The sequence below is a fragment of the Bradyrhizobium sp. 61 genome (assembly GCF_023073075.1).
Lineage (GTDB): Bacteria > Pseudomonadota > Alphaproteobacteria > Rhizobiales > Xanthobacteraceae > Bradyrhizobium > Bradyrhizobium barranii.
In genome coordinates, this window is sequence record NZ_JADPIU010000026.1 from 1 (window position 1) to 56219 (window position 56219).

A 56219-nucleotide genomic window follows, 5' to 3' on the forward strand; every position below is an offset into this window, starting at 1 on the left:
CTTCCTCCTCAACCTGATTGCCTGCAACCTCGGCCCGAAGCTGAAGACTACACCTGGAAGCGAAAGTCTCACTCAGTGGAGTGCTTCCGCTCGTGGCCCGAAGCAGCGGAGAGACGACGGGCAGAGCATGTCCGCTCTGCCCGGGCACTTCAGACGTCAATCTGTTCCGCTATTGCCAGGGCGTCATCGACTTCGATGCCCAGATACCGGACGGTGCTTTCAATCTTGGTATGACCGAGCAGGAGTTGGACGGCTCTCAAGTTGCCCGTCCGCCTGTAGATCAGGGTTGCCTTTGTTCGACGCAGTGAGTGTGTCCCGAAGATGTGGGGGTCTAAGCCGACGCTGGCGATCCACCCAGCGAGCTGGGGCGATATCACCGACCTTAAGCGCCACAACGTCGCAGCCGCGGAGCTTACTGCCGATGGCGAGATTGAACATAGCAAGGTCCCGAACGCGCCCCTCGACTTGAAGCTTCGTACGAATGGACCACACGTGCTTGGGCCGGAGTGGCGGCTTCGCTCCGACGATCTTCCCCTTATTCCAGGGGATGCGCTTCGAAACCACTTCGGTAACACTTGAGATGTCAGGCATGATGGCTTCCTCAGTTAGTGAGGTGCGCCATATTGGAGCCGGTAAACTCCTGAAAGAACGTCGGCTTTCAGATCGTTCGAGACGTGGTTCAGGCTCGATCCAACCGATCAGGTGGCGGTTTTGACCCCTTCCGGACATGCCACCAGGTCGGTTCTGGCAAATCGCGGCGTAGTGCCGGAGCATGCGGTTGGTGCGGAGAGCGAGCGGATGCTGAGTTTCAATGATCCGAGGTGGAGCGCCACACCACGATACGAAAGGATGGGGAGGTCCATTGCTACTGGCGCCTTGAGGCCGCGCATCTCAACGACCTCCCTTGGTCTTACTCCGCTGGCCGGACCAGCCATTTCCGGAAGAATGCGAGCACGTCGGCGTTGAACTCTGCATGGAACGCGCCCCGGTCGAAGCCGGGCGCATCCGCGCAGAGTTCGGGCCGCTCTTTGACCAGCGCCGGCGGACATAGGAAGAAGGCGAAATGTCCGGCGTTCGAAACCACGCGATATTCGTGTTGGGCCGGAAGGTTTGCGTCCACAGCCGCGACATCGTGGAGCAGCACGCCGTCCCCACCCCGTTCCGATGCCCAGAGTTGAACCGGCGCCTTGAGAGGCGCCAGGCTCTCCGCGGAAAAGAAGATGGCCAGGGGATCGGCAAGCACCGCGACCTTGATCCGCGGATCGTGCGTGAGCGGCTGCGACGGGTATGTCCTGCCGAGGATCTGTTGGCAGAACAGCAGCTGGCTTTGGCGACAATAGTTCGAGGCCGCTCCGGCCCAATCCGGATTGGCGCCGAGCAGCACAAGTCCGGTATAGCCACCGCGCGAGAAGCCGAAGAAGCCGATTCTGGCTTGATCGATTCTTGCGGCGAACGGCGACACCCCGATCATGAAGTCGATCAGGCGCTTGATGTCGGTGGGCCGCTCGACGAAGACCGAGAGGTCGCCGGAACGGCTTGGATCCTGCGCGGTATCGCCGGGGTGATTGACGGCTGCAACGACAAAGCCGTTGTCGGCGAGGGTTTCGGCGGTGTCGTGATTGCCGAGAAATGTGCCGCGCTGTCCATGGGAAGCGGCGATCAGCGGCAGATGGTCTCCTGCGAGCGGGCAGTCCTGCACCCCCGGCAGGATGACCCTTCCGATCTTCACCTCTCCCGGCGGTTCGGCGCAGGGATACCAGATCATGCCGTGGATCGCCGGACCATCGGCGTCGGCGGCAATATCGATCAATCGCAGGCCGGCGGCCTGCGCCAGCGTCGACGTGAGGCAGAAGGCGATGGCGGAAAGGAACCTGCAGACGTGGCTGGAAGCGTGCATCGACATCTCCTCCGTATTTCGCAGGGCTGCCTGATTGCAACGAGCCTACGGCACCTGCTTGATCTTTCCTGAACCTGACACGTGCGAACTGATCCGCGCCACGGCGCCATGCAGTTTCACGACGGCACTGCCGGAGACCGAGATATCGGCATCCTGGCGCGGCGCGAGATCGACGTCGGCGCTACCGTGGATTTGCGCGCTGGCTCGTTCGGTGATCAACTGGCCGAGGTCGGCGCGGCCGGAGCCTGCGGACTCGAGCGACACCTCGTGGGCCGCTCCGCTGGCGGTGACGACGCCGCTGCCGTGCATGGTGATGCGCAGCACGTCCTGTTTGATGTCGGCGAGCTTCAGATCCGCGCTGCCCTTCATGTTCACGCTGGTTTTTTGGGCGACGAGCCGGCCGAGGTCGGCGCGGCCGGAGCCTGCGGCATCGAGCGATACCTCCTTGGCCTCGCCGCTTGCTGTCACAGTGCCGCTGCCGTGCATGGTGATGCGCAGCACATCCTGCTTGATGTCGGACAGGTCGAGTTGGCTCGAGCCGTTCAATGTCCATGCCGTGACCGCCGGGCCGGCGAAGTGGACGACGAGATCGTTCGCCGGAAAACAGTCGACCAGGCGGTCCCACTCCACCGTGTCCCACTCCAGCGTGCCATCGCGCAGGCGCACATGGCTGATCAGGTCGGCGTCACCGCTGACGCTCGCCTGTGGCTTGGGTGAGGACTGGTAATGCACCTGCGCCGGAATTTTGATGTTGACGGCATCGCTGCCGAGCCATCCCATATCGATGGTGCGGCGCTCGCCTGAGCCGGTCTTTTTCGCCCATGGCAGCGTCGCGCAGCCCCGCAACGTGCCGGCCCAGGATCGGGAATCGCCGTCGATCCAGTCCGTTGCCGAGATCAGAACCGTGAATATCGCGCACGCTGCCGCAATGCTCAGTGACACCACCGCGATCCCCGCAAGACGTCTGTTCATGACGCGCCTCCTACCTTCTTAAGCCAGGTCCTGTTCCGGCTTGAGCAGCCGGTAGTGCAGCCGGGCGTAATTCCCGAGCATCTTCACCACGCTGTTGAGCGCGAGCAGCAGCAGCGCGCCGCCCCCGACGCTGCCGGCGATCAGCCCGATGCCGGCGACCGCGCGCAGCAGCATCGCGGCGATTGAGGCGAAATGCCCGAGCTTGACGAGGCTCAGCAGCAACCCGATGCCGACGATGCCGAGCACGACGACGATGAGGCCCATCACCAGCATGATCAGCATCGCCGCGAACAGCAGCGGCAGCAGGAACAAAATGTCGACCGTTGCCAATCCGCCCAGCGCCAGCAGGGCGGCCCCAGAATTGCGCAGGCTGCGATGATTTTCCCAGTGGCGCAGCCCGGTTTCGGCGCGCAGTTCGCGCGCTAACCGCCGGGGATCGCCGAGCGCTGCAGCCACCTCGGCCTCGCTTCGCCCGGAGGCCTCGGCTTCGTCGAAATAGGACATGTAGTCGGCGAGGATATCGTCGATCTCCCGCGCCGGAAGTCCGGCGAGCCCATCATTGAGAATGGTCAAGAAGGCAACGCGGTTCATTCAGCGTTCTCCCAGCAACTGGTTGACGGCATCGGTGAACGTCCGCCACTCGCGCTTCTGCGCTGCGAAGGCAGCGCGGCCGGCCGGGGTCAGCCGATAGTATTTGCGCGGCGGGCCGCTGTTCGATTCGGCGAGGCGGGTTTCGACCAGTCGGTCATCCTGCATGCGCCGCATCAGGGGATAGATCGTTCCCTCTCCCATGCCGACGCCGGCCGCGAGTGCGCTGGCGATCTCGTAGGCATAGCTCTCGCCGCGCGCCAGCAGCGCCAGCACGCACAATTCGAGCGCGCCTTTCTTGAGCTGGACCTGGTTCTGTTCGGTCATGGCAGCCGCGCGGTTGGCCTGGTTGGAAGACAATATATTACAAGGTACCTTTTATTGCAAGGTACGAGGTTATGAAAGGTAGTCCCTCGGAGATCGCGAGCGCAGCCAGAGCAATGACGTTTCCTTAGGCGGAGGGAAAAGAACAAAGCGGCCATCGTTTGAGGATGACAAGCGACAGCCTTCTTACGTCTGGAATTGGCCCATAGCCGACCAGCGAGAGGCAGTCCCTCGAGGTCCGCTTCACCAAACAGAGCAGGCACCGCGTCGCATTGTCCGCCGCGAGCAGCGAAGGGCGTCGCCGGCTCCGAGCGCAACGATTGGGCGATCTAATTCGCGCATTCAATCGCGCTTTGATGCTGCTTTGGTTTTGCTTCATATGATTGGCAGGCCGCCAGGGCAGCTCAATAAGGGGGTTTTGAAATGAGGAAGTTTGCACTTGCATTTCTGTCGACAGTCGCTCTCGGCCCGATCACGGCCCAGGCTGCGGATCTGGCGCCGGTCCGTATGTCGTCGAAGGCTCCCGCTCAGGTGGGCAACTGGACGGGATTCTATATCGGCGGCAACGTTGGTTATGGCTGGGGCAGCTACGGTGCGTCGAACGCCACCGGGACAATCGTGAACTCGAATGGCGGTTCGGGCATCTATGGCTTCAACCCCGTATCCGGCGACGGCAATGGGGTCACCGCCGGTATCCAGGCCGGCTACAACTGGCAGATCGAGCAGACTGTGCTCGGCATCGAGGCTGATTGGCAGTATCTCAATTCAAAGGCCAGCACCGGCAACTCGGCTATTGCTGTTCCGGTCTTCATCGGCGGCAATTTCAGCGGCAGCACGTCCGTCAGCACCGATTGGTATGCGACCTTCCGTGGCCGAGTGGGTTATGCGTTTGGGCCGGCGTTGCTCTACGCGACCGGTGGTATTGCGTTGGCCGATACCAAGGTCAGTGCGAACGCTACGGGCAGTATCGTCACTGCCCTCTTCCCGCCAACCCTGGGACCGCTGGGCTCCATGAGCGCTTCTGACAGCGCCGTCCTGATCGGCTACGCGGTTGGCGGCGGTTTCGAATATGCTCTGGGGGCAGGGTGGTCGGTCAAGGGCGAGTATCTGCACATGGGTTTCGGCACGAAAGGCTACAACTTGACCGGCTCGCTTCAATCGCCGGCCGGGTTGACGGGCGTCATCGCGACTCACGTCGATATCAAGCCGAGCTTCGACATCGCCCGCGTTGGTGTGAACTATCGCTTCTGATCAGCGGATCTGAAGACGTGAAGAAAGGGAGACTTCAGGTCTCCCTTTCTCGCAATCGCAGGCCGCTTAGGCGTGCCTACTCGTCATCCTCGTCTTCGTCCTCATCCTCGTCGTGATCTTCCACTTCCAGGCGGTCGAGCGCGGCCAGCGGCAGTGTCTCGCGGAACAGATCGCCTTCCGAGCCCATCCAGAGGCAGAGGATGTCGTCGCCTTTCACCTCTGCGACGGTCAGCGGCTGGCCGCCGGATTTCAGCATCACGACGTCGCCGGTTTTTAGTTCCATGGATGGTCCTTTCGGGGTTGATCGACGAGAGGGGAGGCTAGCAAGCCGTCATGACAGGCCGATCACGGGCTATGGGACCCGTGAATTGGCTGCGGCTTGCACAGACTGCCGAAACGTCGATGGCAGAGGTTCGAGTGGGGGATCGCTCGAGGTCACCAGGGGCTATTCCGTCCCAGGCGCGGCGATGATGGCATCATGCGCCTGTTTTGCCCGACGCGTCAAATGATTTCGTAAAATCAGCAATGCATTGCGTTTGCGGCAAGCTGTTGAAATTGCAGCAGTCGGCTACTGTGCATGGGGTTGTTTTCGATGTTTTGTTTTCGCCTGGGTTACGGCTGGTCCGGCACGAGATCGGTCAGCGAGCGGATGATGCGGTCGGGCTTGACGGGCGAGCCTTCGGGCAGGCCGTCGCCATGCACGTCGATCCAGATCGAGTAGATGCCGAGGCGCTGCGGTGTCACGACTTCCCATTCCAGATTGTCGCCGATCATCCAGGTGTCTTTCGCGGTGACGCCGAGCGCCTCCATCGCGTGCAGATAGGCGCGCTCCTCGGGCTTGCCGAAACCGTGCTCGCCCTCGATCTGGATGTGATCGAAGCGATGCGTCAGCTCGAAGCGCTCGACCTTGGCGCGCTGCATGTCGGCGGCGCCGTTGGTGACCAGCGCGAGTTTGACGCCGCGTGCCTTGAACGCGTCGATCGCATCATGCGCACCGGGAAACACGAAGATCGCTTCTTCGCGATAGGTCGTGAAGCGGTTGGCGAGGCGATCGGCGAGATCGTCGGAGAGGGCGCGGTGGCCGTCGGCGGCGAGCGCGGCGAAGCCGCCCCGCACCGTGAGCCGCCGTGCCTCGCCAAGCTTCATCCGCCACGCGGCTTCCGCATTCGCCCAGAAGTTTCGTGCGAAGGCCAAAACTGCTGTCGCGACCTGCTGCGGCGGCAGCGGCGCGAGCTCGTCGGCAAATTCTTCTGCGATCGTATTCCAGGCGATCTCGGGCCGGCCGTAGGCCGACAGGATGGTGTCGTCCATGTCGATCAGCATGGCGCGCGGCAGCGGAGGCATCGCGGTGCTCATGGCCATTTCACCTCCGGCGGCAGCGACGACAGGATGGAGTCCACGTTGCCGCCGGTCTTGAGCCCGAAGATGGTGCCGCGGTCGTAGAGCAGGTTGAATTCGACATAGCGACCGCGCCGGATCAATTGCTCCTCGCGATCCTCCGCCGTCCATGCGCTCGCGAAATTGCGCCTGACGATGTCAGGGTAGATTTTCTGGAAGGCGCGGCCGACATCCTGCGTGAAAGCGAGGTCGGCGTCCCAGTCGCCGCTGTCGTGCCAGTCGTAGAAGATGCCGCCGATGCCGCGCGCCTCTTTGCGGTGCGGCAGGTAGAAATAGTCGTCACACCATTTCTTGTACTTGTCGTAGTCGGCAACGCCGTTCGGGCCCGTGCAGGCCTCCTTCATCGCGGCGTGGAAGGCGAGCGTGTCGGGATCGTCTTGCGTGCGCCGGCGGTCGAGCACCGGCGTGAGATCGGCGCCGCCGCCGAACCAGGCTTTTGTGGTGACGACGAAGCGGGTGTTCATGTGCACGGCGGGCACGTGCGGATTGCGCAGATGCGCGATCAGCGAGATGCCGGAGGCCCAGAACTTGGGGTCGTCCGCCGCGCCCGGGATCTGGGCGCGAAACTCGGGCGCGAATTCGCCGTGCACCGTCGAGCAATGCACGCCGACCTTCTCGAACAGGCGGCCAGACATCATCGACATCACGCCGCCGCCACCGGGCGCGCCGGTATGATCGGTGCGCTGCCAGGGCGTGCGTTTGAAGCGCCCGGCCTCGCCCGGATAAAGGCTTCCCGGCGCGTCATCCTCCAGCCGCTCGAAGCTCGCGCAGATGTCGTCGCGCAAAGCTTCGAACCAGGCGCGGGCGCGCGTCTTGCGGTCTTCGATTGTCGAGATGTCCATGTCCAATTCCAAAACCGGTCTCGTAGGGTGGGCAAAGGCGCTCTTGCGCCGTGCCCACCATATTCACTGTCGTCCTGATTGGTGGGCACGCTTCGCTTTGCCCACCCTACGAAGTCTAACCCTGCGGACCGTAATAGGTGCAGCTCTCGTTGCAACTGTCGCGGTGGATGCTGACGCGGGTGAGCTTGCCGATATGCTGGAGCCGCTCCCAGACGTAGCGCGAGAGGTTTTCCAGCGTCGGTGTGCCCAGCGCCTCGATCTTGTTGAGGTATTTGTGGTCCAGCGTCAGCCGCACGTCCTCGATGGCGCGCTGGACGAGGCCGAGATCGACCACCATGCCGGTCGCAGGGTCCGGAGTGCCGCGCAACGTCACCTCGGCGCGGAAGGAGTGGCCGTGGATCTCTTCGCTCGCGGCGCCAAAGGTCGTCCCCGACAATGAGTGCGCCGCCTCGAAGCGGAACGATTTCGTCAATTCCCACATCTGTCCGAAAACCAATCCTATCTGATGCCGAGCGATTTATGCGTCTGCACGCTCAGCCGCCATTGCGGATGGCGAAGGCAATAGTCGATCGCACGCACGGTGTTTTGGGCAACCTCGGGTCCGTCCATCGGCTGCAGCGAGAAGCGCTCGAAGGCGAGGCCCTCGAAGGTCTCGGGCGCGGCGAGGACCTGCGGATAGACCAGCTTCAGCTCGTGGCCGCGGCGCTGGACGAGCTCGCTGCCGCCCTTGGGGCTGACGCAGATCCAGTCGAGCCCCTCAGGCGCCGCAATCGTGCCGTTGGTCTCGACGCCGATCTCGAAGCCGCGGGCGTGGAGGGCGTCGATCAGGGCGGCATCGACCTGGAGCAGCGGCTCGCCGCCGGTGAGCACCACGTAACGGTTGCTGTCGGTGGCAGCCGTCCATTGCGCGGCGATGGTGTCGGCGAGTTCCGCGGCCGAGGCATAGCGGCCGCCGAGCGTGCCGTCGGTACCGACGAAATCGGTGTCGCAGAATTTGCAGGTCGCGGCCTCGCGGTCGGCCTCGCGGCCGCTCCAGAGGTTGCAGCCGGCAAAACGGCAGAACACCGACGCGCGCCCGGCATGGGCGCCTTCGCCTTGCAGGGTCAGGAAGATTTCCTTGACCGCGTAACTCAATGATCTCTCCTCAACATCTCAAACTTGCGGGTTCCGGAGCTGCCGCAGCGCCTCGCCTGCGGCCATCGCCGCGGTCATGGCGACGTTGAGCGACCGCAGCCCCGCCGTGATCGGGATCACCAGCCGCGCGTCCGCAGCCTCGACCACCGCGTCGGTGACGCCGGCGCTCTCGCGCCCGAATAGCAGGATGTCCGACGTCTGGTAATGAAAATCGCGGTAATCGGTGGCGGCCTTGGTGGTGAACAGCAGCAGGCGGAAGCCCTGTGTCGCACGCCAGTCCTCGAATTTCGACCAGGAGTCGTGGCGGGTCACGCTGACATGATCGAGGTAGTCCATTCCCGCCCGGCGGAACAAGCGGTCGGAGAACGGGAAGCCCGCCGGCTCGATGATATGGGCAGCCATGCCCAGACAGGCGCAGAGCCTGAGAATCGTGCCGGTGTTCTGGGCGATGTCGGGTTGGAAAAGCGCGATCTGCATGGGCTGTATCGGGGTCGGTGCGGGCCGGAAATGTCTCAATAAAACATCGCTGGCTGCGGAATTCGTGCATTGCACGCCCCCACGCCGTTAGCGGGCTTGCGCTCGCCCGGCAAGGGTGCCAATAGAACGATTCTGGACTGCTGTTTTCGCCTTGTTTCGGTGGGGACAAGTGAAGTTCTGCCGCCGCGGGGGGCCGCGGGCGCCGGCACACTGTTTTGGGGACCTTGGGGGCTCCCGGAACGGTTCCGTCGGCAGCATAAGAAGAAAGGGTTGGAATCGTGACGACAGCGTCTTCGGCGGACCATCCGACACGCCGTGATTTCTTATTCGTTGCAACGGGGGCAGCTGCAGCAGTAGGGGGCGCAGCTGCGCTCTGGCCCTTCATCTCTCAAATGAATCCTGATGCGTCGACCATCGCCGCCGGTGCGCCGATCGAGGTCGATCTCAGCCCGGTCGCCGAGGGGCAGGACATCAAGGTGTTCTGGCGCGGCAAGCCGATCTACGTCAGCCACCGCACCAAGAAGCAGATCGACGAGGCGCGCGCCGTCAACGTGGCGAGCCTGCCCGATCCGCAGTCCGACGAGGCCCGGGTCAAGCCGGGCCACGAGCAGTGGCTGGTCGTGATCGGCATCTGCACCCATCTCGGCTGCATCCCGATCGCTCATGAGGGCAATTACGACGGGTTCTTCTGCCCCTGCCATGGTTCGCAGTACGATTCGTCCGGCCGCATCCGCCAGGGGCCCGCGCCCGCGAACCTGCCGGTGCCGCCGTACCAGTTCGTTTCCGACACCAAAATCCAGATCGGCTGAGCTTCGGGCCTTCGCCCGAAGCTTCGCGCCGTCTCGTCGTTATATTTCCTCAGGATCGCATCATGAGCGGACCATCCGACTACCAGCCGAGCAATCCGGCCCTGCAATGGATCGAGCGACGTCTGCCGATCATCGGTCTCGTCCATTCCTCCTTCGTCGTCTATCCCACCCCGCGCAACCTGAACTACTGGTGGACCTTCGGCGCCATCCTCTCCTTCATGCTGGGGATGCAGATCCTGACCGGCGTGGTCCTGGCGATGCACTACACGCCGCACGCCGATCTCGCCTTCAAGTCGGTCGAGCTGATCGTCCGTGACGTCAATTACGGCTGGCTGCTGCGCAACATGCATGCCTGCGGCGCGTCGATGTTCTTCTTCGCGGTCTACGTCCACATGCTGCGCGGTCTCTATTACGGCTCCTACAAGGAGCCGCGCGAGGTGTTGTGGATCCTCGGCGTCATCATCTACCTCCTGATGATGGCGACGGGCTTCATGGGCTACGTGCTGCCGTGGGGCCAGATGAGCTTCTGGGGCGCCACCGTCATCACCAATCTGTTCTCCGCCATTCCCTATGTCGGCGAGAGCATCGTGACGCTGTTGTGGGGCGGCTATTCGGTCGGCAACCCGACGCTGAACCGCTTCTTCTCGCTGCACTATCTGCTGCCGTTCCTGATCGCTGGCGTCGTCGTGCTCCACGTCTGGGCGCTGCACGTCGCCGGCCAGAACAATCCTGACGGCGTCGAGCCGAAGACGGAAAAGGACACGGTGCCGTTCACGCCGCACGCGACCATCAAGGACGGGTTCGGTGTCGCCTGCTTCCTGCTGCTCTACGCCTGGTTCATCTTCTACATGCCGAACTATCTCGGCGACGCCGACAACTACATTCCGGCGAACCCGGGCGTGACGCCGCCGCACATCGTGCCGGAATGGTATTACCTGCCGTTCTACGCGATCCTGCGTTCGATCCCGAACAAGCTCGCGGGCGTGATCGGGATGTTCTCGGCGATCATCATCCTGTGCTTCCTGCCCTGGCTCGATGCCGCCAAGACCAGGTCGTCGAAGTACCGGCCGCTGGCCAAGCAGTTCTTCTGGATCTTCGTCGCGGTCTGCATCCTGCTCGGCTATCTCGGCGCGCAACCGCCGGAAGGCATCTACGTGATCGCCGGCCGGGTCCTGACGGTCTGCTACTTCGCCTATTTCCTGATCGTGCTGCCGCTGCTCTCGCGCATCGAGACGCCGCGGCCGGTGCCGAACTCGATCTCGGAGGCGATCCTGGCCAAGGGCGGCAAGGCGGTGGCCTCGGTCGCCATCGCGCTCGTTGCCGCCGGCGCGCTGTTCCTCGCCAGCCTTCAGGACGCTCGCGCCTCCGAAGGCAGCGACAGGCCGCCGGGCAACAAATGGTCGTTCTCCGGCCCTTTCGGTAAGTACGACCGCGGCGCGCTCCAGCGCGGCCTGCAGGTCTACAAGGAGGTCTGCTCGAGCTGCCATGGCCTGTCCTACATCGCCTTCCGCAACCTCGCGGAAGCCGGCGGCCCCGGCTATTCGGTGGCGCAGGCAGCGGCGTTTGCGTCCGACTACAAGGTCAAGGACGGCCCGAACGATGCGGGTGACATGTTCGAGCGCCCGGGCCGGCCGGCGGACTATTTCCCCTCGCCATTCCCGAACGAGCAGGCGGCCCGCGCGGCGAACGGCGGTGCGGCACCGCCCGATTTGTCGCTGATCACCAAGGCGCGCTCCTACGGCCGCGGCTTCCCCTGGTTCATCTTCGACTTCTTCACCCAGTACCAGGAGCAGGGCCCGGACTATGTCGCGGCGGTGCTCCAGGGCTTTGAGGACAAGGTGCCTGAAGGCGTGACCATCCCGGAAGGCTCCTACTACAACAAGTACTTCCCGGGCCACGCGATCAAGATGCCGAAGCCGCTCAGCGACGGCCAGGTAACCTATGGCGACGGCTCGCCGACCACGGTCGCGCAATATTCCAAGGACGTCACCACGTTCCTGATGTGGACCGCCGAACCCCACATGGAAGCGCGCAAGCGTCTGGGCTTCCAGGTGTTCGTGTTCCTGATCATCTTCGCGGGCCTGATGTACTTCACGAAGAAAAAGGTCTGGGCCGACTCCCACTGAGCGGTGCAAGACGAGACATGAAGAAGCCCCCGCGAGGGGGCTTTTTTGTTGCCCGTGTCCCGGACGCGCTGCAGCGTGCAACGCTGCTGCGCAGAGCCGGGATCCAGCATGCTTGTGGCTGGGCCTCGGATCAGCAACGCACCACGCCGCGAAGGGCGGCGCGCTGCATTGCATCCGGGGCACGAGAGTGTGTTGTTTGGCGCGATTGCCTATCGCGCTCCCAGCGGCCAAAATACCTTCAACCGCTCCCCCAGAAACTCATCGGAGGACACCATGGGAACCGCCATCACCTTCAAGCGCCCGGACGGCAAGGACGCCTCGGGCTATCTCGCCAACGCCGCGCGCGGCAACGCGCCGGGCGTGGTCGTGATCCAGGAGTGGTGGGGCCTGTCGGATCAGATCAAGGGCCTGTGCGACCGCTTTGCGCTCGCCGGCTTCGATGCGCTGGCGCCCGATCTCTACAAGGGCAAGGTGGTGCCGTATCACGACACGGACGCCGCCGGCAAAGAGATGAACTCGCTCGATTTCATGGACGCCACCACGCAGACCGTGCGCGGCGCCACGCAATATCTGTCGCGCAACGGCGCCAAGGTCGGGCTAACAGGCTTCTGCCTCGGCGGCGCCGTCACCATCATCGGGGCGACCAAGATTCCGGAGCTCGCGGCCGGCGTCGTGTTCTACGGCATCCCGCCCGAGCAGGCGGCCAAGCCCGCCGACGTCAAGATCCCGCTCCAGGCCCATTTCGCCAACAAGGACGACTGGTGCACACCGCAACTGGTCGATGCCTTTGAAAACGGCATGAAGGCCGCCGGCAAGTCGCTCGAGCTGTTCCGCTATGATGCCGAACACGCCTTCGTCAACGAGCAGCGCCAGGCCGTGCACGACCGCGAAGCCGCCGAGCTCGCCTGGGGCAGGGCGACGGAGTTTTTCAGGAAGCACCTGGGCTGATCGCCTGGAGCTCGGACGGCGCCCGCCCACCCTTGACGCCGTCCCCGCGCCATGGTGAGTATCCGCCCCATGAGCACCGCCGTCCGCCCAGCCCGTCTTTGGTGGCGCACCTCCTAAAGAGGTGGCCGGTGCGATTTCATTTCTCAAAATCGTCGAAGGTCGCCACGCAGTGCGGCGGCCTGATCGTTTGTCCTGTGTGGCGTTTCCTCGGCAAGTTTCGTAAGAGGACGACATGAACAGGACAGTCTTTGCCCTCCCGGCCCGAAGCGACTACGTGACCCGCGGCGGTCTCGCGATCACGCGTGTGGCGGAGCAGTTCACCGGCGGCGCCAACAGGCTCGACGATCTCATCAACCTGCTCGACCGCCGCCGCGGCGTGGTGCTGTCCTCGGGCACGACCGTGCCCGGCCGCTACGAGAGCTTTGACCTCGGCTTCTCCGATCCGCCGCTCAAGCTCGAGACCACTGGCATCAATTTCAAGCTGGAAGCGCTCAATGAACGCGGCCAGGTGCTGATCGCTTTCCTGGCAGACGTGCTGCGCGAGCCCTGCGTCGTGATCTCCGAGAAGAGCGCGACGCGGCTTGCCGGCCACATCATCCGCGGCGATGCGCCGGTCGAGGAAGACCAGCGCACGCGGCGTGCCAGCGTGATGTCGCTGGTGCGCGATCTCGTCGCCGCCTTCTCCGCCAACGATGACGGGCTGCTCGGCCTGTTCGGCGCCTTCGCCTACGACCTCGTGTTCCAGATCGAGGACCTCGTGCAGAAGCGCGCACGTGAAAATGACCAGCGCGACATCGTCCTCTATGTGCCCGATCGCCTGCTCGCCTACGACCGCGCCACCGGCCGCGGCGTTGTGCTGAGTTACGATTTTGCGTGGAAGGGCAAGTCCACCGAAGGCTTGCCGCGCGAGACCGTCGAGAGTCCGTACCTCAAGACACCACGCCAGGGCTTTGCCGATCACGCGCCTGGTGAATATCAGGCCACCGTCGAGACCGCGCGCGCGGCTTTCGCGCGCGGCGATCTGTTCGAGGCGGTGCCGGGACAGCTGTTCGCCGAGCCCTGCGATCGCTCGCCGGCGGAAGTGTTCCAACGCCTCTGCGTCATCAACCCGTCGCCCTACGGCGCGCTGATGAATCTCGGCGAGGGCGAGTTTCTCGTCTCCGCCTCGCCGGAAATGTTCGTGCGCTCGGACGGCCGCCGCGTCGAGACCTGCCCGATATCAGGGACGATCGCGCGCGGCACCGATGCGATCGGCGATGCCGAGCAGATCCGCCAGCTGCTGAACTCGGAGAAGGACGAGTTCGAGCTCAACATGTGCACCGACGTCGATCGCAACGACAAGGCGCGCGTCTGCGTGCCCGGCACGATCAAGGTCTTGGCGCGCCGCCAGATCGAGACCTACTCAAAACTGTTCCACACCGTCGATCACGTCGAGGGCATGCTGCGTCCCGGCTTCGACGCGCTCGATGCCTTCCTCACCCATGCCTGGGCGGTGACGGTGACGGGCGCGCCAAAACTCTGGGCGATGCAGTTCGTCGAGGATCACGAGCGCTCGCCGCGGCGCTGGTATGCCGGTGCGATCGGCGCGGTGAATTTCGACGGCAGCATCAACACCGGCCTCACCATCCGCACCATCCGCATGAAGGATGGTCTGGCCGAGGTGCGCGTCGGTGCCACCTGCCTGTTCGATTCCGATCCTGCGGCCGAAGACCGCGAGTGCCAGGTCAAGGCCGCAGCCCTGTTCCAGGCGCTGCGCGGCGATCCGCCAAAGCCGCTGTCGGCCTTCGCGCCCGATGCTACCGGCTCGGGCAAGCAGGTGCTGCTGATCGACCACGACGACAGCTTCGTGCACATGCTGGCCGATTATTTCCGCCAGGTCGGCGCCGACGTCACCGTGGTCCGCCATGTGCATGCGCTCGACATGCTCAAGCGGAAGAGGTGGGATTTGCTGGTGCTGTCGCCCGGACCAGGCAGGCCCGAGGATTTCGGGATCAAGAAGACCATCGATGCGGCGCTGGAGAAGAAGCTGCCGGTGTTCGGCGTCTGTCTCGGCGTGCAGGCGATCGGCGAATATTTCGGCGGCGAGCTCGGTCAGCTGACGCACCCGGCGCACGGCCGGCCCTCGCGGGTGCAGGTGCGCGGCGGGCGCCTGATGCGCAATTTGCCGAACGAGATCGTCATCGGCCGCTATCACTCGCTCTATGTCGAGCGCGACAGCATGCCCGAGGTGCTTGATGTCACCGCCAGCACCGAGGACGGCGTCGCGATGGCGCTCGAGCACAAGACGCTGCCCATTGCCGGCGTGCAGTTCCACCCGGAATCGCTGATGTCGCTCAGCGGTGAGGTGGGCCTGAGGATTGTCGAGAATGCGTTCCGGCTGGATGCGCGCGTTGATTGAGAGGCACCAATGACCTTTGACCACGATCTGAAGGCGAGCGTCCGCACAATCGTCGACTATCCCAAGCCGGGGATCATGTTCCGCGACATCACCACGCTGCTCGCGGATGCGCGCGCGTTCCGCCGCGCGGTCGACGAGCTCGTCAATCCCTGGGCCGGCAACAAGATCGACAAGGTCGCCGGCATGGAGGCGCGCGGCTTCATCATCGGCGGCGCGGTGGCGCATCAGCTCTCGGCCGGCTTCGTGCCGATCCGGAAAAAAGGCAAGCTGCCGCACACCACCGTGCGCATTGCCTACTCGCTCGAATACGGCATCGACGAGATGGAGATGCATGTCGACGCGATCCAGCCCGGCGAGCGCGTCATCCTGGTCGACGATCTCATCGCCACCGGCGGCACTGCGGAGGGCGCGGTGAAGCTGCTGCGTCAGATCGGCGCCAATGTGGTCGCCGCCTGCTTCATCGTCGATCTGCCCGATCTCGGCGGCGCCGCCAAGCTGCGCGCGATGGACGTGCCGGTGCGCACGCTGATGACGTTCGAAGGGCATTGAGCCGCGTCGGCGCCCCGGCGATCGTCAGATCGCCTCGGCCTTCAATGCGGACCGCCAATGCAGCATGCGCTCCTTCAGGAGCGCGTTCCTGACGTAGTCCGTCTCCTCATCTTCCAGCCGCTCGCATTCGCCGAACGTCAGGCCCGCCTCGCCATGCACGTTCCAGGCGGCCTGGAGGGTACGGCAGGTGTGGCTGCCCTGGCGGAGCGAGAACCAGATGCGGTTCTGGATTGTCTGCAGGTTCGGCGCTTGGCCGACCCAGGCCTCGCCCGAAGCCGCGCAGCGGACGACGTAGATGCCCGCAATGATCTTGCGCTCCTTGTAGGCGGCGATGGCTGCCTTCCGGTCGATGCTCACGGGGGTGGGACCTTGCTGAGAGGGATACCGATCTCCGCCTCAATAGGCGCGGTCAGCCCCGCAGTCAATATTATCCGGGTAAAATTATCGCCTCAGGAGCTTTGCAGGATCAGGCTGAGCTCGAGCTCGCGGAAGGCGAGGTAGTTCCGCCGGGTCCACTGGTGCAGCTCGGTGGAGGCGTCCTTCTCCTGGCGCAGATAGCCGGTGAAGGAGAAGTTGAGCCGGTCGATATAGGTCTTGAGGAAGCCGGGTAGCGCGGGCAGGCGGAACAGCCGCCCGGTCGCCATCGCGGCCGGCAGCTCGCCGCGCACGATGTGCTCATTGTCCACCGTGATCAGGTTTATCCGCGGGATTTGTCCGCGCAGCATCTCGTGGGCGCGGGCCGAGACGCGATCGGTATCGGCCACGAACAGGATCATCGGCGCGACGTGGCGGCGCGCGGCCTCCTTCAACAGGCCGATCTCGTCGCTCATCTTGAAGAACTCGTCGAAGGCGTGGAAGCCGAGGTCGATCACCTTGGCCATGCCGTCATCGACGATGACGCGGTCCATCAGCTGCATCTTGCCGTAGGTGTCGATCACATCAGCCGTTTCGGTGACCTTCGGCAGATAGTCGAGTAGCGACGGTTCCTTCAGGTTGACGTCGAAGGCGGCTACGTCGCCGTTCTTGAGCAGCAAAAATTCGCTCAAAAGCCGCGCCAGCAGCGTCTTGCCGACCTGCGGGCGGGGCGAGCAGATGATGTAAAGGGGCGTCGCGGGCATCGACAGCTATATCAGGCGAACTCACCGCCCAATCCAGCCGTATCCGCTCGGGCTCTGCAACTATTTTTCGCTGTTGCGGGTGGCGGGCTTCGAACCGACGATGTCGGTCAGCCGGATCCGGTCGAACTCGCTCCAGACATTCGCCAGCCAGTGGCGGACATAGCCGCGCAGCACGAAGGAATAGTTCGCGGCTTCGTCGTTGATGCCCTTGTTGGCGACGAATTTCAGGAACGGAACGGAGGACACCTCGACCTGCTCATAGGCCATTTCGTTGAGCTTGGGGATGGTCAGCTCGGTCGCGTCCTTGATGCGGTGGAAGTAGGAATTGTAGGTCGCCTGGTCCCACTGGAAGAACTGGGTGTCGTTGATGAAGTTCTTCACCAGGAAATATTTTGCGCCCCCCATGAAGCCCGCGGTCTCGGCGATTTCGTCGAGCGACGCGATCGAGGGGCCCAGGATGTGGAACACCGCGAAGGTGATCTGGCCGGCCTTGGCGGCGTCGAGGAAGCCGATGTCGCGCAGCGAGGCCAGCGCCGGCGAGAGCAGGCCGGCGCGGACGTCGATCACGGTCACCGACGGGCTCGCCGCGTTGAGCGTGTCGAAGATCTTCATCTGGTCCGAGGTCGTCATCATGTCGACGATCTCGGTGATCTCGGGGTGGAAGCGCTTCAGGGTTCCGCGCGGCGACTCCGTGTCGAAGGCGCGCGTCGGTACGTTGTTGGCGGAAAAATAATCGAGCAAGGTGCGCGACACCGTGGTCTTGCCCACCCCGCCCTTGTCCGCGCCCACCACAACCACTGCCGGCTTTGCCATTGCTGTCCCCTAACGCGCCCTCCGATTGCGCCTTGCAATCGGTCGGGCCCCAAATCGATGTCCCAAGTCTGCTGTTGGGCGCGAACATGGCAGAAACAAGGGAGAATTCAAATCCTCGGCCTATGGTTGTGGCAATTTCCGAGGTTTTTCCCAATCGCAACGCAACCCTTCGCAAGTCGCTTAAAATCCCGCCCTTAACGACGGCCCCATGGGCCCATCGGATTGCCGGCTGCAGTTCCGGAGGGTGCGGGCACGGGCGGCGGACTGGCCGAGCCGCCTGCATCGTCCCAAGGCCCCTGGCGCAACGGCGGCGGGCCGCCCTGCCGCTCCACCTGTGCCTCAGGCTCGTCCGCCTCGTCGGGCGGTGGCAGCGGGCCGGGATCATGGCCGCCGGCGAACTTGACCAGCGCGTCGACCCGGGACTGCACCGAGGGATGGGTCGCGAACAAATCGGCAAAGCCCTCGCGCGGATTGTCGACGCAGAGCTCCATCACCGCCGAAGTCGCGCCCGGCAGCTCGCCGCGGTTCTCGATCTTGCGCAGCGCCGAGATCATGGCGTCCGGATCTTTCGTCAGCTCGACGGAGCCTGCGTCGGCGAGATATTCGCGCGAACGCGACAGCGCGAGCTTCACCACCTGTGACAACAGCCACGCCACCACGATCAACACGACAGCGATGATGATCACGATCACCGCGCCGCCGCCGGAGCTCTTGCTGTCGCTCGATGACGAGGACGATCGCGACGATGAGGACGAGCCCGACGACCACGAGCCGCCGGAACCGGAGCTCCAGTTGAAACTCGTGAACAGGCGGAAGAACAACTCGCCGAAGAAGCCGACCACGCCCGCGATGATGACGGCGACGACCATGAGCTGCACGTCGCCGTTCTTGATGTGGGTCAGCTCGTGGCCCAGCACCGCCTCGATCTCCTTGTCATCAAGCGCATTGAGGAGACCCGTGGTCACGGTGATCGAATATTGCCGCGGATTGAGGCCGGTCGCGAACGCGTTCAGCGCCGGGCTCTCCATGATCTTCAGCTTCGGCATGGTGATGCCGCGCGAGATGCAGAGGTTTTCGAGCAGATTGTAGAGCCGCGGCTCTTCCTGCCGGGTGACGTCGTGGCCGCCGGTCACGGCATCGATCATCGACTGGTGGAAGAAATAGGCGATGACGATCCAGGCCGCCGCCGCGATCGTCGCGAACGGCGCGGCGACGATGAGGTCGTGGAAAGCGCGGCTCAGATAGTAGGCGACAGTGCCATTGCTGTTGATGACGACTTCGGCAACCAGCGCGCCGGCATAGACCAGCACGTAGACCAGCATGAACAGGCCGGCGAGCAGCAGCATCGAACGAAACTTGTTCGAGGCGATGTGCGTGTAGAGACCATACGCGGCCATGACGCGATGCCCTGCCGGCCTATCGGCTCAACTCAGAACTTCACCTGCGGAGTGGCCTCGACTTCGGTGCGGCTGGCGCCGAGATCGAAGAAGTCCTTCTTGGTGAAGCCGAACATGCCGGCGAACAGGGCGGCGGGCATCTGCTGGATGCCGGTGTTGTATTCCTGGACCGCGTTGTTGAAGAAGCGGCGGCTGGCCGCGATCTTGTTCTCGAGGTCGGAGAGCTCGCTGGCGAGCTGCTGGAAGTTGGCGTTGGCCTTGAGGTCCGGATAGGCCTCCGACAGCGCGATCAGCCGGCCGAGCGCGCCGGAGAGCTGGTTCTCGGCGGCGGATACCTGCGCCGGCCCCTGCGCCGACATCGCCGAGTTGCGCGCCTTGATGACGTCGTCGAGCGTGCCACGCTCATGCGAAGCATAGCCCTTCACCGTCTCGACCAGGTTCGGGATCAGATCGTGGCGCTGCTTGAGCTGCACGTCGATGTCGGCAAAGGCCTGGCCGACGCGCTGGCCCAGCGCCACCAGCCGGTTGTAGGCGCTGAACGCCAGGAACACGAGGACGACGATGACGCCGAGAACGATCCAGCCGGTCGACATGGAGAACTCCTGAAGGGGAAAGAAGGCGGGCGCAGCCTAGACCAAATTGGCGCAGGACGAGAGCCCGGCGCAGAGGAAGGTAAGACTTGGTCGAATGGGGAACCATCCGAGTTCAAGGCAAAAGCGTCCGACGAAGTTAACTTTCGGCAATGACCGCGTCGCCCCAGCGCCAGCGCCGGGCGTTTGCATAGCCGGCCTTGTCGCGTCGCGGGACCTTGGTGATGGCGAGGCCGCCCTCCGTGCAAAGCTTCGCTGTGATCTCGGCCTTGCCGACATCCGGCGGCGCCAGCACGCGCGCGGCACGTGTTGCGGGCGCTGTCCGGGTCAGGGCGATGTAGATGAAGCGCTCGTCCTCGAACGGCACGTCGGCGCCCTTGATCTGGCGGTGCGCCTGCGAGCGCGGCAGGCGCTGGCTGAAATGGCACCAGTCAGGTGCCGTGAGCGGGCAGGGCTTTTCGTGCGGGCAGGGCGCGGCGACGTAGGCACCTAGCGCGATCAGCTGCTGGCGCAGCGCGAGGATGCGCGCGTAGCCGGCCGGTGTGCCGGGCTCGATCACGACCAGCGCGTGGCGGGCCTTGGCCCACATCGTTTCCGCCAGCTTGCGCTGATCGGTCTCGCTGAGCTCGCCGATGACGTAGCTCGCGACGACGAGATCGGCTTGCGAGACCTCGGCGAGGTTGGCACCGGCGTCGCCCGGCAGATAGCGGCAATCAGCAAGCCGCGTGCTGTCATGCGCGAGTTCGAGCGCGAGACGGCTGAGGGTGGCGTTGGCGTCGAGCAGGGTAAAATCCTGCAGCGACGGAAAGGCCTCAGCAGCGGCCCAGCTCGCGGTGCCCGGGCCTGCGCCGACGTCGAGCAGGGTTTCCGGGGCGAGGTCCGGCGCCATCTCGGTCAGCGCATTCAGACTGGCCGCCACGGCCGCATAGGTTGCCGGCATCCGCGCCAGCGCGTAGGCGAGCGCATCGGCCTCCGACTTGATGGTGCCGGAGGTGCCGCCTGCGCGATAGGCGGTCGAGATTTTTTGCGAGCGCTGTGCGGCGTCGGTGCGGGAGAAGCCCTGGAGCTTGCCGTCGAGGGCGGCTTTCAGTTCGGCGGGGAGGGTGGGTGAGATCATCATCCGCGGTCATGCCCCGCGGAGGCGGGGCATCCAGTACTCCGAGATAGTGCCGTCAACCGAGAAGCCGCGGCTTACTGGATCATCCGCCTGCGCGGATGATGACGTCAATGGGTGTGGGGCGACCGCAGCGTCAAGCCACGTTCTGGTCGAGAATGTCCACCGCCTCTGACAGGCTCACCGACACCAGCTGCGACACGCCGCGCTCGGCCATGGTGACGCCGAACAGCCGGTTCATCCGCGCCATCGTGATCGGGTTGTGCGTGATGATGATGAAGCGGGTGTCGGTCGAGCTGGTCATCTCGTGCAGCAGGTTGCAGTAGCGCTCGACGTTGTGGTCGTCGAGCGGTGCGTCGACTTCGTCCAGCACGCAGATCGGCGAGGGGTTGGTGAGGAACACCGCGAAGATCAGCGCCATCGCGGTCAGCGCCTGCTCGCCGCCCGAAAGCAGCGACAGCGTCTGCGGCTTCTTGCCCGGCGGCTTTGCGATGATCTCGAGACCGGCTTCGAGCGGGTCGTCGCTCTCGATCAGGTGCAGCGCGGCCTCGCCGCCGCCGAACAGCTCGACGAACAGGCGCTTGAAGTGGTTGTTGACGACCTCGAACGAGGTCAGGAGCCGCTCGCGCGCTTCCTTGTTGAGGCTCTGGATGCCCTGGCGCAGCCGCTTGATGGCTTCGACGAGGTCATCGCGCTCGGTGACAAGGCCCGTGTGCTGGGTCTCGACCTCGCGCAGCTCTTCCTCGGCGCGCAGGTTCACCGCACCCAGGCGCTCGCGGTCGCGGCGCATCTTTTCGAGGTCTTCCTCGATGTCGTGCAGCGGCGGCAGCTCGGCGCCGGGCTCGATCTCGGCGAGGCCGGCAACGGCCTGCGGCTCGACCTCCAGCATGTCGCGGATCTCGCGCTCGATGTCCTCGAGCCGGCGCCGTGCGCCTTCCATGCGCTCCTCGGCGCGGGCGGTTGCTTCGCGGGAGCTCGACAGCGCTTCGAGTGTCAGTTTGGCGACGCGATCGGTTTCGGCCATCGCGGTCTCGGCCGAGGCGAGCGCGTCGGCGGCCATGCGGCGGTCGTTTTCCGCGTATTCGATCTCGGTGATCAGCGCGCTGCGCTTCTCGGCGAACACGGCGGGCGCGTTTTCGAGATCGCTGCGCTCGATCGAGACCTCGGTGATGCGGGTCTGGATGGTGTCGATGTGAGAGGCCGCACTCTCCTTGCGGTTCTGCCACTCGGTGCGCTCGGCGAGGATCGCCTGCACGCGTCGGTCGGCGAGTTCCGCCTCGCGCGCCAGCGCCTGCGCCTCGGCGCGGACCTGGGCGGCCATGCGGCGATGGCCTTCGATATCGCTGCGGACGGCGGCGAGACGGGTCTCGGTGTCCTCGCTCGACGGCAGCTCGGTGATGCCGGCCTCGGCATATTCGTACGCGGCCTCGGCCTCGGCGCGGTCGGCGGCGAGACGGCTATGGGCTTCCGACAGCGTCGCCTTGCGCGCGGCGCGGCGGCTGATCTCGCGTTCGGCGGTGGCATGGCGCTCGCGCGCGACGTTCACCTCGCGCTGCGCGGCGCGCCAGGCCTCGCGGCTCGCACCTTCGGTGCTGGCGGCCATCTGCAGTTCGGATTCGGCGTTCTCCAGCGCCTGACGCTTGATCTGCGCGTCGATGCGGGCCTGCTCCAGCTCGTTCTCGATGTCGACGAGGCGGGCGCGCTCGGCGAGGCGCCGTGCCGCACCGGTCGGAGCGTGGGCCGCGGCGACAAAGCCGTCCCAGCGCCAGACGTCGCCTTCGGGCGAGACCAGCCGCTGGCCGGTCTTGAGCTGCGAGACCAGTTCGGCGCCGCGCTCGCGCGGCACCACGCCGATCTGCGCCAGGCGGCGCGCCAGCTCGGCGGGCGCCTGAACGTGGCTCGCAAGCGGCACGACGCCCTCGGGCAGCTCCGGATCGCCGTCGGTGACGCCGGCATTGGTCCAGCGCATCGGCGCGGACGGATCGACCGGCGCATCGAGATCGTCGCCGAGAGCTGCGCCGATCGCCTTCTCAAAGCCCTTGTCGACGGTGATGCCGTCGATGATCGGCGGCCACAGATTCTTGGTCTCGCCATTGACGATCTTGGAGATCGTGCGCGCCTCGGTATCGAGGCGCTGCACGCGCTTGTCGGCTTCGACGAGCGGCGAGCGTGAGGATTCCAGCGTCTGGCGCGCGGCAACATGCGCAGCTTCGCTGGCCTGGGCCGCGGCTTCCGAAGCGGCAAGGGTCTGCTCCGCGTTCTCGACCGTTGCGGTCAGCTCGTCGAGATCGCCGAAGCCGCCGGTCTCGTCGGCAAGCTTCTGCTCCTCGGCCGCGACGTTCGAAATCTCCTGGTCGAGGCGGGCGAGCTTGTCGCGGTGGGTGCGGACATTGGCTTCGAGCTGGTTGCGCTTGGCGGTGAGGTCGGCAAGCGCCGTGGTGAGCTCGGCGAACTGGTGCTCGGTTTCGGTCAGCACCGCCTCGGCTTCGCCGACGCGCTCGTCGACACCTGAGCGCTTCTCGACCCGCGACTTGATCTCTTCCTTCAGCTCGGCGTCTTCGGTGTCGAGCCGCTGGAGCGCGACGTCGGCGTCCATGGTCTGCTGCTGGGCGCGCGAGATGTCGCCCTCGAACTGGGCGAGGCGCCGCTCAAGCTCGGCGACACGCTCCTTGGCGCGCTCTTCCTCGCGGTCGAGCAGCTCGCGGGCATTGGTCAGGCGCTGCAGCCCGGCTGCGGCGCGCGCTTCGGCATCGCGCAGCGCCGGCATTTCGGTGGCGCGGATGGCCTGGATGCGGGCGGCTTCGGCCTGGTGCTGGGTGCGTTCGGCCATCTCGCGAACCGCGAGATCATGGGTCTGGCCGGATTCGTTGACGTCGGCATGCGCGCCGATCCAGCGCAGGTGGAACAGCGTGGCTTCCGCCTTGCGGACCTTGGCCGCGACCTCGCGATAGCGCACGGCCTGACGGGCTTGCTTCTTCAGGCCTTCCATCTGGCCGGCGAGCTGGCCGATGACGTCCTCGACGCGGGTGAGGTTGGTTTCGGCGGCCTTCAGCCGCAATTCGGCCTCGTGGCGGCGGGCGTGCAGGCCGGCGACGCCGGCGGCATCTTCCAGCACGCGGCGGCGCTGCTCGGGCTTGGCCTGGATGATCTCGCCGATCTTGCCCTGGTGGACGAGGGCGGGCGAACGCGCGCCCGTGGCGGCGTCGGCAAACAGGATCTGCACGTCGCGCGCACGCACGTCGCGGCCGTTGATGCGATAGACCGAGCCCGCCTCGCGCTCGATGCGGCGGGAGATTTCGAGCAGCTGGCTGTCGTTCATCGCCGCCGGCGCGGTGCGATCGGTGTTGTCGATCGTCATCGTCACTTCGGCGTGGTTGCGCGCAGGACGGTTGCCGGAGCCGGCGAAGATCACCGCGTCCATGTCGGCCGCGCGCAGCGACTTGTACGAGGTTTCGCCCATCGCCCAGCGCAGCGCTTCGACGAGATTCGACTTGCCGCAGCCGTTGGGTCCGACCACGCCGGTCAGGCCGGGTTCGATGACGAAGTCGGTGGCCTCAACGAAGGACTTGAAGCCGTGAAGGCGCAGGCGGGTGATTTTCATAAGCACGCATCTCTGTTGGCAGGCGCGAATCCCCCTGCCGGGACAATACCATGGAAGGCAATGTCACTCTCTGGGTGAGTCGCGCGAGGCGCCTCATGCGGTCGGACAATGGCCGCGGTGCGCCGCGAGGGCAACCGGCGAAAACCGCTTTTCCCAAGGGATTTATGCCGGGAAAGATACGGCTTTCGAGATGCGAATCAGGCGTTGAGCGGGGAAAATCAGCTCTTCAGCAGCGGATTGATCTTCTTGGCGAATTCATCGAACGAGGCTTCGCCCTTGATCTTCTCGCCGTTGATGAAGAAGGTCGGCGTCGAATCCACCTTCAGAACGTCGCTGGCGTATTTCTGGTCGGCGGCGATCTTGTCGAGCAGCGCCTGGTCCTTCAGGCAGGCTTCGACCTGCTGCTGGGTGAGGCCGGCCTGCTTGCCGATCCGCGTCAGCGTCTCGGTGGTGTTCTTCAGCACCCAGTCGTTCTGCTGGCGGAACAGCATGTCGGTGACCGCGAAATATTTCGACGCGTCGTCCTTGGCGATGCAGCGCGACAGCATCGAGCCGGCGGCGGCTTTGATGTCGAGCGGGAACTCGCGGAAGATGTAACGCACCTTGCCGGTGTCGATGTATTCCGACTTGATCTTGGGGAACACCTGCTCGTTGAACGCCGCACAATGCGGGCAGGTCATCGAGGCATATTCGGTGATGGTGACGGGGGCGTCCTTGGGGCCGAGTGCCATGTCGGGCAGCGACACGGGCTTGGCCACATCGGCGGCCGACTGCGCCATCGCCTCGGAGATGAACCGCAGCGGCGACAGCCCGGCGAGCGCGGCAAGACCGGTCAGCGACAGCATCGTGTTGAAGGCGCGGCGGGTGATGATCAAGGTCGGCTCCCGGATTGGTGTGGTCTCGCCCCAAGGTTCTTATCAAAGTTCCCGTTCAGGCGGCCTGTCGCTAGCTTGAAACGTAGTTCGAGGCAATGGCGAGCGACAGGGACGGGTCCAGATTACCTGCGGAATGAGGCTCAATTTCGCTTGATGGCGGCCCCGAGCCGCGCCAGCGCTGTCTTCAATTCTTCATCTTCGATGTCCCCCAGGCTCTCCGCCACCTTGGCCACCGATTTGGGATCCGGCGGACCGGGCCGGACCGGCGGCCGGGCGCGCGACAGGGGGGCCTGGCGGAAGGCGAGCTTGCCGACCGCGCTCCAGCCGAAGAAGCGATTGACCCGCTCCAGGATCACGTCGGCGGAGTGCTGGATCTCCAGCGCCATCGGCCCCTCGACCCGCAGCACCAGGGTCGCCGGCTCCTGCGGCTGGCCCTCGACCGGCCGCGGCCATTGCATCTTCAAAGGCTCGGCATGGGCCGCAATCTCCGGCCCGGCAATCTGCGCCCACCGGGTCACCAGCTCGCGCGCGGCAAAACCCTGCTTGGCATAGGCCTCGGCAAAGACGTCGTTGAGCAGCAGCGAAAGCGGCTTGGCGCTGATGGGACCGGGTCTGGGAGGGAATTTGGACATGGAGCCTTATAGCACTTCGGAGGACAGGCCTCACCATTGGAGAGCGGTCCGCGAAGAAAGACGTGGATGCCCGCGACGAGCGGGGGCATGACGTGGAGAGGCCGGCGCGTTGCCGCTACAGTGAGAGCATGAGCCCCAAATCGGCACTAATGGCCAAGTCGGAACCAATTCAGTCGGAGGCATCGGCTCGCCCAACGCTGTTGCTCGCCTGGTACGACCGCCATCGCCGCCGTCTGCCATGGCGCGCGATGCCCGGCGAGATCTCGGACCCTTACCGCGTCTGGCTCTCGGAGATCATGCTCCAGCAGACCACCGTGAAAGCCGTCGGCCCTTATTTCGAAAAGTTCGTCGCGCGCTGGCCGGATGTCACGGCGCTGGGGCGGGCCTCGCAGGATGACGTGCTGCGGATGTGGGCCGGGCTCGGCTATTACTCCCGCGCGCGCAATCTCCATGCCTGCGCGGTCGCCGTGACGCGCGAGCACGGCGGTGTGTTTCCCGACACGGAAGAGGGGCTGCGCGCGCTGCCGGGGATCGGGCCCTATACGGCAGCCGCGATCGCTGCGATCGCGTTCGACCGCCGCACCATGCCGGTCGACGGCAACATCGAGCGCGTGGTGTCGCGCCTGTTCGCCGTCGAGGAGGAGCTGCCGCAGGCCAAGCCGCTGATCCAGCAACTGGCGGCGACGCTGCTTGCGGACGCTCGCGCCGGCGACGAGACGTCTCGCGCCGGCGACAGCGCGCAGGCGCTGATGGATCTGGGCGCCTCGATCTGCACGCCGAAGAAGCCGGCCTGCTCGCTCTGTCCGCTCAATGAGGATTGCACCGCGCGTGCGCTAGCGACGCAGGAAACGTTTCCGCGCAAGGCGCCGAAGAAGAGCGGAACGTTGCGGCGCGGGGCTGCCTTCGTCGTGACGCGCGGCGGCGAGCTGCTGGTCCGCTCGAGGCCCGAAAAAGGCCTCCTTGGCGGCATGACCGAGGTGCCGGGCTCGGACTGGCTGGCCGGCCAGGAGGACGCGACGGCGAAGCAGCAAGCGCCCGACCTGAAGGGGCTGTCGCGCTGGCAGCGCAAGGTGGGCGTCGTCACCCACGTGTTCACGCATTTTCCGCTGGAACTGGTGGTCTACACGGCGAAGGCCGAAGCGCGCACGCGCGCGCCCGAAGGCATGCGCTGGGTGCCGATCGCGATCCTCGCCGGTGAAGCGCTGCCCAACGTCATGCGCAAGGTGATCGCGCACGCCCTGGACCCTTCAGCGGCCCCACCTTCCTGACAGCGCGCTGGCAGCAGCGCTAAGCTATCAGCGCCCGATACGGAGGCTGCCAATGGTCAAGACCGCACTCGATAACTTTCCAAGGCCGCCCTGCGCCGAGCTGCTCGGATGGCGCCTGCTCGATGCCCGTCCGGAGGAGGGCTGGATCAGGCTCGCTTTCGAGGGCAAGCCCGAGTTCTGCAATCCGGCGGGCTTCATCCAGGGCGGCATGCTCTCTGCCATGCTCGACGACACGATGGGGCCGGCCGTGCTGGTGATGAGCGAGGGCCGGCTCTACACCACCACGATCAGCATGACCGTGAATTTCCTCAGCCCCGCAAGGCCCGGTCCGATCATCGGCGAGGCCAAGGTGACGCAGCTCGGCAAGACGATTGCGTTCGTCGAGGCGAAGCTGATGGCGGAAGACGGCACGGTGCTGGCGACGGCGAGCGCCAGCGAACGGCTGCTGGAAGCGGCGAGGGTGGTGGGGAAATAGTCGAGCCGCGCATTCCTCTTCCCTTCTCCCCTTGCGGGAGAAGGTGGCATAGGCGGCCTTCGGGCCGCCGTTCTTAAGAGAACGCCGAAGCGAAGCTTCGGCTATGGCGCCGGATGAGGGGTATGTCTCCGCGAACTCAAATGCGAGTTGGACTCGTGGAGACAGACCCCTCACCCAAGTGAGCCCGCATCTGCCAGCGTCGCCGCCCTCTCCCACAAGGGGCGAGGGCGCATTTATGAGCATCTCGCTTTGAGCGAGAGCATCACACCCTCACGCGCGCGCACCAGCACTCACGATCGGCGGCTTCGCATTCAGCGCCTCGACCTGGAAGCCTGCGACGCGCTTGTAGTTGGCGGCGATGTCTTCCAGCTCCTGCTGCGACAGCACGTCGGTGACGACGTCGTAGCCGTCAGGCGCGCGCTCCTCGACGAGCTGCATCACCTGCTCGGGGCCGTTCTTGCGGTTGAGCAGGACGAGGTCGGTGGTCGCGGGCCTGCGCTCGGCCTCATAGGCGAGCAGCGCCGCAGTCGTCGGGCCATGCGCCAGGATCTCGCGCGTGATGGTGCGGGCATCGAGGATCGCCTGTGAGGCGCCGTTCGAGCCGATCGGGTACATCGGATGCGCGGCGTCGCCCATCAGCGTGACGCGGCCGAAGGTCCATTGCGACACCGGATCGCGGTCGACCAGCGGATATTCGTAGGCGTGCGGGCAGTTCTTGATCAGGCCGGGGACGTCGAGCCAGTCGAACTGCCAGCTCTCGAACCAGGGCAGAAACTCCTCGAGCCGCGCGGTGCGGTTATAGTCCTCGCGCCGCCACTGATAGGTCGGCGGCATGTGGCGCTCGGCAACCCAGTTGATCAGGTGGTTGCCCGCTGCGTCCGGCGCCTTCGAAATCGGATAGCAGACGAATTTCAGGATCTCGTGCCCGGCCATGATCATGGTGCGGCCGGTGAGGAACGCCTTTGACGGCGTGACGCCGCGCCAGAGGATGCGGCCGTTCCAGATCGGCGGTCCCTCCTGCGGATAGAGCTTTTCTCGCACGGCGGAATGGATGCCGTCGGCGGCGATCAGGATCGCACCCTCGTAAGTGCCGGCGGCCTTGCCGCTCGTCTTGTCGATGAAGTCGGCGCGGACGCCGCCCGCCGTCTCGGTCCAGCCGGTCAGATGATGGCTGGTCAAAATGTTGTCGCGGCCGAGCCGCTCGACCGCAGTGTCGAGCAGGAGCTGCTGGAGGGTGCCGCGATGGATCGAGAACTGCGGCCATTTGTAGCCGGCTTCCAGGCCGCGCGGCTCGCTCCAGATCGGCTTGCCGTGCTTGGAGAAATAGGCGAGCTCGCGGGTCCGCACGCCGCTTTCGTCCAGCCGGTCCATCAGCCCGAGCTCGATCAGCTCGCGCACCGCATGCGGCAGCACGTTGATGCCGACCCCGAGCGGCTTCAGTTCCGCGACGCCCTCGAACACTTTTACGGGAACGCCGATTCCGTGCAGGCTGAGCGCAAGCGTCAGCCCGCCGATGCCGCCACCGGCGATGAGTACGGTCATGACAAAACCCCTCCGATTGCGGGCGTCTTGGCACAGGCGGGCGGCGGTGGGCAACTGCGAAGAGCAAAAGCACGGAGAACGCCGTGCTATGGACCTGGCGGCCCGCAGCCGTTAGTTTCCAATTTTCCCATGAGGTCCGACATGCTCAAGCTCTACTACGCGACCGGCACCTGCGCGCTCGCCACCTACATGACCCTGGAGGAGGCCGGCGCCGACTACACGGCTGAACGGCTGAGCTTCAAGGATAACCAGCAGAACAGCCCGGACTATCTCGCGATCAATCCGAAGGGCCGCGTGCCGGCGCTGGTGACGGATCGCGGCGTGCTGACCGAGACGCCTGCGATGCTGGCCTACATCGCGCAGACCTTCCCCAAGGCGAAGCTCGCGCCGCTCGACGATCCCTTCGACTTCGCCCAGGTGCAGTCGTTCAATTCCTATCTCTGCTCGACCGCGCACATCAACCATGCCCACAAGATGCGCGGCGCGCGCTGGGCGACGCAGGAGAGCTCGTTCGCCGACATGAAGGCGATGGTGCCGAAGAGCATGGGCGCCTGCTTCTCCTTGATCGAGCAGAAGATGTTCAAAGGTCCCTGGGTGATGGGCGACCAGTTCACGATCTGCGATCCCTACCTCCACACGCTCTCGCTCTGGCTCGAGGGTGACAGCGTCGACATCAATGCCACGCCGAAGATCGCCGATCACTTCAAGCGCATGTCAGACCGCCCCGCCGTGCGCAAGGTGATGGACGCGCAGAAGGCGTAAGGTTCTTGTAGGGTGGGCAAAGGCGCGAAGCGCCGTGCCCACCATCTATCCGCGCTATGAAAGAAGTGGTGGGCACGCTTTGCTTTGCCCACCCTACGATAGCTTGCGCTTGGCTTGGTCCAATTCCCGTCCCGTCGCCAGCATCAGCCGCCGCAGCCAGATCGAGCCCGGGTCCATCTGTGCGCGGGTCGGATGGAACATGAACTGTTCGTCGATCCCGGGATCGAGCGGCGGCGTCACCGTGACGAGGCCGAACTGCTTCGACAGCGCCGCGATCAGCCGGCGCGGCACGAAGGCGACGAGGTCGGTGCGGGCGGCGACGTGCAGCGCTTCGAGATAGCCTGACACCACCAGCGAAATGTGCCGCTCGATGCCCTTGGTCCGCAGCCAGGTGTCGATGAGATCCTCCGGTTGGCCGCGGATGATCACGCCGACATGGCGTGCCGCCAGGAACGTCTCGCGCCGCTTCAGCTTCGCAGCCATGGGATGGCCGCGCCGCACCGCCAGCGCGTCGCTGTCGGTGTAGAGCAACTGGCGGTGAAAGCCCTTGAAGGCGTTGCCGATCGAGATCACGAGGTCGATGGTGCGGGCGAACTCGGCGTGGAAGATCGCAGGGCCCCGCCACGGTACGACGTCGATACGGACGTTGGGCGCGGCCCGCGTCACTTTTTCCATCAAGGGCGGCATCAGCAGCTCGACCGCGAGATCCGGCATCATCAGGCGGAATTGCCGCTCGCTGCGCGCGGCGTCGAAGTCGTCGGGTATGAACAGCCCGCGCACCTGGTCGAGCGCCTGGGCCAGCGGTGCGCGGAGGGCTTGCGCCCGCGGCGTCAGCTCCATGCGCGCGCCGGTGCGCACCAGCAGCGGATCGCCGAAGATGTCGCGCAGGCGTTGCAACGCATGGCTCGCGGCCGGCTGCGACAGCCCGATCCGAAGCGCGGCCCGGCTGACATTGGCCTCGCGCAGCAGCGCGTCGAGCGCGGTCAGGAGATTGAGGTCAAGCGAATTCAAATTCATAAGGCGAATAGATATCATATCCACTATCGATTTGAAGAATTCTTATCCGGCAGGGATGATCTCCGTGTTGCCACCAAACGGAGATGCCGCCATGAGCGCGAGCGCCAACAAGAAACTGATGCAGGATATCTTTGCCGCCGCCGCCAGCCCCGATCCGGCCGCGCGCGATCGGGCTCTGTTCGCCGCAAGCCTTGCCGACGATGCCAGATGGGTCGTCACCGGCCAGTATTCCTGGTCGCGCACCTTCACCGGCAAGGAGGCGATCCTCAACGATCTGCACGGTTATGTGCGCACCCGCTTGCGCGACCGGACCCGCACCGTAGCTCACCGTTTCATCGCCGATGGCGACGTCGTCGCGGTGGAAGCCAAGGGCGACAACGTCACGCCCGAGGGCGTGCGCTACGACAACGACTACTGCCTGGTGTTTCGTCTCGAGGACGGGAAGATCAAGGAGATCCGGGAATATTGCGACTCGACCCTGACCGAGAAGGCGCTCGGTCCGTTTCCGCAGACGCCCGTGAGGGCCGCGAGCTGACCGGATTGAGGACCATCTCGTCCGCCGACCGGTGCCGTCGGCCTCGTTCGGCGATGGTCGTGTCGATCTGGCGCAGGCTGATAGCGATTGTCCATGTCAGGCGCGAACGGTCGCGGGCCCGGTACCAGCTCGCCGCCATGAGCGACCGGGAGCTTCAGGACTGCGGCATGACCCGGGCGGAGATCGCGTACGAACTGAGGAGACCGGTGCGACGGAGTTAGACAAACGGACGAGATCCAGGTGCCGCCTGCCTCCCATTTTATCGTAGCCGGCGGAACCTTCGGGTTCCGCCGGACGTTTGCTCGGTTCGGAGGCAATCGCGCCCCCGGCATCGCACGCGTTTGGGACATTTCATGCTGGCTGGGGTTTCGGACGTTTCAACACAGGTGGGCCGCAGCTTTTCCGGACTCCGCGAACGATTGAGAGATGCGACTGCGAATGCGCACCGGGAGCTCGATGCGCAGCTTTCGTCGTTCGACCTCACAGTCCTGTCCGGTTACCGCCGCTTCCTGCAAGCCAGCGCCGGCGCACTTCTTCCGCTCGAAGCTGCGCTTGTGCAGGCCGGCGTCGCCAAGATGTTTCCGGATTGGCGGGAGCGAGCGCGTAGCGCCGCGATCGCGGCCGATCTCGCGCAGCTCGGCAGCGCCGCACAATCCACCGTGTCCGTGCCGCCGCTGACGCGCAGTGGCATGCTCGGCACGTTATACGTTCTGGAGGGCTCCCGGCTCGGCGCAAAGTTTCTACTGAAGGCGGTCGCGGATGCGGGCGATCCGCGCATCGGCGAGGCCACCGCCTATCTCAGCCATGGCGCGGGCAAACGGCTCTGGCAGAGCTTTCTGGCGAAACTTCAAAACGAAGAGGATTGCGACGCGGACGAGACGATCGAATCGGCACGTCTCGCCTTCGCGGCCTTCGAGCAGGCGGCGGACCGCGCATGAACGAGGCGGTCAATCTCACCAATTGCGATCGCGAGCCGATCCACATCCCCGGCAGCGTCCAGCCGTTCGGCTTCCTGCTCACGGTGCTGTCGGATTTCACGATTTGCATGGCCTCCGACAATGTCGACAGCTTTCTCGGGACTGACGTCGCCGACCTGCTCCAGCAGCCGCTGTCGCGCGTCATCTCGGAAGCCGCCGTCGAGACCATTCGCAGCCGCGTCGATCATCTCAGCGGCCCCGATACGACCGAGCGCATGTTCGGTGTCGAGCTCCAGGCCGGCAAACCGCCTTACGATCTCTCCATCCACTTCTCCGGAGCCTATCTGGTCATCGAGGCGGAGCCCAGCGTCAACGAGCCCGGCGTCAATTCCGGCGAGCTCGTCCGCCTGATGCTGGAGCGAATCCGCAAGACGCGCGGCATGACCGAGCTCGCCCGCGAGGCGGCGCGCCAGCTCAAGGTCCTGACCGGGTTCGACCGCGTCATGGTCTATCAGTTTCATCCGGACGGATCGGGCGAGGTGATCGCTGAAGCTGCGGAAGCCGGCCTCGAACGGTTCCTCGGCCTGCACTATCCGGCCTCCGACATCCCCAAGCAGGCCCGCATCCTTTATCAGCGCAACTGGCTGCGCATCATCGCCGATATCAATTCGAAACCAGCCGCATTGTTTTCGACGGCCACGCACAATGCTGGGCTGCTCGATCTCTCCATGAGCGTGCTGCGCTCGGTCTCGCCGATTCACATCGAATATCTGCGCAACATGGGCGTCGGGGCTTCGATGTCGGTGTCGATCCTGCGCGACGGCAAGCTGTGGGGCCTGTTCGCCTGCCACCATTATTCGCCGCGCTACATCTCGTTCGAGAAGCGCACCGCGTCCGAGCTGTTCGGGCAGATGTTCTCCTGGATCGTGGAGGGGCGCGAGCGCGAGGGCAATGTCGCCTACGAGATGCGCGCTCACCAGGTGCAGGAGCGGTTGATCGAGACCGCGGCCTCGCACGAGCACAGTCGGCGCGCGATTGTCGACTTCCTCGGCGACTATCGCGGGATGATCGATTGCGACGGCGTGGCGGTGTGGTCCGACAACAAGATCACGCTTCAGGGCCAGACGCCGACCGAGGACGAGGTGAAGGAGCTGGTTGCCTTCATCAACCGGACCTCGCCGGGACGGATTTTCGCCAGTGCCGAGATTGCCAAGGTCTATGCCGCCGGCCAGTCCTTTCGCGACCGCGCGGCGGGATTCCTCGCCATTCCGATCTCGCGGACTCCGCGCGATTGCCTGATCTTCTTCCGGCGCGAGGTCGTGCGCTCGGTGAACTGGGCCGGCGCGCCCGACAAGGTCTATGACGAGGGACCGAACGGACCGCGACTGACGCCGCGCAAGAGCTTTGAGCTCTGGCAGGAAACGGTGGCGGGCCAGTCGAAACCGTGGTCCACGGCCGACATCCGCATCGCCGAGAGCCTGCGCGTCACGCTGCTTGAAGTGATCCTGCAACTGTCCGACCTTGCCGCCCGCGAGCGTCGCGGCGCGCAGGAGCGGCAGGAGCTGATGATCGCCGAGCTCAATCACCGCGTCCGCAACATTTTGAGCCTCGTCCGCGCGCTGGTGGCGCAGAGCAAGGACACCGCCACGTCGGTCGAGGAGTTCGCCGGCGTGCTCGGCGGCCGCATCCAGGCCTTGGCCCGCGCCCACGACCAGATCACCAATTTGAACTGGGCGCCGGTCGCGCTGCGCTCGCTGGTCGAGTCCGAGGCCGGCGCCTATCTCGGCGCGCGCGCCGGCCGCGTGAAGATGGGCGGGCCCGATGTCGCGCTCGATCCCAAGGCGTTCGCGACGCTGGCGCTGGTCGTGCACGAGATGATGACCAATTCCGCCAAATACGGCGCGCTCGCGGATTCCACCGGCCAGGTCGAGGTGGTCTGGCGGCTCGATCCGAATTCGAGCCTCGAGATCGAGTGGAAGGAGAGCGGCGGGCCGCCGGTGCAGCCGCCGTCGCGCCGCGGCTTCGGCACCACCATCATCGAGCGCTCGGTGCCGTTCGACCTCAAGGGCGAAGCCGAAATCCGCTTCGACCTGCTGGGCGTCCAGGCCAAATTCGTCATCCCGCCCAATTTCGTCGAACTGGTCCCATCAATCGCAGGAGCCGCTATGCGCGTCGAGGAGCAGCAACCCGCCCGTCCGCGAATTTCCGAGACGGCACTGATCGTCGAGGACAATTTGATCATCGCCATGGCGGCGGAAGTCATCCTGCTCGATCTCGGTGCCCGCCATGTCGATACCGCGGCGAGCGTCGACCAGGCGTTGCGCGCGATCGAGCGCACGCGTCCGGGTTTTGCGCTGCTCGATCTCAACCTCGGCAACGAGAGCAGCATCAAGGTGGCCGAGAAGCTGAAGGAGATCGGCGTGCCCTTCATGTTCGCGACCGGCTATGGCGAGCGCGCGCCGATCCCGGAAGAGCTGGCGTCCGCGCCGGTGGTCCAGAAGCCCTACACGCTGGAAGTCGTCGAGAACGCGCTCGGCAAATTGCAGGGGACGGTCGCTCAATAGACATCCATCCCGGCGACGCGTGCAGCGCTCTGCAAGCGGCTGCGGGCTTTGCATCGAAACCTGCGCAACTGCCGATAAAATCAGCAGGTCCTGTGCGGGCCGGCGCACACATGCGCGAAAAATCGGAAGGTTCAATTAACGAGTGTCCCTCATTGTACCGCGGTGCAGCGTGGGTGCCGAAAAGCGACTCGCGGCTGCCGGGGGTGGCCGTGACGATTGCCGGGGTCGTTCGTCCGCCCGAATTCACATGCACCTGGGTGGACAGTGGGAATGCCGAACTTTCGTTTGCGGATCAGGGGGCGCCTGTACGCAGGCTTCATGGCCTTGGTGGCGGTTGGTCTCGTGATGGCGGTGGTCGCCATCTGGAATTTGCGGTCCGTGCAGGACCAGGTCGCAAAGGCTTCGGCGTTTTCTGACAGCACGGCGCGGGTCCTGGAGGTCTCGACCCATCTTCAGGCGATCCAGCGCGCCAATCTGCGCTACATCTACGACGCCAGCGAGCCCGCAATGAAGGAGGCCGCAGAGCGGGAGACCGCGGCGACCGAGCTGTTGAAGGTCGGGGCGCAGGGGACGCTCTCCGAGGAGCGGCGGAAGCTCTACAACGATCTGATCGCCGACATCGCGAAAATGCGAAGCTTGCGTGACAATCTCGGCGACGCCGTCAACGAGGCGCGGACCGGCAAGGCGACGCTGCTGCCGAGCGGTGACGAACTGACTGTCAAGATGGGCAAGCTGGTCGATGTGGCGCGCGCAGCCGTCGACGAAGACACCGGGGCCCTCGTTGCGGACCTCGAATCCAGGCTCCTTCTCGTCCAGATCGCGAACTGGCGTTTCCTGGCCCTGCGCGACAGCAAGGGGCCCGCCAACTTCAGAACCAATGTGGACAGGGCGTCGCAGCGCCTCTCGGCGCTCGAAAAGAGCCCGCAGGCGACCGAACTGCGCACGACGCTCGCGCCGGTGAAGACCTCGCTCGGAATCTACAAATCCGCGTTCGAGACGACGTCGGCCGCGATGCTCCAGGCCGACGAGATCTACCACAAGAGCCTCGCGCCCCTCATCGTCGACAGCATCGCCAAGCTCAAGGTCGCGGAAGCCGCCTTGAAGAAGGACTACAAGGAGTCGCGCAGCCAGGCCGAAGCCGTAATTGACGGCACGACCACCGTGCAGGCGATCGCGGGCGGCCTTGCCACCCTGTTCGGATTGATCGTCGCCTTCCTGATCGCCCGCAGCATCGTTGGTCCCCTGACCTCGATGACACGCGCGATGGGGTTGCTGGCCGGCGGCAATCTCGAGGTCGAGATTCCCGGGCGGGGCAAGGCCGACGAGATCGGCGACATGGCCAAGGCGATCGAGGTGTTCAAGACCAACATGATCGACACCGAACGGCTGCGCACGGAGCAGACCGAGACCGAGGCGCGGCAGGCGGAGAGCCGCAAGGCCGACATGGTCCGGCTCGCCGACCAGTTCGAGCAGGCGGTCGGCGAGATCGTCGACACCGTGTCGTCGGCATCGAACGAGCTGGAGGCGTCGGCGGGCACCCTGACGGCGACCGCGACGCGCGCGCAAAATCTGTCGACCGAGGTGGCGTCGGCGTCACAGGAGGCCACGGCCAATGTGCAGGCGGTGGCGTCCGCGACCGAGCAGCTGTCCTCCTCGGTCACCGAGATCGCCCGCCAGGTGCAGGAATCCGCCCGGATCGCCAACGAGGCCGTCGGTCAGGCAAGCAGGACCAATGAGCGCGTCGGCGAGCTGTCCAAGGCGGCCGCCCGCATCGGCGACGTGGTCGAACTGATCAGCACGATCGCCGGCCAGACCAACCTCCTGGCGCTGAACGCCACCATCGAGGCCGCGCGCGCCGGCGAGGCCGGCCGCGGCTTTGCGGTGGTCGCCTCCGAGGTCAAGGCGCTGGCCGAGCAGACCGCGAAGGCGACCGGCGAGATCGGCCAGCAGATTTCGAGCATCCAGGCCGCGACCGAGCAGTCGGTCGGCTCGATCCGTGAGATCAGCGGCACCATCGAGCGGCTGTCGGAAATCTCGTCGGCGGTTGCCGCCGCCGTGGAAGAGCAGGGCGCGGCGACGCAGGACATCTCCCGCAACGTCCAGCAGGCCGCCCATGGCACGCAGCGCGTCTCGATCAATATCGGCGACGTCCAGCGCGGCGCGTCCGAGACCGGCTCGGCCTCCTCGCAGGTGCTCTCGGCGGCGCGCTCGCTGTCTTCAGACAGCAACCGGCTGAAGCAGGAAGTCGCGAAGTTCCTGGACTCGGTCCACGCCGCCTGACCGGCGCGGACCCGCAAAAGCAAAGGTCCACGCGCATGCGCGTGGACCTGCCATTGCGGCGTGGTGGGATGAGGACATCGCTCGCGCGCGCCACCGCTTGATGTCCGGAATACGGTGGTGTCTTCGTCGGCTTCTCCGTATTCGACACCGGTAAAATACAGCCGCAATTAACAATTGTTCCGCATTGTACGGCAGCGCAGCGCGAATCTCGCAGGCGTGGTTGCAATGATCAGTCGCTTGCAATCGCGCCAAGGTCGTCGGCTGCTTCTGCTTTTCTGCTGCAATGGGTGGACAGTGATGCCGAGCTTGCGTTTGAGAATTCGGGGGCGTCTCTACGCCGGATTTTCGGTTCTCGTGGTCGTTGGTTTGATCATGGCCGCGGTTGCGGTCTGGAATTTGTGGGCCGTCCAGGGCCAGATGGCGCGGCTCTCCGCGCTCTCGGACAACACCGCCCGCGTTCAGGAAATCTCGATCAACCTCCAGGCGCTGCGGCGTGCCAATCTGCGTTACATCTATGACGCCAACGAGCCGGCCTTCAAGGAGGCTGCGGAGCGGGAGGCGGCGACGGCGGAGCTGTTGAGGGCCGCGGCCAAGTCGACGGTCTCCGAGGAGCGGCTCAAGATCTACAATGGCCTCGTCGGCGACGTCGACAAGATGAAGTCCCTGCGCGAGCGCATGGGCGCTGCCGTCAACGAAACGACGAAAGGCAAGGCCATTCTGCTTGCCGGCGGCGACGAGCTGACCGCCAATACCGGCAAGCTGGTCGACGCCGCGCGTGCAACCGAAGATACCAGCGTGACCGCCCCCGTCGCCGATCTCGAATCCAAGATCCTCCTTGTTCGTGTCTCAAACTGGCGCTTCCTCGCCGTCCGGGACGCAAAGGGGCCGGCGACCTTCAGGACCAATGTCGATCGGGCGCAGCAAGCACTCAAGTCACTTGAGGGGGCCGGTCTGCCGGACGAGGTCAAGGCCGCGTTCGGGCCGATCAAGAGTTCACTTTCGACCTACAAGGGGGCCTTCGAAACGACCTCCGCCGCAATCCTCCAGGCCGATGAAATCTACCGCAACGAGATCGCCCCTCTGATCAGCGATAGCGTCGACAAGCTCAAGGTGGCGGAGACCGGATTGAAGGCCGACTACCAGAAGTCGCGCGCGGCCGCCGATGGCGTCATTGCCAGCACGACCTGGATTCAGGAAGTCGCCGGCGGCCTTGCGATCCTGTTCGGCGGCCTCGTCGCCTTCCTGATCGCGCGCAGCATCGTCGGACCGCTGACCACGATGACCCGGGCGATGGGAGCCCTCGCCGGTGGCGATCTCAAGATCGAGATCCCCGGCCGTGGCAATCGCGACGAGATCGGCGACATGGCCAAGGCGATCCAGGTGTTCAAGGAGAGCATGGTCGAGACCGACCGCCTGCGCCACGAGCAGGTCGAGGTCGAGGCGCGGCAGGCGGAGAGCCGCAAGGCCGATATGCGAAACCTGGCCAATCAGTTCGAACGAGCGGTCGGCGAGATCGTCGACACCGTGTCGTCGGCATCAAACGAGCTCGAGGCTTCCGCGGGCACCCTGACCACGACGGCAACGCGCGCCCAGGATCTGTCGACGGAAGTCGCCAGCGCCTCCCAGGAGGCCTCGGCCAATGTGCAGGCCGTTGCCTCGGCGACCGAGGAGCTGTCCTCCTCGGTCTCGGAGATCGCCCGCCAGGTGCAGGAATCCGCCCGCATCGCCAGCGAGGCCGTCGGGCAGGCAACGCGGACCAACGAACGGGTCGGTGAGCTGTCCAAGGCCGCCGCCCGCATCGGCGACGTGGTCGAGCTGATCAGCACGATTGCCGGCCAGACCAATCTGCTGGCACTGAACGCAACGATCGAGGCGGCGCGTGCGGGCGAGGCCGGTCGCGGCTTTGCCGTGGTCGCCTCCGAGGTCAAGGCGCTGGCTGAGCAGACCGCGAAGGCCACGGGCGAGATCGCCCAGCAGGTCTCCGGCATCCAGGCCGCGACGGAGGAGTCGGTCGGCTCGATCCGGGAGATCAGCGGCACCATCGAGCGGCTGTCGGAGATCTCGTCGACGGTTGCGGCGGCCGTGGAAGAGCAAGGCGCCGCCACACAGGAAATCTCCCGCAACGTCCAGCAGGCCGCTCACGGCACGCAGCGCGTCTCGACCAATATCGGCGACGTCCAACGCGGCGCCTCCGAGACCGGCTCGGCCTCCTCGCAGGTGCTCTCGGCGGCGCGCTCGCTGTCTTCGGACAGCAACCGGCTGAAGCAGGAAGTCGCAAAATTCCTGAGCTCGGTCCACGCCGCCTGAGCCGCAAACGCAAAAGGCCACGCGCATGCGCGTGGCCTCCAAAAGCTGCGTCGCGCGATCAGGCGACCTTCGTCGTCATGTGCTTGAACATGTTGGCGCGCGCCTCGTCGTCCATCTCGGCCTTGAAGGTGAACTTGTCCTTCAGCGCGATCGCACGCGCCGCCGCCGGCCGCGCCGAGATCTCGTCGACCAGCCGCTTCACGTTCGGGTAGCGCGCAAAGGCATCGTCGCCGAGCTTGAACGGCACCATCCGCGCCCAGCCCCACAGCGCCATGTCGACGATCGAATAGCTGTCGCCGACCATATAGCTGCGGCCTTCAAGGTGACCGTCGAGAATCTTGTAGTGGCGATCGGTCTCGTACTGGTAGCGGTTATGGGCGTAGTCGTGGTTCTGGTCCTTCGGCGCAAAATGCTTGAAGTGCACGGCCTGGCCCGAATACGGCCCGACGCCGGTGGCAATGAACATCAGCCATGACAGCGTCTCGCCGCGGACATTGGCGGCGGGGAGGAACTTGCCGGTCTTCTCGGCGAGGTAGAGCAGGATGGCGTTCGAGTCGAACACGATGGTGCCGTTGTCGTCGATCGCCGGCACCTTGCCGTTCGGATTGATCTTCAGATAGTCCGGCGCGAACTGTTCGCCCGTGCGGGTGTCGATCTTGACCGGCTCGAAGGCCAGGCCGGCCTCTTCGAGATACAGCGCGACCTTGGTCGGGTTCGGCGATCCGTTGAAATAGAATTTGAGCATGTTTGTCTCCCCAATTCCCTTTTTAGAGAATGATTGCAGCGTCGCGGCCTTCTGTGCCTGAACATGGCCTGAGAGAGCAACCGGCGAGTTTGCCGGGCGGTGTCTGCGCGGTACGCAGATCAGCCGGCGTAACAAGGGCCGATCGCCGCCGTAATGGCGGTTCAAGTCCGGCTGAGCCGTTCCCGCAGGAATTCGATGAAGCGCTGCGTCTTGGCTGGCAGCAGGCGCGTCTCGGTGACTGCGTAGACGGTGACGGGCGAGCCCTGCCATTGCGGCATGATGCGACGCAGCCGGCCATCCGCCACTTCCTCGGCCACGATCTCTTGCGGCAGAAAGGCGATGCCCATGTCGAGCGTTGCGAGGCGGCGGATCAGTCCCACGTTGTTGAGCCGAAAACGGCCGTCGACGTCGGTCTGCTCCATCTGCGTGCCGCTGTGTAACGTCCACGCACTCATCTTCGTCATACACAGGCATTGATGATGGGTGAGGTCCGCAGGTTCATGCGGCTCGCCGTTGATGTCGAGATAGCGCGGCGAGGCGTAGAGATATCCCGGCATGCGGGCGAGCGGCCGCGCGATCATGTGGGACGGCTCTGATTCTCCGACGCGGATCGCCAGATCGAACGGCTCCGATACGAGATCGACACGTCGCGGCGTCAGGTCGAATTCGAAATCGATGTCGGGATATTGCTGCGCGAATTCGGCGATCAACGGTGCGAGGTAGGTGTTCGCGAAATCCACCGGCAGCGAGACGCGGAGCATGCCGCTCGGCTGCGCCAGCATCCCGTCCAGTTGCTCATGCGCCAAGCGCGCCTCGTCCACGATGCGCTTGCAGCGCTCGAAGTAGATCTGGCCGGCTTCGGTTAATTCGATCTTGCGGGTCGTCCGGTTCAACAGGCGAAGCCCGATCTCCTTCTCCAATAGATCGATCCGGCGCGACAGCGTCGAATTGGGCATGTCGAGGGTCTTGGCGGCGCGACGGAAGCTGCGGGCCTTCGCGACCTCCACGAACAGCGCCATATCGTTCAACAACGCCATTCCATTATTCCATCAATGGATCAATCAGTTCCATTTTACGGCATTTATTCCATTGAGTGGAAGGTCCATCTGCCCTTTGCTGACATTGCAGGGCAAGCCATCCATGAAACGCGTAGAACTCGACAAGAACCTGAAGGTGAATCCGCCGGCGCTCGAAGGCCTCAGGCTCGCTGGATTGAATGTGGCGGTGATCGGCGGCACCGGCGGCATTGGCCGGGCGTTCAGCCGCCAATTGGCGGCCAAGGGGGCGCGTGTCCTCGTCGTCGGCCAGACGTTCCGTGATCAGAACGTGCCGGGCATCGCATTCATGCAGGCCGATCTGAGCCTGATGCGGGAAGCCAGGCGGATCGGCCGTGAGCTTCCCGCCGAGACGCTCGACATCGTCGTCTTCACGACCGGCATCATGGCGGGGCCCAGGCGTGAGGTGACGGCGGAAGGCATCGAACGCGATCTTGCCGTCAGCTATCTGAGCCGCTTCGTCATCCTGAACGCGATCGCCTCTCGTCTTGGAAGGGACAGGGCCACGGCCACATTCAAGCCTCGGATATTCGTCATGGGATTCCCCGGGACGGAGCAGAGGGCCGATGTCGCCGATCTGAATTCGGAACGGAGTTACAAGCGGTTCGCGGCCCACTCGAACACCGTGGCGGGCAACGAAGTGCTCGTCCTCGAGGCCGCCAGGCGCTTTGCCGATGTCGATGTGTTCGGCCTCAATCCCGGCTTCGTGAAGACCGATATTCGCGCCAATCTGCTCGGGTCGCGTGCGCTCGTCTCGCTGATCAATTGGCTGACCAGCTTCATGATGGTCGAGCCGGACGCCTATGCCGAGCGACTGGTGCCGCTCTTGGTGTCGCCTGATCTCAACGGCCGCAGCGGTGTCATGTTCAACAACAAGGCTGAGGCGATCCTGCCGAGCCCTTCGTCTGCGGAGCGATCCTACGCGACGGCGCTCATGGATGCCTCCGATCGATTGATCGCCCGTCTGGCGCCGTGAGGCCGCGCCTCGACGCTCAACTGGAATAGAGCAGGCCGACGACGGCGATGACGATCATCCCGGCGCCGACAGCGTCCAGCCGCATCGCGAGCCGCGTGGCGGCGTGCATGCTGGAGGCCCGCGTCTTGCGCTCCGATCCGCGCGCGTAGCCGTGCACGATGACGTCGTGATTGAAATTGTCGTGGGCCTCGTTGCTGCTGGCCAGCCCGACGCAGACCACCAGCACGCCGAAGATGGCGAGGCCGAAAAAGCCGAGCAGGGCGATCAGGAACATCGGAAACATGCCGAGCAGGAAGATCGGCAGCAGCGGCACCAGCAGCAAAGTCTCGGACTGTCGTCGCATGGGAGCCGGACCGGTCAGGACGGGGCTGATCTGCGAAATCTAGTCCTGGCTGTGGCGGCATTCAAGGAGCCGTAGGGTGGGCAAAGCGAAGCGTGCCCACCAAATCTGCGTCCCGGGGAGAGAGATGGTGGGCACGGCGCAAGGGCGCCTTTGCCCACCCTACGAGATCGCGGGAAGTGGCTACTCCGCCCCGATCCCCGCACGGATCTCGGCACGGAACTCGTCGATCAGCTTGAGACCCTTCTTGGTCTCGACATGCCAGAAGGTCCAGCCGTTGCAGGCTTGCGCCCCTTGCGCCACGGCGCCGATGCGGTGGATCGAGCCGACCTTGTCGCCCAGCATGATGGCGCCGTCGGCGCGCACGAGTGCGCCGAGCTTCTTCTTGGCGTCGAACAGTTTCGTGCCGGGGATGATCATGCCGCGCTCGATCAGCTCGGAGAACGCGACCCGCGGCGCCTCGCGCGCGGTCATGAACGGGGCGAGGCTTTCTTCCGGCAGCGGCTCGACCGCGGCGATGCGGGCTTCCGCCGCCTTCGCGTAGGTCTTGTCGCGCTCGAAGCCGATATAGGAGCGGCCGAGACGCTTGGCGACCGCGCCGGTGGTGCCGGTGCCGTTGAAGGGATCGATCACGAGATCGCCGGGTTTCGACGACGACAGAAGCACGCGCGCGAGCAGGCCTTCCGGCTTCTGCGTCGGATGCACTTTCTTGCCGTCGGCGCCCTTGAGGCGCTCCTCGCCGGTGCAGAGCGGGATCAGCCAGTCGGACCGTGCCTGCACGTCTTCGTTCGCCGCCTTCAGCGCCTCGTAGTTGAACGTGTAGCCCTTGGCCTTCTCGTCGCGCGCGGCCCAGATCATGGTCTCATGCGCATTGGTGAAGCGGCGGCCGCGGAAATTCGGCATCGGGTTCGACTTGCGCCAGACGATGTCGTTCAGGAGCCAGAAGCCGAGGTCCTGCATGATCGCGCCGACGCGGAAGATGTTGTGATAGGATCCGATCACCCAGATCGTCGCCGACGGCTTCATCGCGCGGCGGGCGGCAAGCAGCCAGGCACGGGTGAAATCGTCATAGGCGGAGAACGAATCGAACTTGTCCCAGTCGTCGTTGACGGCATCGACATGGGATTCGTCGGGGCGCTTCAGATCGCCCTTGAGCTGGAGATTGTAGGGCGGATCGGCGAACACGAGGTCGACCGAACCGGCCTGAAGCTTCGACATCTCGGCGACGCAATCACCGAGGATGATGCTGTGCGAAGCGGACTCAAAATTTGTGCGGGGCGCCCTTGCAGACGCCCCGCGACGCGACACTACCATGACTCAAGAACTCTGACTCAGGCGACGCTGTCGGCGACGCGGGACCAAACAACCGACTGACCGTTACAATGGAGCGGCAAAGTAAAAATCGACTTAACCCGCCGCTTTCGTGAGCATCCCTCGCATCGCGCATGGCGCGCGTTTCGCTCTGCGCATTCGTCGTGTTTTCCAGTGTATTTCGTATTTCTTCGCGTTGCGGGAGCAGTCAGGTCGCCAAATTTCTCTCGGAAAAAATTGCACGACCCCGGAAAAAATTGCTGGCATCGGCATGCTGTCGCACTAGGCAATAATTGCCGAGCGGGATATTGATTAACGCATTGGAAATTTTACGTGTGTGGCGCGTTGAGCTTTCGCGCTTCTGCGCCCAAATGACGCCAATTGAGGACTGAGGGAAACCCGCCATGCGTTATGATGATTTCCGCCGCAGCGACGACATTGAGGATCGCCGCGACGGCGGTGGCGGCATGGGCGGCGGCGGAGGCGGGTTCGGCCTGCCGATGGGCGGCGGCGGTCTGGGCATCGGCACCATCATCGTGCTCGGCCTGGTCGGTTATGCCTTCGGCATCGATCCGCGCATCCTGATCGGCGGCGCCGAGATCCTCACCGGCGGCGGCCAGGCGCCTTCCTACCAGACCGATCGTCAGTCGACCTCCGCCAAGCGCGGCGCGCCGACCGACGAGATGGGCAGCATGATCTCCGGCATCCTCGGCGAGATCGACGACCGCTGGAGCGAGATCTTCCAGGCCAGCGGCCAGTCCTACACCGGTCCGAAGGTGGTGCTGTTCCGCAACGTCACCAATGGCGGCCGCTGCGGCCGGGCAGAGTCGGCGATGGGGCCGTTCTACTGTCCGCCGGATCGTACCATCTTCCTAGACACCAGTTTCTTCCGCGAGGTCGAGACGCGCTTCCGCGGCTGCTCCGGCAAGTCCGCCTGCAACTTCACCACCGCCTACATCATCGCGCATGAGGCTGGCCATCACATCCAAAATCTGCTCGGCATCATTCCGCGCGTGACGCGGCTGCAGCAGCAGGCCGGCAGCAAGGCCGAGGCCAATGCGCTCCAGGTGAAGGTCGAATTGCAAGCCGATTGCCTGTCCGGCGTCTGGGTCAATCGCGAGTCGAAAAAGCGTCCGAACTTCCTCGAGCCCGGCGACATCGACGCCGCGTTGACCACGGCGAGCGCGATCGGTGACGACACGCTGCAACGCCAGGCCACGGGACGCGTCGTGCCCGATTCCTTCACGCACGGCTCGGCGGCGCAACGCAAGCAGTGGTTCATGACCGGCTACCAGCAAGGCACCGTCCAGGCCTGCAACACGTTCGGCAGCGGGTCGTAGGAACGTCGGTCTCGTGCCCCGGACGCGACGCGAATTATGATGCGCGATTGCGCATCCTGGAATCCGGGAGTAGTGGCGTCATCCTGAGGTGCTCGCCTCTTGGCGAGCCTCGAAGGATGGCGGAGCTTCCGGCCCATCCTTCGAGGCGCGCTTGCGCGCGCACCTCAGGATGACGGCGGTGGTTGGGAAGCAGGAGTGAAGTCGTGGCCTCGATCGACGAGTCAAAACAATTCATCCCGCTCAACATCGCGGTGCTCACCGTCTCTGACACGCGCGCGCTCGCCGACGACAAGTCCGGCCAGACGCTGGCCGACCGCCTCACCGCGGCGGGCCATCATCTTGCCGCGCGCGAGATCGTCACCGACGACGTCGAGGCGATCCGCGCCGTCGTCCGCCGCTGGATTGCTGATGCCGGCATCGACGTCGTCATCACCACCGGCGGCACCGGTTTTACGGGGCGCGACGTCACGCCGGAGGCGATCGAGCCGCTGTTCGAGAAGCGCATGGACGGCTTCTCGATCGCCTTCCACATGCTGAGCCACGCCAAGATCGGGACGTCGACGATCCAGAGCCGCGCCACCGCCGGCGTCGCCGGCGCCACCTACATCTTCTGCCTGCCGGGCTCGCCCGGCGCCTGTCGCGACGGCTGGGACGGCATCCTCGCGGCCCAGCTCGACTACCGCACGCGTCCCTGCAATTTCGTCGAGATCATGCCGCGCCTGGACGAGCATCTGCGAAGGGCAAAGGCGCAGGGCGCGACGGTGTGAGTGCGCTTTCTTCCCTTCTCCCCTCATGTCCGCCGAAGCCTTGGCGAAGGCGGATGTGGGGGAAGGTGGCGCGTAGCGCCGGCTGAGGGGTCTCCATCCGCACGGAGTACTCGGAGACATACCCCTCACCCAAGTGAGTTCGTGTCTACCAGCGTCGCTGCCCTCTCCCGCAAGGGGAGAGGGCACAGCAATGCGCATCGTACTTCGCTGATCCGCTAGCTCTTCCGCCGCAGCGAGCCCCACACCACGCGCCACATAGTCCGGCGCGCCTCCACGTGCAGCCGTCGCGCCCGGCGCTTGTAGAGATCGACGAGCTCTCCCGTGATGAGCGCGTGCCGCCGCATCAGAGATCGCGCTCCCAGGTTTCGCCGGTGAGGTTCTGGCCAAAACTGCGATGCGGCTCGGTGGCGGTCAGCTTGAAACCTGCGTCCTGATAGATTTTTCGCGCGGCGACCAAATTGCTCTGCGTCCACAGCGTCATCCGCCGATAGCCGCAGGCGCGCGCAAAGGAGACGCATTCGGCGACAAGCCGTTGGCCTAGCCCTTGCCCTCGCGCGGCCGGATCGAGCAGCAGCAGGCGCAGCTTGGCGACGTCGTCGCTGGCCTTGACCAGAAATACCGAGCCGACCGGCCGGCCCTCGATGTCGGCGATCCAGCAGCGCTCGCGCGAGGCATCGTAGGAGGTCATGTATTTGGCGACGATCTCGGCCACCAGCGCCTCGAAGCCGGAGTCGAAACCGTATTCGCTGGCGTAGAGCGCGCCGTGGCTCTGCACCACCCAGCCCATGTCGCCCGGGCGGGGCTCGCGCAGGGTCGCGCGCGGGGATGGCCTGCGCGGCATGGCGAGCAGCCGCTCGATCGTCTCCATCGCGCCGGTGAGCTTGCTGCGCTCCTCATCCGGCAGCGGCCGCAGCATCGCGGCGACGTCGTCCTGGGACGAGCGTTCGAGCTTGGCGAACGCCTGGCGGCCCTTCGTGGTCAGGCTCAACTGAACCTGCCGGCGGTCGCTCGGAAGCGGCTTGCGCGCGATCAGGCCGCTCTCGTCGAAATTCTGCACGATGCGGCTGAGATAGCCGGCGTCGAGCCCGAGCGCGATGCCGATCTCCTTGGCCGATTGCTCGCCACCATGGGCCAGCTCGTAGAGCACGCGCGCCTCGCTCAGCGAGAACGGGCTCTTCAGGAGCTGCTGGTCGAGCACGCCGAGCTTCTGGGTGTAGAAGCGGTTGAACGCGCGAACCGCCTGGACCTGGTCGTCAGCGACCTGTTCGGTCGAAGAGGGGCCGGATGGCGAAGGGCTGGATGACGAAAGGGCTGATGGCATGGGTCACCTCGATACTTGCCATTGTCAAACAATTATTTGACATTGGCAAGTATAAGATCGGTGACCTTAGCCGACCATGACGATCCGGCTGCGCAGCATGGTCCGGGACGAGCGCCCGAGCCGCCGGAGCAGCCGCGCCTCGGAACGGCGGGCCTGGGGCGGGTAGCCGCCGATCCGGTCGTAATGATCGCGCGCGATCAAAAGTCCCTGATCGCCGAGGGGGCCAATCAGTTTGCGCACCACGGCCCAGAGGACGTCGCGAAACCCGGTATCGGCATAAGGCGAGCGCGCGTAGCGGAACACCGCCGCGCGATCCCGGCCGCTGGTCGCGACGGCCTGGATGAACTGGGTGGTCTCCTCGATCCAGCCGGTTTCCAGCACCGCGCCGGCCGGGAGGAACATCAGCCAGGGCGAACGGGCCTGGAGCGCACCGGCGGCAAGCGCCGCGCCCTGCGAAGAACCCTCGAAGCCGATGAAACGGCAGCCTGCAACGTCCGCCACGCGCTCGATGACGCCGTTGCGGGTGCCGTCGACCAGCAGCACTTCGCGGATGACGCCCGCGGCGGCACCGGGCACCAGCGCGGCCAGAGTTGCGACCGCCGTCTGCTCGACGCCTTCGGTCGGTATGATGACGCTCAGCATGATTGAGGCTTCGATGTCTGCACTTCGGGAGAAGCGTAGCTTGTTATGAATGTGTCATAAACACGCGGCATCGCCGAGTGCAACTTTTCGCCGGTGTTCCGGCATGCGATGGTAAATCGCCGCCGGTCCATCGCATCCGAATATGTCGTGCGCGGGGTGGCCCTGTTGCCGAATGTTTCCGCGAACGTCGTTTCCGTGAGCTTCAAACGGGGGCTTTCTCTGCCGATATGATCGGGGCGAGGACGGCACGTTCCGCAAGGCTGCACCGGCAGTCTGACACAAACCTTGCGACGGGAAAAACGTGCAACGCTCGCCGCGCAAAGTGAGATAGTCCAGTGAACGTCGATCAACTTCCCGTTGGCACCACGCCAACATCGCCGAAGCCGGAGGCCGCGCCGACCCTGCGGATCCGCGCCGTGATGCTGGGCGAACGCATCAATCCGTCCGGGCTCGAGCTTGGCGCACCTGTCTCCTCGACGCCTGCTGCCTTCCGCGTCCATGCCGGGCTCGTCGTGATCTTCCGCTACGGCGTCGTGGTGCTGATCGGCCTCCTCCCTTCGGAGGAGAAGGTGCTGATCGACAGCCTGAAACCGCGGGTGACCGGCGAACTCAGCCCTTTTGAAGAGGAGATCGCACAGGCGCAGCTCTGCAAGGATGAGAACGCCGAGGCGATCCAGCCCGGCGGGCCGATCTGCCTCGCCAAATTCTCCGACGATCGGCTGCTGATCGTTGCGGACGCGCTCGCCAAGAGCACCTCGCTCGCCCGCGACGAGCGCCGCGTCGCCGCGGTTTTCGACGTGATCGAGCCCTTCGCGCGGGGGCTCGCCGAGCAGGGCCGCACGCCGCCCCGGCGCAAGGGCATATTGCAACTGATCGGCAATGCGCTTCTGGTCCAGCAGCGCGTCGCCGGCCGTGTCGCGGTGGCCGAGAAACCGGACGTGCTCTGGGAGAAGCCCGAGCTCGACCGCCTCTATGCCCGTCTCGAAGACGAGTACGAATTGAAGGAGCGCCTCGACACGCTCGAGCGCAAGCTCACCGCGGTGTCGGAAACCGCCAACGCGCTGACCGACATCATCGACACCCAGCGCTCGCTGCGTCTGGAAATCGCAGTCGTGGTGCTGATCGTGATCGAGGTCGTGATCGGGTGCATCCAGATCCTGTCGGGCACGCATTAGATCGGCCTGAGATCGGCCTGCACGCCACTGTGCGGGCGGGGAACCGTCGTTCATGTAGATGAACGTTGATCCAAATCAAAGGCACGAAGCTCCAGCGCACGAGACTTCGATCGGACCCGCGGTCAACGCGATGTGCAGCTGTCCGCGGCTTCCTCCCTCGAAGAAGGAGTACGCTGATGTTGCGTCAAGCTCTCATCGCTTCGGCAGCCGCAGCTATGCTGCTTGTCGCCTTCACTCCCGATGACGCATCTGCCCGCGGCGGTCGCGGCGGCGCCATGCGCGCAGGAGGTTTCCACGGCGGTGCCGTGCGGGCAGGAGGCTACCGCGGGGGCGCGGTCGCGGCGCGTGGATATCGGGGCGGTGCTGTCGCCGTGCGCGGCGGGCGTTACGGCTATCGGGGCGCTTATGCAGGGTATCGCGGATATCGTTACGGCGTCGGTGCGGCGGCAGTGGGGGCCGCGGCGATCGGCGCAGCTGCGACGGGGGCCTACTACCGCAGCGGCTGCGGCTATGACGCTTACGGAAACTATGTTTGCCCGGGCGGGTACTCTCCGTACTGAGCGGAGCGACGTAGTTGGCCCATGGTGCTCGAAGCGCTGGCGAAATCGTTTGCTTTGCGCACCATGGTCCTTTCGACAGTGGCGCCGCAGCGCTGCGACAAGTCATGGCCGACAAGTCATGGCCCGACAAGTCATGGCCCGCTGAAATTCTCCCACGGGGGAGAAGGGACAGATGCAGCGGTCGACCGGGCTTTCATTTCGCTCGCAGCACAGCCGCGCAATGCCGAGCGATCGTCAGCTCCTCATTCGTCGGAATGACGAACACAGTGACGGTGCTGCCACTGCTGCTGATCCGCTCGCGTGCCGCGTCATTCGCACCCGCGTCAATATGCACGCCGAGCCACCCAAGCCGCTCACCAATCGCGGCGCGGATTTCCTTCGCATGCTCGCCGATGCCGCCGGTGAAGACCAGACAGTCCAGTCCGCCCAGTGTGGTCGCCATCACCGCGACCTGCTGCGCCGCACGGAAGACGAACAGGTCGACCGCTTCCCGCGCCGCAGCCTCGCCGCTTGCCAGAAGCGTGCGCATGTCGGCAGAGATGCCGGAGACGCCGAGCAGGCCTGACTGGTGATAGAGCAGGTGCTGGACATCCTCGACCGGCATCCTCTCGTGCTGTTGCAGATAGAGCAGCACGCCGGGATCGATCGTGCCGCTCCGGGTGCCCATCACGAGGCCATCGAGCGGCGTCAGCCCCATCGTGGTGTCGACGCTGCGGCCATCGCGCAAGGCGCACAGGCTGGCGCCATTGCCGAGATGCGCGATGACGGTGCGCTTGGCAACGAACTGCGGCGCGATTTTCGCGAGGCGCCCCGCGACATATTCGAACGAGAGGCCGTGAAAGCCGTAGCGCCGGATACCGCGCTCTTCATAGCGCCGCGGGATGGCGAAGCGGCTCGCGGGTGGCGCCATGCTGTGATGAAAGGCGGTGTCGAAACATGCGATCTGTGCCAGGTCGGGCTTTATTGCCCTGATGGTGCGGACTGGTTCAAGGCACCGCGGCTGGTGCAGCGGCGCCAGTGGCGTCAGTGCGTCCAGCTTCGCATAGACCTCATCCGTCAGCGTAACCGGGCCCGAATAATCCGGCCCGCCGTGAACGATGCGGTGACCGACGGCGCGCAGGCGGTGGTCGGCAAAACGCTCCTCGATGAAGCCGAGCACGTCGGCGAACAGATGGCCGCTGTCCGCGTCTGACGCTTCTCGCCGCGTCTCGAACAAATCTTCGCCCGCCGGGCTCTTCACCACGAGCCGCGGCTTCGCCTCTTGCTCATCGAGCAGGCCCTTGCAGAGCAGGGCAGGCTCGGTCGCCGCGATGTCGAACAGGCCGAACTTGATGCTCGACGAGCCCGAGTTGAGGACGAGGACCGACGCCGTCATAACGTCAACCCGCTTTGCCCGGCCAGACCCAGTCGCGAATTTCAGGCATGTCCTCGCCGTGTTCGCGCACATAGTGCGAATGTTCGATCAGTCTGTCGCGGAACTGCTGTTGCACCTGCGCGGCCTTGGTCGCCAGACCCGGCACGCGCGCGATCGCCTCGATCGCGAGGTGATAGCGGTCGAGCCCGTTGAGCACGACCATGTCGAACGGCGTCGTCGTGGTGCCTTCCTCGGCAAAGCCGCGCACATGCATTCCGGCATGGTTGGTGCGGTTATAGGTGAGACGGTGGATGAGATAGGGATAGCCGTGATAGGCGAAGATCACCGGCTTGTCTGGTGTGAACAGGCTGTCGAAGTCACGGTCGGCTAGGCCGTGCGGGTGCTGGTCTTTCGGCTGCAGCGTCATGAGGTCGACGACGTTGACGACGCGGATCTTCAGGTCGGGCAGCGCCTTGCGCAGCAGATCGACGGCGGCGAGCGTCTCCAGTGTCGGCACGTCGCCGGCGCAGGCCATCACGACGTCGGGCTCGCCATCCGCATCTTCCGTGCCGGCCCAGGTCCAGATGCCGATGCCGGCATCACAATGCGTGGCGGCCTCCTGCATCGACAGCCATTGCGGCGCCGGCTGCTTGCCGGCGACGATCACATTGATGCGGTCATAGGTGCGCAGGCAGTGATCGGCGATCCACAACAGCGTGTTGGCGTCGGGCGGGAAGTAGATGCGGACGATGTCGGCCTTCTTGTTGGCGACGAGATCGACGAAGCCGGGATCCTGATGGCTGAAGCCGTTATGGTCCTGCCGCCAGACATGCGAGGTCAGGAGATAGTTGAGCGAGGCGATCGGTCGCCGCCAGGGCAGATGCCGCGTCACCTTCAGCCATTTGGCATGCTGGTTGAACATGGAATCGACGATGTGGATGAAGGCCTCGTAGCAGGAGAACAAGCCGTGCCGTCCGGTGAGCAGATAGCCCTCGAGCCAGCCCTGGCAGAGATGCTCGCTCAAAACCTCCATCACCCGGCCGTCCTGTGCGAGATGCACGTCGTAAGGCTCCGTCGGTTCCATCCAGACCCGTTCGGTCGCCTCGAACACGGCGTCGAGCCGGTTTGACGCGGTCTCGTCCGGGCCCATGATGCGGAAGTTGCGCGTCTCGGCGTTGAGGCGGATGACGTCGCGCAAAAATTTGCCGAGTTCACGCGTCGCTTCGCCCGTCACCCCGCCCGGCTGCGGCACGTCCAACGCAAAACTGCGGAAGTCCGGTAGCTTCAGCTCCTTCTTCAGCAGGCCGCCATTGGCGTGCGGATTGGCGCCCATGCGCCTGTTACCTTCGGGCGCCAGCGCCTGAAGCTCGGGAACAAGCGCGCCGCTGCCGTCGAACAGCTTTTCGGGCTCGTAGCTGCGCATCCAGTCTTCGAGGATTTTCAGATGCGCCGGGTTCTCGCGACAGCTCGCAACGGGAACCTGATGCGCGCGCCAAAAGCCCTCGACCTTCTTGCCGTCGACCTCCTTCGGGCCGGTCCAGCCCTTCGGGCTGCGCAGCACGATCATCGGCCAGCGCGGCCGCTCGACGCTGTTACGGCCGTCGCGGGCATGCTGCTGGATCGAGCGGATGCTCGCGAGCGCGACGTCGAGCGCGTCCGCCATGGCCTGGTGCATCAATTTGGGATCGTCGCCCTCGACGACCAGCGGCTCGTGGCCGAACCCGCGGAACAGGTCGCGGATCTCCGCGTCGCGCATCCGTCCGAGCACGGTCGGGTTGGCGATCTTGTAGCCGTTGAGGTGCAGGATCGGCAGCACAGCGCCGTCATGGGCGGGATTGAGGAACTTGTTCGAGTGCCAGGACGCCGCGAGCGGGCCGGTTTCGGCCTCGCCATCAACGACGACGCAGGCGACGATCAGGTCGGGATTGTCGAATGCGGCGCCATAGGCGTGCACCAGCGCGTAGCCGAGCTCGCCGCCTTCGTGGATCGAGCCCGGCGTTTCCGGCGCCGCGTGGCTCGGAATGCCGCCGGGGAAGGAGAACTGCCTGAACAGCTTACGCAATCCGTCCGTATCGCGCGCGATGTCGGGATAGATCTCGCTGTAGCTGCCTTCGAGATAGGTGTTGGCCACCATGCCCGGGCCGCCATGGCCGGGACCGCAGATATAGAGCACGCTGACATCGAGCGCGCGGATGACGCGGTTGAGATGGGCGTAAATGAAGTTCAAACCGGGCGTCGTGCCCCAATGGCCGAGCAAGCGCGGCTTGATGTGCTCCGGCCGCAACGGCTCGCGCAGCAGCGGATTGTCGAGCAGATAGATTTGCCCGACGGAGAGGTAGTTCGCGGCGCGCCAATAGCGATCGAGCAGATCGAGGTCGCTGCTCCCTGAGGCCGATTGTCGTTGTTTTGTCATGTTCCTGCTGACTTTCACCCAGCGATCGTCACCAACTTTGTTCCGGTGCGATTGATCCCTGTCCGGCATCGAACAGGATCGCCGCGACGGGTGTGTTGCGTGAGGTCAAGGGACCGCGCCCGAAATTTGGGCGGCTACTGTGCATGGGGTTGTTTTTCAGTTTTTTGTTTGTGTTCTTGATTTGTTCCTTTGGCGTGCTATCTTGGCTTCATGAGTCCAGCATCCTCTCATGCTCTCAAGCACCCGCCGGTCACGGCGCCCTCCGAGCCGGCGGGTGCGGACTCTGATTTTCCCGAACTGGCGGTCGCCATCGACAAACAGCGCAGGCGAGGGCGGGGCGCCCAGTCCAATGCCAGCGGCCGCTTCGAGGCCGAGGCCCGCGTCGCCTTCGACGATGGCTGGCAGAGCCTGGAAGAGCTGCCGCCGTTCAAGACCACCGTCGGTGTCGATACCTCGCGCAAGGTGATCACCCGCAACGAATCCCCCGATATCGGCTTCGACCGCTCGATCAATCCCTATCGCGGCTGCGAGCACGGCTGTGTCTATTGCTTCGCGCGGCCGACGCATGCCTATCTCGGCCTGTCGCCGGGGCTCGACTTCGAGTCAAAGCTGTTTGCCAAGCCAGATGCGCCGGCGCTGCTCGAGAAGGAGCTGGCCGCGACCGGCTACGAGCCGCGGATGATCGCGATCGGGACCAACACCGATCCGTATCAGCCGATCGAGCGCGAGCGCAAAATCATGCGCGGCATTCTCGAAGTGCTGGAGCGCGCCGGCCATCCCGTCGGCATCGTCACCAAGTCGGCGCTGGTGGTGCGCGACATCGACATTCTCGCGCGGATGGCCAAGCGCAACCTCGCCAAGGTCGCGATCTCGGTCACCTCGCTCGATCCAAAGCTCGCGCGCACCATGGAGCCGCGCGCGGCGACGCCGCCGAAGCGGCTGGAGGCGCTGAAGCAGCTCTCGGAGGCCGGTATTCCGACCACCGTGATGGTCGCGCCCGTGATCCCCGCGCTGAACGATTCCGAGATCGAGCGCATCCTCGATGCCGCCGCCCATGCCGGCGTCAAGGAAGCCTCCTATGTGCTGCTGCGGCTGCCGCTGGAGGTTCGCGATCTCTTCCGCGAATGGCTGATGGCCAATTATCCAGACCGCTACCGCCACGTCTTCACCCTGATCCGCGACATGCGCGGCGGCCGCGACTACGACGCGAAATGGGGCGAGCGGATGAAGGGCACCGGACCGATGGCCTGGACCATCGGCCGCCGCTTCGAGATCGCCTGCGACAGGCTTGGGCTGAACAAGCGGCGCTCCAAGCTGACGACGGATCACTTTGCGAGGCCGAAGCGGAACGGCGATCAGCTCAGCCTGTTCTGATCGGGAAACGGAAGAGGCGTAGCATGAGTAACGAACTCCCGGTCCCGGTGCCGCGGCTCACCGTCATCACACTGGGTGTGAACGACATTCGTGCCAGCATCGCCTTCTATGACGCGCTCGGCTTCGCGCGTCGGCTGAAGGCGACCGGCGAGGCGGTTGCGTTCTACGATACCGGTGGTCCGGTACTGGCCCTGTTTCACTGGGACGAACTCGCGGCCGACGCCAAGTTACCGGACGATCCGAGGCCCGCGACCTTCCGCGGCATGACGCTCGCCTGGAACTGCGCCACGCGCGGCGAGGTCGATGCGGTTCTGGCCTTCGCTGTCGGCAAGGGCGCGGCGCTGCTGAAAGCGGCGCATGAGACCGACTACGGCGGTTATTCCGGCTATTTCGCCGACCCCGACGGCCATCCCTGGGAAGTCGTGGTCGCGCCCGGCATCGAGGTCGGTGAGGACCGGCGGGTGCATCTGGCCGAGTAGGCGGCTGGTCTGAATAACGGGAATTGTCCGGGGTTCCCGGTTGCGCCGGCCGGGCCGCTTGCGCACGATCCCGGCCATGATTCGGGACAAGTCGACCAGGAAGCCAGTCAAAGAGACGCCAAAGAAGGCCGCGCCCGCCAAGGCGACCTTCCGCCGTGAGCGCGCGCTGATCAAGCGCGGCATCTGGCCGGTTGCCGGCTGCGACGAGGCCGGCCGCGGGCCGCTCGCCGGACCCGTGGTCGCGGCTGCCGTGATTCTCGATCCCGACCGCATTCCGCGCGGCATCGACGATTCCAAGCGCCTGACCGCGGAGGAGCGGGAAAGGCTGTTCGACAAGATCTGCGCCACCGCGCAGGTGTCGGTCGCCGTCGCCTCGCGCTCCCGGATCGACCGCGATAACATCCTGCGTGCCTCGCTGTGGGCGCTGAAGCGCGCCGTGGTGGCGTTGCCCGACGCGCCGCGTCATGTGTTCGTCGATGGCCGCGATCGGCTGGACACCGCCTGCGACTGCGAGGCCGTGATCGGCGGCGACGGCATCGTCCTGTCGATCGCCGCAGCCTCGATCATCGCCAAGGTGACGCGCGACCGGCTGATGTGCGCGCTGGCGCAGGACTGCCCCGGCTATGGCTTCGAGCAGCACAAGGGCTATGCTGTTCCCGAGCACCTCGACGCGCTCGACCGCCTCGGTCCCACCGTCCACCACCGCAGCTTCTTCGCCCCCGTCGCCGCCGCCCGCGCCAAGCACATGCCTTGGACGGTCGAGCCGGTGCGGGACTTGTTTGCGGTGACCGAGATGGAAGTGCAGGTGGAAGCAAGCGTTGAAATTGATGCGTCAGCGGGCCTGTAG

52 protein-coding genes and 1 pseudogene are annotated in these 56219 nt (G+C 65.0%); 23 read left to right on the forward strand and 30 right to left on the reverse strand.

What is annotated here, in order from left to right; genetic code table 11:
• Nucleotides 1-149: 149 nt before the first annotated feature.
• The 5 genes and pseudogenes from IVB46_RS09035 to IVB46_RS09055 form a co-directional block, all read right to left on the reverse strand.
• A pseudogene (locus IVB46_RS09035) lies at nucleotides 150-591 on the reverse strand (tyrosine-type recombinase/integrase).
• A 319-nt stretch (nucleotides 592-910) separates the two neighbouring features.
• Nucleotides 911-1897 carry a dienelactone hydrolase gene (locus tag IVB46_RS09040; RefSeq protein WP_166097291.1) on the reverse strand — a complete coding sequence of 329 codons (987 nt, stop codon included), beginning with the start codon at nucleotides 1895-1897 and terminating at the stop codon, nucleotides 911-913.
• 45 nt (nucleotides 1898-1942) lie between these two features.
• Nucleotides 1943-2869, reverse strand: coding sequence for a DUF2807 domain-containing protein (locus IVB46_RS09045; protein WP_166097293.1), 927 nt, complete (start codon nucleotides 2867-2869; stop codon nucleotides 1943-1945).
• An 18-nt stretch (nucleotides 2870-2887) separates the two neighbouring features.
• Nucleotides 2888-3460 (reverse strand): DUF1700 domain-containing protein, encoded by a 573-nt coding sequence (locus IVB46_RS09050; protein ID WP_247314352.1) that lies wholly within the window; start codon nucleotides 3458-3460, stop codon nucleotides 2888-2890.
• On the reverse strand, nucleotides 3461-3784 hold the full coding sequence (locus tag IVB46_RS09055; protein WP_044591834.1) for a PadR family transcriptional regulator: 324 nt from the start codon (nucleotides 3782-3784) through the stop codon (nucleotides 3461-3463). It abuts the gene before it with no gap.
• A gap of 420 nt (nucleotides 3785-4204) precedes the next feature.
• Here IVB46_RS09055 and IVB46_RS09060 point away from each other — a divergent pair, with 420 nt between their 5' ends.
• Nucleotides 4205-5032: an outer membrane beta-barrel protein gene (locus IVB46_RS09060; RefSeq protein ID WP_247314350.1), complete on the forward strand. Its 828-nt coding sequence runs from the start codon at nucleotides 4205-4207 to the stop codon at nucleotides 5030-5032.
• A gap of 76 nt (nucleotides 5033-5108) precedes the next feature.
• On the opposite strand, the gene IVB46_RS09065 is transcribed toward IVB46_RS09060, so the two are convergent.
• The 6 genes from IVB46_RS09065 to IVB46_RS09090 all read right to left on the reverse strand — a co-directional run bounded on the left by IVB46_RS09065 (nucleotide 5109) and on the right by IVB46_RS09090 (nucleotide 8883).
• Nucleotides 5109-5315 carry a DUF2158 domain-containing protein gene (locus IVB46_RS09065; protein ID WP_028153663.1) on the reverse strand — a complete coding sequence of 69 codons (207 nt, stop codon included), beginning with the start codon at nucleotides 5313-5315 and terminating at the stop codon, nucleotides 5109-5111.
• Between the two features lie 329 nt (nucleotides 5316-5644).
• Complete coding sequence (locus IVB46_RS09070) at nucleotides 5645-6394, reverse strand: HAD family hydrolase (protein ID WP_247314349.1); 750 nt, start codon at nucleotides 6392-6394, stop codon at nucleotides 5645-5647.
• Nucleotides 6385-7272, reverse strand: a complete 888-nt coding sequence (hemF, locus tag IVB46_RS09075) for an oxygen-dependent coproporphyrinogen oxidase (protein ID WP_247314347.1) — start codon at nucleotides 7270-7272, stop codon at nucleotides 6385-6387. Before hemF ends, IVB46_RS09070 begins: the two co-directional genes overlap by 10 nt.
• 115 nt (nucleotides 7273-7387) lie before the next feature.
• Nucleotides 7388-7753, reverse strand: a complete 366-nt coding sequence (locus IVB46_RS09080) for a 6-carboxytetrahydropterin synthase (RefSeq protein WP_247314346.1) — start codon at nucleotides 7751-7753, stop codon at nucleotides 7388-7390.
• Between the two features lie 17 nt (nucleotides 7754-7770).
• The gene (queE, locus tag IVB46_RS09085) at nucleotides 7771-8406 is read right to left on the reverse strand and encodes a 7-carboxy-7-deazaguanine synthase (protein WP_247314344.1); all 636 of its coding nucleotides are present in this window, start codon (nucleotides 8404-8406) and stop codon (nucleotides 7771-7773) included.
• Between the two features lie 18 nt (nucleotides 8407-8424).
• Complete coding sequence (locus IVB46_RS09090; RefSeq protein WP_247314342.1) at nucleotides 8425-8883, reverse strand: tRNA (cytidine(34)-2'-O)-methyltransferase; 459 nt, start codon at nucleotides 8881-8883, stop codon at nucleotides 8425-8427.
• A gap of 278 nt (nucleotides 8884-9161) precedes the next feature.
• On the opposite strand from IVB46_RS09090, the gene petA reads away from it, so the two are divergent.
• The 5 genes from petA (at nucleotide 9162) to IVB46_RS09115 (ending at nucleotide 15713) form a co-directional block, all read left to right on the forward strand.
• Nucleotides 9162-9692: a ubiquinol-cytochrome c reductase iron-sulfur subunit gene (petA, locus tag IVB46_RS09095; RefSeq protein WP_063985148.1), complete on the forward strand. Its 531-nt coding sequence runs from the start codon at nucleotides 9162-9164 to the stop codon at nucleotides 9690-9692.
• Nucleotides 9693-9754: 62 nt separating this feature from the next.
• Nucleotides 9755-11818: a cytochrome b/c1 gene (gene fbcH, locus IVB46_RS09100; protein ID WP_247342536.1), complete on the forward strand. Its 2064-nt coding sequence runs from the start codon at nucleotides 9755-9757 to the stop codon at nucleotides 11816-11818.
• A 273-nt stretch (nucleotides 11819-12091) separates the two neighbouring features.
• Nucleotides 12092-12766 (forward strand): dienelactone hydrolase family protein, encoded by a 675-nt coding sequence (locus IVB46_RS09105; protein WP_063985146.1) that lies wholly within the window; start codon nucleotides 12092-12094, stop codon nucleotides 12764-12766.
• Nucleotides 12767-12998: 232 nt separating this feature from the next.
• A complete protein-coding gene (locus IVB46_RS09110; RefSeq protein ID WP_247314340.1) occupies nucleotides 12999-15164 on the forward strand; it encodes an anthranilate synthase component I in 2166 nt (721 codons plus the stop codon).
• Nucleotides 15165-15173: 9 nt separating this feature from the next.
• A complete protein-coding gene (locus tag IVB46_RS09115) occupies nucleotides 15174-15713 on the forward strand; it encodes an adenine phosphoribosyltransferase (protein WP_038943444.1) in 540 nt (179 codons plus the stop codon).
• Nucleotides 15714-15737: 24 nt separating this feature from the next.
• Here the strand turns inward: IVB46_RS09115 and IVB46_RS09120 are convergent, their stop codons facing one another.
• The 9 genes from IVB46_RS09120 to IVB46_RS09160 form a co-directional block, all read right to left on the reverse strand.
• On the reverse strand, nucleotides 15738-16070 hold the full coding sequence (locus IVB46_RS09120; RefSeq protein ID WP_247314338.1) for a GIY-YIG nuclease family protein: 333 nt from the start codon (nucleotides 16068-16070) through the stop codon (nucleotides 15738-15740).
• A 92-nt stretch (nucleotides 16071-16162) separates the two neighbouring features.
• Nucleotides 16163-16831: a hypothetical protein gene (locus IVB46_RS09125; RefSeq protein WP_063985143.1), complete on the reverse strand. Its 669-nt coding sequence runs from the start codon at nucleotides 16829-16831 to the stop codon at nucleotides 16163-16165.
• 60 nt (nucleotides 16832-16891) lie between these two features.
• On the reverse strand, nucleotides 16892-17644 hold the full coding sequence (locus tag IVB46_RS09130) for a hypothetical protein (RefSeq protein ID WP_085402523.1): 753 nt from the start codon (nucleotides 17642-17644) through the stop codon (nucleotides 16892-16894).
• Between the two features lie 194 nt (nucleotides 17645-17838).
• Nucleotides 17839-19041 (reverse strand): M48 family metallopeptidase, encoded by a 1203-nt coding sequence (locus IVB46_RS09135; protein ID WP_247314336.1) that lies wholly within the window; start codon nucleotides 19039-19041, stop codon nucleotides 17839-17841.
• A 32-nt stretch (nucleotides 19042-19073) separates the two neighbouring features.
• On the reverse strand, nucleotides 19074-19634 hold the full coding sequence (locus IVB46_RS09140; protein WP_014497379.1) for a LemA family protein: 561 nt from the start codon (nucleotides 19632-19634) through the stop codon (nucleotides 19074-19076).
• A 136-nt stretch (nucleotides 19635-19770) separates the two neighbouring features.
• The gene (locus IVB46_RS09145; protein ID WP_247314333.1) at nucleotides 19771-20751 is read right to left on the reverse strand and encodes a small ribosomal subunit Rsm22 family protein; all 981 of its coding nucleotides are present in this window, start codon (nucleotides 20749-20751) and stop codon (nucleotides 19771-19773) included.
• A 130-nt stretch (nucleotides 20752-20881) separates the two neighbouring features.
• A complete protein-coding gene (gene smc / locus IVB46_RS09150; RefSeq protein ID WP_247314331.1) occupies nucleotides 20882-24346 on the reverse strand; it encodes a chromosome segregation protein SMC in 3465 nt (1154 codons plus the stop codon).
• A 218-nt stretch (nucleotides 24347-24564) separates the two neighbouring features.
• A complete protein-coding gene (locus tag IVB46_RS09155; RefSeq protein ID WP_028150717.1) occupies nucleotides 24565-25221 on the reverse strand; it encodes a DsbA family protein in 657 nt (218 codons plus the stop codon).
• Nucleotides 25222-25361: 140 nt separating this feature from the next.
• Entirely contained in the window at nucleotides 25362-25853 is a 492-nt protein-coding gene (locus IVB46_RS09160; protein WP_028150718.1) for a DciA family protein, read from the reverse strand.
• Nucleotides 25854-25981: 128 nt separating this feature from the next.
• On the opposite strand from IVB46_RS09160, the gene mutY reads away from it, so the two are divergent.
• Together mutY and IVB46_RS09170 are read left to right on the forward strand one after the other, a co-directional pair.
• Nucleotides 25982-27121 carry an A/G-specific adenine glycosylase gene (gene mutY / locus IVB46_RS09165; protein WP_247342539.1) on the forward strand — a complete coding sequence of 380 codons (1140 nt, stop codon included), beginning with the start codon at nucleotides 25982-25984 and terminating at the stop codon, nucleotides 27119-27121.
• Between the two features lie 52 nt (nucleotides 27122-27173).
• On the forward strand, nucleotides 27174-27596 hold the full coding sequence (locus IVB46_RS09170; protein ID WP_247314328.1) for a PaaI family thioesterase: 423 nt from the start codon (nucleotides 27174-27176) through the stop codon (nucleotides 27594-27596).
• A gap of 270 nt (nucleotides 27597-27866) precedes the next feature.
• Here the strand turns inward: IVB46_RS09170 and IVB46_RS09175 are convergent, their stop codons facing one another.
• Nucleotides 27867-29138: a flavin-dependent oxidoreductase gene (locus IVB46_RS09175; RefSeq protein WP_247314326.1), complete on the reverse strand. Its 1272-nt coding sequence runs from the start codon at nucleotides 29136-29138 to the stop codon at nucleotides 27867-27869.
• 141 nt (nucleotides 29139-29279) lie between these two features.
• Here IVB46_RS09175 and IVB46_RS09180 point away from each other — a divergent pair, with 141 nt between their 5' ends.
• On the forward strand, nucleotides 29280-29900 hold the full coding sequence (locus IVB46_RS09180) for a glutathione S-transferase family protein (protein WP_071917660.1): 621 nt from the start codon (nucleotides 29280-29282) through the stop codon (nucleotides 29898-29900).
• 93 nt (nucleotides 29901-29993) lie between these two features.
• Here IVB46_RS09180 and IVB46_RS09185 read toward each other — a convergent pair whose 3' ends face one another.
• Nucleotides 29994-30917 (reverse strand): LysR family transcriptional regulator, encoded by a 924-nt coding sequence (locus IVB46_RS09185; RefSeq protein ID WP_247314324.1) that lies wholly within the window; start codon nucleotides 30915-30917, stop codon nucleotides 29994-29996.
• A gap of 91 nt (nucleotides 30918-31008) precedes the next feature.
• Between IVB46_RS09185 and IVB46_RS09190 the strand changes: the two genes are divergently transcribed.
• From IVB46_RS09190 to IVB46_RS09215, 6 genes are all read left to right on the forward strand, one after another.
• Complete coding sequence (locus IVB46_RS09190) at nucleotides 31009-31452, forward strand: nuclear transport factor 2 family protein (RefSeq protein WP_247314322.1); 444 nt, start codon at nucleotides 31009-31011, stop codon at nucleotides 31450-31452.
• Nucleotides 31453-31505: 53 nt separating this feature from the next.
• A complete protein-coding gene (locus IVB46_RS09195; protein ID WP_247314320.1) occupies nucleotides 31506-31673 on the forward strand; it encodes a DUF1127 domain-containing protein in 168 nt (55 codons plus the stop codon).
• Between the two features lie 198 nt (nucleotides 31674-31871).
• The gene (locus IVB46_RS09200; RefSeq protein ID WP_247314318.1) at nucleotides 31872-32390 is read left to right on the forward strand and encodes a biliverdin-producing heme oxygenase; all 519 of its coding nucleotides are present in this window, start codon (nucleotides 31872-31874) and stop codon (nucleotides 32388-32390) included.
• On the forward strand, nucleotides 32387-34933 hold the full coding sequence (locus IVB46_RS09205) for an HWE histidine kinase domain-containing protein (protein WP_247314316.1): 2547 nt from the start codon (nucleotides 32387-32389) through the stop codon (nucleotides 34931-34933). The genes IVB46_RS09200 and IVB46_RS09205 overlap by 4 nt, the downstream gene beginning before the upstream one ends.
• A gap of 270 nt (nucleotides 34934-35203) precedes the next feature.
• Nucleotides 35204-37213: a methyl-accepting chemotaxis protein gene (locus IVB46_RS09210; protein ID WP_247342543.1), complete on the forward strand. Its 2010-nt coding sequence runs from the start codon at nucleotides 35204-35206 to the stop codon at nucleotides 37211-37213.
• 297 nt (nucleotides 37214-37510) lie between these two features.
• A complete protein-coding gene (locus tag IVB46_RS09215; protein WP_247314312.1) occupies nucleotides 37511-39520 on the forward strand; it encodes a HAMP domain-containing methyl-accepting chemotaxis protein in 2010 nt (669 codons plus the stop codon).
• 58 nt (nucleotides 39521-39578) lie between these two features.
• Here IVB46_RS09215 and IVB46_RS09220 read toward each other — a convergent pair whose 3' ends face one another.
• Together IVB46_RS09220 and IVB46_RS09225 are read right to left on the reverse strand one after the other, a co-directional pair.
• Complete coding sequence (locus IVB46_RS09220; RefSeq protein WP_208085119.1) at nucleotides 39579-40265, reverse strand: glutathione S-transferase family protein; 687 nt, start codon at nucleotides 40263-40265, stop codon at nucleotides 39579-39581.
• A gap of 161 nt (nucleotides 40266-40426) precedes the next feature.
• The gene (locus tag IVB46_RS09225; protein ID WP_247314310.1) at nucleotides 40427-41302 is read right to left on the reverse strand and encodes a LysR family transcriptional regulator; all 876 of its coding nucleotides are present in this window, start codon (nucleotides 41300-41302) and stop codon (nucleotides 40427-40429) included.
• A gap of 103 nt (nucleotides 41303-41405) precedes the next feature.
• Here IVB46_RS09225 and IVB46_RS09230 point away from each other — a divergent pair, with 103 nt between their 5' ends.
• Nucleotides 41406-42296 carry an SDR family NAD(P)-dependent oxidoreductase gene (locus tag IVB46_RS09230; protein ID WP_247314308.1) on the forward strand — a complete coding sequence of 297 codons (891 nt, stop codon included), beginning with the start codon at nucleotides 41406-41408 and terminating at the stop codon, nucleotides 42294-42296.
• Nucleotides 42297-42312: 16 nt separating this feature from the next.
• Here the strand turns inward: IVB46_RS09230 and IVB46_RS09235 are convergent, their stop codons facing one another.
• On the reverse strand, nucleotides 42313-42639 hold the full coding sequence (locus IVB46_RS09235) for a hypothetical protein (RefSeq protein ID WP_028150730.1): 327 nt from the start codon (nucleotides 42637-42639) through the stop codon (nucleotides 42313-42315).
• Between the two features lie 180 nt (nucleotides 42640-42819).
• Complete coding sequence (locus tag IVB46_RS09240; RefSeq protein ID WP_276010111.1) at nucleotides 42820-43950, reverse strand: site-specific DNA-methyltransferase; 1131 nt, start codon at nucleotides 43948-43950, stop codon at nucleotides 42820-42822.
• A 401-nt stretch (nucleotides 43951-44351) separates the two neighbouring features.
• On the opposite strand from IVB46_RS09240, the gene IVB46_RS09245 reads away from it, so the two are divergent.
• A complete protein-coding gene (locus IVB46_RS09245) occupies nucleotides 44352-45287 on the forward strand; it encodes a neutral zinc metallopeptidase (protein WP_063985124.1) in 936 nt (311 codons plus the stop codon).
• A gap of 203 nt (nucleotides 45288-45490) precedes the next feature.
• Nucleotides 45491-46054, forward strand: coding sequence for a molybdenum cofactor biosynthesis protein B (gene moaB / locus IVB46_RS09250; RefSeq protein WP_085402539.1), 564 nt, complete (start codon nucleotides 45491-45493; stop codon nucleotides 46052-46054).
• Between the two features lie 343 nt (nucleotides 46055-46397).
• On the opposite strand, the gene IVB46_RS09255 is transcribed toward moaB, so the two are convergent.
• Both IVB46_RS09255 and IVB46_RS09260 read right to left on the reverse strand, forming a co-directional pair.
• A complete protein-coding gene (locus IVB46_RS09255; RefSeq protein ID WP_247314304.1) occupies nucleotides 46398-47375 on the reverse strand; it encodes a helix-turn-helix domain-containing GNAT family N-acetyltransferase in 978 nt (325 codons plus the stop codon).
• Nucleotides 47376-47441: 66 nt separating this feature from the next.
• Nucleotides 47442-48017, reverse strand: a complete 576-nt coding sequence (locus tag IVB46_RS09260; protein ID WP_247342546.1) for a glycosyl transferase — start codon at nucleotides 48015-48017, stop codon at nucleotides 47442-47444.
• 335 nt (nucleotides 48018-48352) lie between these two features.
• On the opposite strand from IVB46_RS09260, the gene IVB46_RS09265 reads away from it, so the two are divergent.
• Nucleotides 48353-49192 carry an RMD1 family protein gene (locus IVB46_RS09265; RefSeq protein ID WP_247314300.1) on the forward strand — a complete coding sequence of 280 codons (840 nt, stop codon included), beginning with the start codon at nucleotides 48353-48355 and terminating at the stop codon, nucleotides 49190-49192.
• Nucleotides 49193-49368: 176 nt separating this feature from the next.
• The gene (locus IVB46_RS09270) at nucleotides 49369-49752 is read left to right on the forward strand and encodes a hypothetical protein (RefSeq protein WP_071916148.1); all 384 of its coding nucleotides are present in this window, start codon (nucleotides 49369-49371) and stop codon (nucleotides 49750-49752) included.
• Between the two features lie 193 nt (nucleotides 49753-49945).
• Here the strand turns inward: IVB46_RS09270 and IVB46_RS09275 are convergent, their stop codons facing one another.
• Together IVB46_RS09275 and IVB46_RS09280 are read right to left on the reverse strand one after the other, a co-directional pair.
• Nucleotides 49946-51127 (reverse strand): acetate/propionate family kinase, encoded by a 1182-nt coding sequence (locus IVB46_RS09275; protein ID WP_247314298.1) that lies wholly within the window; start codon nucleotides 51125-51127, stop codon nucleotides 49946-49948.
• A gap of 4 nt (nucleotides 51128-51131) precedes the next feature.
• Complete coding sequence (locus tag IVB46_RS09280; RefSeq protein WP_247342549.1) at nucleotides 51132-53519, reverse strand: phosphoketolase family protein; 2388 nt, start codon at nucleotides 53517-53519, stop codon at nucleotides 51132-51134.
• 210 nt (nucleotides 53520-53729) lie between these two features.
• Here IVB46_RS09280 and IVB46_RS09285 point away from each other — a divergent pair, with 210 nt between their 5' ends.
• The 3 genes from IVB46_RS09285 (at nucleotide 53730) to IVB46_RS09295 (ending at nucleotide 56219) form a co-directional block, all read left to right on the forward strand.
• Entirely contained in the window at nucleotides 53730-54893 is a 1164-nt protein-coding gene (locus IVB46_RS09285; RefSeq protein ID WP_247314293.1) for a PA0069 family radical SAM protein, read from the forward strand.
• A gap of 23 nt (nucleotides 54894-54916) precedes the next feature.
• Nucleotides 54917-55372 carry a VOC family protein gene (locus tag IVB46_RS09290; protein ID WP_247314290.1) on the forward strand — a complete coding sequence of 152 codons (456 nt, stop codon included), beginning with the start codon at nucleotides 54917-54919 and terminating at the stop codon, nucleotides 55370-55372.
• A gap of 76 nt (nucleotides 55373-55448) precedes the next feature.
• On the forward strand, nucleotides 55449-56219 hold the full coding sequence (locus tag IVB46_RS09295; protein WP_247314288.1) for a ribonuclease HII: 771 nt from the start codon (nucleotides 55449-55451) through the stop codon (nucleotides 56217-56219).

Excerpts from the sequence above, each read along its gene's own strand:
- IVB46_RS09295 (WP_247314288.1), top strand. The coding sequence starts at position 55,449 with ATGATTCGGGACAAGTCGACCAGGAAGCCAGTCAAAGAGACGCCAAAG.
- IVB46_RS09270 (WP_071916148.1), top strand. The coding sequence starts at position 49,369 with ATGTTGCGTCAAGCTCTCATCGCTTCGGCAGCCGCAGCTATGCTGCTT.
- IVB46_RS09170 (WP_247314328.1), top strand. The coding sequence starts at position 27,174 with ATGGTCAAGACCGCACTCGATAACTTTCCAAGGCCGCCCTGCGCCGAG.
- IVB46_RS09290 (WP_247314290.1), top strand. The coding sequence starts at position 54,917 with ATGAGTAACGAACTCCCGGTCCCGGTGCCGCGGCTCACCGTCATCACA.
- IVB46_RS09210 (WP_247342543.1), top strand. The coding sequence starts at position 35,204 with ATGCCGAACTTTCGTTTGCGGATCAGGGGGCGCCTGTACGCAGGCTTC.
- IVB46_RS09230 (WP_247314308.1), top strand. The coding sequence starts at position 41,406 with ATGAAACGCGTAGAACTCGACAAGAACCTGAAGGTGAATCCGCCGGCG.
- IVB46_RS09060 (WP_247314350.1), top strand. The coding sequence starts at position 4,205 with ATGAGGAAGTTTGCACTTGCATTTCTGTCGACAGTCGCTCTCGGCCCG.
- fbcH (WP_247342536.1), top strand. The coding sequence starts at position 9,755 with ATGAGCGGACCATCCGACTACCAGCCGAGCAATCCGGCCCTGCAATGG.
- IVB46_RS09040 (WP_166097291.1), bottom strand. The coding sequence starts at position 1,897 with ATGCACGCTTCCAGCCACGTCTGCAGGTTCCTTTCCGCCATCGCCTTC.
- IVB46_RS09125 (WP_063985143.1), bottom strand. The coding sequence starts at position 16,831 with ATGCCCGCGACGCCCCTTTACATCATCTGCTCGCCCCGCCCGCAGGTC.
- IVB46_RS09260 (WP_247342546.1), bottom strand. The coding sequence starts at position 48,017 with ATGCTGAGCGTCATCATACCGACCGAAGGCGTCGAGCAGACGGCGGTC.
- IVB46_RS09205 (WP_247314316.1), top strand. The coding sequence starts at position 32,387 with ATGAACGAGGCGGTCAATCTCACCAATTGCGATCGCGAGCCGATCCAC.
- IVB46_RS09195 (WP_247314320.1), top strand. The coding sequence starts at position 31,506 with ATGGTCGTGTCGATCTGGCGCAGGCTGATAGCGATTGTCCATGTCAGG.
- IVB46_RS09140 (WP_014497379.1), bottom strand. The coding sequence starts at position 19,634 with ATGTCGACCGGCTGGATCGTTCTCGGCGTCATCGTCGTCCTCGTGTTC.
- smc (WP_247314331.1), bottom strand. The coding sequence starts at position 24,346 with ATGAAAATCACCCGCCTGCGCCTTCACGGCTTCAAGTCCTTCGTTGAG.
- mutY (WP_247342539.1), top strand. The coding sequence starts at position 25,982 with ATGAGCCCCAAATCGGCACTAATGGCCAAGTCGGAACCAATTCAGTCG.
- IVB46_RS09045 (WP_166097293.1), bottom strand. The coding sequence starts at position 2,869 with ATGAACAGACGTCTTGCGGGGATCGCGGTGGTGTCACTGAGCATTGCG.
- IVB46_RS09050 (WP_247314352.1), bottom strand. The coding sequence starts at position 3,460 with ATGAACCGCGTTGCCTTCTTGACCATTCTCAATGATGGGCTCGCCGGA.
- IVB46_RS09245 (WP_063985124.1), top strand. The coding sequence starts at position 44,352 with ATGCGTTATGATGATTTCCGCCGCAGCGACGACATTGAGGATCGCCGC.
- IVB46_RS09080 (WP_247314346.1), bottom strand. The coding sequence starts at position 7,753 with ATGTGGGAATTGACGAAATCGTTCCGCTTCGAGGCGGCGCACTCATTG.
- IVB46_RS09185 (WP_247314324.1), bottom strand. The coding sequence starts at position 30,917 with ATGAATTTGAATTCGCTTGACCTCAATCTCCTGACCGCGCTCGACGCG.
- IVB46_RS09115 (WP_038943444.1), top strand. The coding sequence starts at position 15,174 with ATGACCTTTGACCACGATCTGAAGGCGAGCGTCCGCACAATCGTCGAC.
- IVB46_RS09175 (WP_247314326.1), bottom strand. The coding sequence starts at position 29,138 with ATGACCGTACTCATCGCCGGTGGCGGCATCGGCGGGCTGACGCTTGCG.
- IVB46_RS09160 (WP_028150718.1), bottom strand. The coding sequence starts at position 25,853 with ATGTCCAAATTCCCTCCCAGACCCGGTCCCATCAGCGCCAAGCCGCTT.
- hemF (WP_247314347.1), bottom strand. The coding sequence starts at position 7,272 with ATGGACATCTCGACAATCGAAGACCGCAAGACGCGCGCCCGCGCCTGG.
- IVB46_RS09135 (WP_247314336.1), bottom strand. The coding sequence starts at position 19,041 with ATGGCCGCGTATGGTCTCTACACGCACATCGCCTCGAACAAGTTTCGT.
- IVB46_RS09105 (WP_063985146.1), top strand. The coding sequence starts at position 12,092 with ATGGGAACCGCCATCACCTTCAAGCGCCCGGACGGCAAGGACGCCTCG.
- IVB46_RS09255 (WP_247314304.1), bottom strand. The coding sequence starts at position 47,375 with ATGCCATCAGCCCTTTCGTCATCCAGCCCTTCGCCATCCGGCCCCTCT.
- IVB46_RS09240 (WP_276010111.1), bottom strand. The coding sequence starts at position 43,950 with ATGGTAGTGTCGCGTCGCGGGGCGTCTGCAAGGGCGCCCCGCACAAAT.
- IVB46_RS09090 (WP_247314342.1), bottom strand. The coding sequence starts at position 8,883 with ATGCAGATCGCGCTTTTCCAACCCGACATCGCCCAGAACACCGGCACG.
- IVB46_RS09145 (WP_247314333.1), bottom strand. The coding sequence starts at position 20,751 with ATGATGATCTCACCCACCCTCCCCGCCGAACTGAAAGCCGCCCTCGAC.
- IVB46_RS09110 (WP_247314340.1), top strand. The coding sequence starts at position 12,999 with ATGAACAGGACAGTCTTTGCCCTCCCGGCCCGAAGCGACTACGTGACC.
- IVB46_RS09065 (WP_028153663.1), bottom strand. The coding sequence starts at position 5,315 with ATGGAACTAAAAACCGGCGACGTCGTGATGCTGAAATCCGGCGGCCAG.
- IVB46_RS09215 (WP_247314312.1), top strand. The coding sequence starts at position 37,511 with ATGCCGAGCTTGCGTTTGAGAATTCGGGGGCGTCTCTACGCCGGATTT.
- IVB46_RS09225 (WP_247314310.1), bottom strand. The coding sequence starts at position 41,302 with ATGGCGTTGTTGAACGATATGGCGCTGTTCGTGGAGGTCGCGAAGGCC.
- IVB46_RS09220 (WP_208085119.1), bottom strand. The coding sequence starts at position 40,265 with ATGCTCAAATTCTATTTCAACGGATCGCCGAACCCGACCAAGGTCGCG.
- IVB46_RS09235 (WP_028150730.1), bottom strand. The coding sequence starts at position 42,639 with ATGCGACGACAGTCCGAGACTTTGCTGCTGGTGCCGCTGCTGCCGATC.
- IVB46_RS09275 (WP_247314298.1), bottom strand. The coding sequence starts at position 51,127 with ATGACGGCGTCGGTCCTCGTCCTCAACTCGGGCTCGTCGAGCATCAAG.
- IVB46_RS09285 (WP_247314293.1), top strand. The coding sequence starts at position 53,730 with ATGAGTCCAGCATCCTCTCATGCTCTCAAGCACCCGCCGGTCACGGCG.
- IVB46_RS09190 (WP_247314322.1), top strand. The coding sequence starts at position 31,009 with ATGAGCGCGAGCGCCAACAAGAAACTGATGCAGGATATCTTTGCCGCC.
- IVB46_RS09280 (WP_247342549.1), bottom strand. The coding sequence starts at position 53,519 with ATGACAAAACAACGACAATCGGCCTCAGGGAGCAGCGACCTCGATCTG.
- IVB46_RS09130 (WP_085402523.1), bottom strand. The coding sequence starts at position 17,644 with ATGGCAAAGCCGGCAGTGGTTGTGGTGGGCGCGGACAAGGGCGGGGTG.
- IVB46_RS09180 (WP_071917660.1), top strand. The coding sequence starts at position 29,280 with ATGCTCAAGCTCTACTACGCGACCGGCACCTGCGCGCTCGCCACCTAC.
- IVB46_RS09055 (WP_044591834.1), bottom strand. The coding sequence starts at position 3,784 with ATGACCGAACAGAACCAGGTCCAGCTCAAGAAAGGCGCGCTCGAATTG.
- IVB46_RS09070 (WP_247314349.1), bottom strand. The coding sequence starts at position 6,394 with ATGGCCATGAGCACCGCGATGCCTCCGCTGCCGCGCGCCATGCTGATC.